Origin of the sequence: Ralstonia sp. A12, assembly GCF_000801955.1 — a bacterium.
In the GTDB taxonomy this organism is placed as follows: Bacteria; Pseudomonadota; Gammaproteobacteria; order Burkholderiales; family Burkholderiaceae; genus Ralstonia.
Genome location: NZ_JSZO01000019.1, coordinates 1 through 56,217, shown reverse-complemented (window position 1 = coordinate 56,217; position 56,217 = coordinate 1). Strand labels below are relative to the sequence as shown.

The 56,217-nt window shown below is 65.8% G+C and carries 50 protein-coding genes and 1 tRNA gene (1 of these 51 only partly in view); 20 read left to right on the top strand and 31 right to left on the bottom strand.

The genetic code is table 11. From position 1 onward, the window contains the following. Together PI87_RS20125 and PI87_RS20120 are read right to left on the bottom strand one after the other, a co-directional pair. A protein-coding gene (locus PI87_RS20125; RefSeq protein ID WP_039599501.1) for a VOC family protein crosses the window boundary here: on the bottom strand, window positions 1–168 show its start. It extends 222 nt beyond the left edge of the window; 168 of the gene's 390 nt are visible here — the first part of the coding sequence; it begins with the start codon at window positions 166–168; the stop codon falls past the left edge of the window. Window positions 169–180: 12 nt separating this feature from the next. Further along, on the bottom strand, window positions 181–534 hold the full coding sequence (locus PI87_RS20120) for a hypothetical protein (protein WP_039599500.1): 354 nt from the start codon (window positions 532–534) through the stop codon (window positions 181–183). Window positions 535–635: 101 nt separating this feature from the next. Between PI87_RS20120 and PI87_RS20115 the strand changes: the two genes are divergently transcribed. Next, a complete protein-coding gene (locus PI87_RS20115; RefSeq protein ID WP_052321646.1) occupies window positions 636–1,094 on the top strand; it encodes a MarR family winged helix-turn-helix transcriptional regulator in 459 nt (152 codons plus the stop codon). 3 nt (window positions 1,095–1,097) lie between these two features. On the opposite strand, the gene PI87_RS20110 is transcribed toward PI87_RS20115, so the two are convergent. The 4 genes from PI87_RS20110 to PI87_RS20095 all read right to left on the bottom strand — a co-directional run bounded on the left by PI87_RS20110 (window position 1,098) and on the right by PI87_RS20095 (window position 5,451). Next, window positions 1,098–2,204 carry a sulfotransferase family protein gene (locus tag PI87_RS20110; protein ID WP_039599499.1) on the bottom strand — a complete coding sequence of 369 codons (1,107 nt, stop codon included), beginning with the start codon at window positions 2,202–2,204 and terminating at the stop codon, window positions 1,098–1,100. Further along, window positions 2,201–2,845, bottom strand: a complete 645-nt coding sequence (gene cysC / locus PI87_RS20105) for an adenylyl-sulfate kinase (RefSeq protein ID WP_052321645.1) — start codon at window positions 2,843–2,845, stop codon at window positions 2,201–2,203. Before cysC ends, PI87_RS20110 begins: the two co-directional genes overlap by 4 nt. 12 nt (window positions 2,846–2,857) lie before the next feature. Beyond that, on the bottom strand, window positions 2,858–4,492 hold the full coding sequence (locus PI87_RS20100; protein ID WP_157003180.1) for a methyl-accepting chemotaxis protein: 1,635 nt from the start codon (window positions 4,490–4,492) through the stop codon (window positions 2,858–2,860). Window positions 4,493–4,755: 263 nt separating this feature from the next. Next, entirely contained in the window at window positions 4,756–5,451 is a 696-nt protein-coding gene (locus PI87_RS20095) for a GNAT family N-acetyltransferase (protein ID WP_021197288.1), read from the bottom strand. 414 nt (window positions 5,452–5,865) lie between these two features. Here PI87_RS20095 and kefF point away from each other — a divergent pair, with 414 nt between their 5' ends. After that, window positions 5,866–6,432 carry a glutathione-regulated potassium-efflux system oxidoreductase KefF gene (kefF, locus tag PI87_RS20090; protein WP_039599498.1) on the top strand — a complete coding sequence of 189 codons (567 nt, stop codon included), beginning with the start codon at window positions 5,866–5,868 and terminating at the stop codon, window positions 6,430–6,432. A 30-nt stretch (window positions 6,433–6,462) separates the two neighbouring features. Next, window positions 6,463–8,403, top strand: a complete 1,941-nt coding sequence (gene kefC, locus PI87_RS20085) for a glutathione-regulated potassium-efflux system protein KefC (protein ID WP_039599497.1) — start codon at window positions 6,463–6,465, stop codon at window positions 8,401–8,403. Window positions 8,404–8,419: 16 nt separating this feature from the next. On the opposite strand, the gene PI87_RS29145 is transcribed toward kefC, so the two are convergent. After that, window positions 8,420–9,199 carry a cellulose 1,4-beta-cellobiosidase gene (locus PI87_RS29145; protein WP_232314042.1) on the bottom strand — a complete coding sequence of 260 codons (780 nt, stop codon included), beginning with the start codon at window positions 9,197–9,199 and terminating at the stop codon, window positions 8,420–8,422. A gap of 157 nt (window positions 9,200–9,356) precedes the next feature. Continuing rightward, window positions 9,357–10,151 (bottom strand): DUF1835 domain-containing protein, encoded by a 795-nt coding sequence (locus tag PI87_RS20075; protein WP_039599495.1) that lies wholly within the window; start codon window positions 10,149–10,151, stop codon window positions 9,357–9,359. 186 nt (window positions 10,152–10,337) lie between these two features. Between PI87_RS20075 and PI87_RS20070 the strand changes: the two genes are divergently transcribed. Beyond that, window positions 10,338–11,648, top strand: coding sequence for a M20/M25/M40 family metallo-hydrolase (locus PI87_RS20070; RefSeq protein ID WP_039599494.1), 1,311 nt, complete (start codon window positions 10,338–10,340; stop codon window positions 11,646–11,648). A 198-nt stretch (window positions 11,649–11,846) separates the two neighbouring features. Here PI87_RS20070 and PI87_RS20065 read toward each other — a convergent pair whose 3' ends face one another. Then, a complete protein-coding gene (locus PI87_RS20065; RefSeq protein WP_039599493.1) occupies window positions 11,847–12,131 on the bottom strand; it encodes a hypothetical protein in 285 nt (94 codons plus the stop codon). Between the two features lie 499 nt (window positions 12,132–12,630). Here PI87_RS20065 and PI87_RS20060 point away from each other — a divergent pair, with 499 nt between their 5' ends. Next, window positions 12,631–13,761 (top strand): porin, encoded by a 1,131-nt coding sequence (locus PI87_RS20060; protein ID WP_039599492.1) that lies wholly within the window; start codon window positions 12,631–12,633, stop codon window positions 13,759–13,761. Window positions 13,762–13,903: 142 nt separating this feature from the next. Beyond that, the gene (locus PI87_RS20055) at window positions 13,904–14,902 is read left to right on the top strand and encodes a Bug family tripartite tricarboxylate transporter substrate binding protein (protein ID WP_039599491.1); all 999 of its coding nucleotides are present in this window, start codon (window positions 13,904–13,906) and stop codon (window positions 14,900–14,902) included. A 3-nt stretch (window positions 14,903–14,905) separates the two neighbouring features. Here the strand turns inward: PI87_RS20055 and kdpE are convergent, their stop codons facing one another. The 4 genes from kdpE to PI87_RS20035 all read right to left on the bottom strand — a co-directional run bounded on the left by kdpE (window position 14,906) and on the right by PI87_RS20035 (window position 17,660). Continuing rightward, window positions 14,906–15,610, bottom strand: a complete 705-nt coding sequence (gene kdpE / locus PI87_RS20050; protein WP_039599490.1) for a two-component system response regulator KdpE — start codon at window positions 15,608–15,610, stop codon at window positions 14,906–14,908. A 76-nt stretch (window positions 15,611–15,686) separates the two neighbouring features. Next, window positions 15,687–15,998 (bottom strand): high-potential iron-sulfur protein, encoded by a 312-nt coding sequence (locus PI87_RS20045; protein ID WP_021197298.1) that lies wholly within the window; start codon window positions 15,996–15,998, stop codon window positions 15,687–15,689. Between the two features lie 326 nt (window positions 15,999–16,324). Further along, a complete protein-coding gene (gene hisC, locus PI87_RS20040; RefSeq protein ID WP_039599489.1) occupies window positions 16,325–17,392 on the bottom strand; it encodes a histidinol-phosphate transaminase in 1,068 nt (355 codons plus the stop codon). A gap of 192 nt (window positions 17,393–17,584) precedes the next feature. Beyond that, a tRNA-Arg gene (locus PI87_RS20035) sits at window positions 17,585–17,660 on the bottom strand. A gap of 368 nt (window positions 17,661–18,028) precedes the next feature. On the opposite strand from PI87_RS20035, the gene PI87_RS20030 reads away from it, so the two are divergent. Further along, complete coding sequence (locus PI87_RS20030) at window positions 18,029–18,919, top strand: c-type cytochrome (protein ID WP_039599608.1); 891 nt, start codon at window positions 18,029–18,031, stop codon at window positions 18,917–18,919. A 179-nt stretch (window positions 18,920–19,098) separates the two neighbouring features. Then, window positions 19,099–19,521 (top strand): surface-adhesin E family protein, encoded by a 423-nt coding sequence (locus tag PI87_RS20025; RefSeq protein WP_039599607.1) that lies wholly within the window; start codon window positions 19,099–19,101, stop codon window positions 19,519–19,521. A 6-nt stretch (window positions 19,522–19,527) separates the two neighbouring features. On the opposite strand, the gene PI87_RS20020 is transcribed toward PI87_RS20025, so the two are convergent. Next, window positions 19,528–20,610, bottom strand: coding sequence for a hypothetical protein (locus tag PI87_RS20020; RefSeq protein ID WP_039599488.1), 1,083 nt, complete (start codon window positions 20,608–20,610; stop codon window positions 19,528–19,530). Then, a complete protein-coding gene (locus PI87_RS20015) occupies window positions 20,607–21,779 on the bottom strand; it encodes a hypothetical protein (protein WP_039599487.1) in 1,173 nt (390 codons plus the stop codon). Before PI87_RS20015 ends, PI87_RS20020 begins: the two co-directional genes overlap by 4 nt. An 84-nt stretch (window positions 21,780–21,863) precedes the next feature. On the opposite strand from PI87_RS20015, the gene PI87_RS20010 reads away from it, so the two are divergent. Further along, a complete protein-coding gene (locus PI87_RS20010) occupies window positions 21,864–22,685 on the top strand; it encodes a MerR family transcriptional regulator (protein WP_039599486.1) in 822 nt (273 codons plus the stop codon). A 102-nt stretch (window positions 22,686–22,787) separates the two neighbouring features. Here PI87_RS20010 and PI87_RS20005 read toward each other — a convergent pair whose 3' ends face one another. The 6 genes from PI87_RS20005 to PI87_RS19980 form a co-directional block, all read right to left on the bottom strand. Continuing rightward, window positions 22,788–23,684 (bottom strand): metal-dependent hydrolase, encoded by an 897-nt coding sequence (locus PI87_RS20005; protein WP_039599485.1) that lies wholly within the window; start codon window positions 23,682–23,684, stop codon window positions 22,788–22,790. Then, the gene (locus PI87_RS20000; protein ID WP_039599484.1) at window positions 23,681–24,721 is read right to left on the bottom strand and encodes an alpha/beta fold hydrolase; all 1,041 of its coding nucleotides are present in this window, start codon (window positions 24,719–24,721) and stop codon (window positions 23,681–23,683) included. The genes PI87_RS20005 and PI87_RS20000 overlap by 4 nt, the downstream gene beginning before the upstream one ends. Window positions 24,722–24,731: 10 nt before the next feature. Then, window positions 24,732–25,634, bottom strand: a complete 903-nt coding sequence (locus PI87_RS19995) for an SDR family NAD(P)-dependent oxidoreductase (protein ID WP_039599483.1) — start codon at window positions 25,632–25,634, stop codon at window positions 24,732–24,734. A gap of 39 nt (window positions 25,635–25,673) precedes the next feature. Beyond that, entirely contained in the window at window positions 25,674–27,293 is a 1,620-nt protein-coding gene (locus PI87_RS19990) for a flavin-containing monooxygenase (protein ID WP_039599482.1), read from the bottom strand. A 145-nt stretch (window positions 27,294–27,438) separates the two neighbouring features. Next, window positions 27,439–31,803: an ATP-binding protein gene (locus tag PI87_RS19985; RefSeq protein WP_084210029.1), complete on the bottom strand. Its 4,365-nt coding sequence runs from the start codon at window positions 31,801–31,803 to the stop codon at window positions 27,439–27,441. A 3-nt stretch (window positions 31,804–31,806) separates the two neighbouring features. Next, window positions 31,807–32,475: a response regulator transcription factor gene (locus tag PI87_RS19980; protein WP_039599481.1), complete on the bottom strand. Its 669-nt coding sequence runs from the start codon at window positions 32,473–32,475 to the stop codon at window positions 31,807–31,809. 228 nt (window positions 32,476–32,703) lie between these two features. On the opposite strand from PI87_RS19980, the gene PI87_RS19975 reads away from it, so the two are divergent. After that, complete coding sequence (locus PI87_RS19975; RefSeq protein ID WP_039599605.1) at window positions 32,704–33,855, top strand: cation diffusion facilitator family transporter; 1,152 nt, start codon at window positions 32,704–32,706, stop codon at window positions 33,853–33,855. Window positions 33,856–33,865: 10 nt separating this feature from the next. On the opposite strand, the gene PI87_RS19970 is transcribed toward PI87_RS19975, so the two are convergent. Then, a complete protein-coding gene (locus PI87_RS19970; RefSeq protein ID WP_039599604.1) occupies window positions 33,866–35,083 on the bottom strand; it encodes a hypothetical protein in 1,218 nt (405 codons plus the stop codon). Window positions 35,084–35,369: 286 nt separating this feature from the next. Here PI87_RS19970 and PI87_RS19965 point away from each other — a divergent pair, with 286 nt between their 5' ends. Both PI87_RS19965 and PI87_RS19960 read left to right on the top strand, forming a co-directional pair. Continuing rightward, window positions 35,370–35,591, top strand: a complete 222-nt coding sequence (locus PI87_RS19965; RefSeq protein WP_039599480.1) for a hypothetical protein — start codon at window positions 35,370–35,372, stop codon at window positions 35,589–35,591. A 51-nt stretch (window positions 35,592–35,642) separates the two neighbouring features. Further along, window positions 35,643–35,870 carry a hypothetical protein gene (locus PI87_RS19960; RefSeq protein ID WP_039599479.1) on the top strand — a complete coding sequence of 76 codons (228 nt, stop codon included), beginning with the start codon at window positions 35,643–35,645 and terminating at the stop codon, window positions 35,868–35,870. Between the two features lie 64 nt (window positions 35,871–35,934). Here the strand turns inward: PI87_RS19960 and PI87_RS19955 are convergent, their stop codons facing one another. After that, complete coding sequence (locus PI87_RS19955) at window positions 35,935–36,651, bottom strand: glutathione S-transferase (RefSeq protein WP_039599478.1); 717 nt, start codon at window positions 36,649–36,651, stop codon at window positions 35,935–35,937. 83 nt (window positions 36,652–36,734) lie between these two features. On the opposite strand from PI87_RS19955, the gene PI87_RS19950 reads away from it, so the two are divergent. Both PI87_RS19950 and PI87_RS19945 read left to right on the top strand, forming a co-directional pair. Next, window positions 36,735–38,000: an MFS transporter gene (locus PI87_RS19950; protein WP_039599477.1), complete on the top strand. Its 1,266-nt coding sequence runs from the start codon at window positions 36,735–36,737 to the stop codon at window positions 37,998–38,000. Between the two features lie 87 nt (window positions 38,001–38,087). Then, a complete protein-coding gene (locus PI87_RS19945; RefSeq protein WP_039599603.1) occupies window positions 38,088–40,352 on the top strand; it encodes a mechanosensitive ion channel family protein in 2,265 nt (754 codons plus the stop codon). A 275-nt stretch (window positions 40,353–40,627) separates the two neighbouring features. On the opposite strand, the gene PI87_RS19940 is transcribed toward PI87_RS19945, so the two are convergent. Beyond that, on the bottom strand, window positions 40,628–41,674 hold the full coding sequence (locus PI87_RS19940; protein WP_039599476.1) for a porin: 1,047 nt from the start codon (window positions 41,672–41,674) through the stop codon (window positions 40,628–40,630). A gap of 262 nt (window positions 41,675–41,936) precedes the next feature. On the opposite strand from PI87_RS19940, the gene PI87_RS19935 reads away from it, so the two are divergent. Then, window positions 41,937–42,800: a MurR/RpiR family transcriptional regulator gene (locus PI87_RS19935; protein ID WP_039599475.1), complete on the top strand. Its 864-nt coding sequence runs from the start codon at window positions 41,937–41,939 to the stop codon at window positions 42,798–42,800. Window positions 42,801–42,842: 42 nt separating this feature from the next. Here PI87_RS19935 and PI87_RS19930 read toward each other — a convergent pair whose 3' ends face one another. Then, entirely contained in the window at window positions 42,843–43,643 is an 801-nt protein-coding gene (locus PI87_RS19930; protein WP_039599474.1) for a PepSY-associated TM helix domain-containing protein, read from the bottom strand. Between the two features lie 90 nt (window positions 43,644–43,733). Further along, window positions 43,734–44,684: a helix-turn-helix domain-containing protein gene (locus PI87_RS19925; protein ID WP_442965504.1), complete on the bottom strand. Its 951-nt coding sequence runs from the start codon at window positions 44,682–44,684 to the stop codon at window positions 43,734–43,736. 104 nt (window positions 44,685–44,788) lie between these two features. Between PI87_RS19925 and PI87_RS19920 the strand changes: the two genes are divergently transcribed. Beyond that, window positions 44,789–45,709 (top strand): alpha/beta hydrolase family protein, encoded by a 921-nt coding sequence (locus tag PI87_RS19920; RefSeq protein ID WP_039599472.1) that lies wholly within the window; start codon window positions 44,789–44,791, stop codon window positions 45,707–45,709. Window positions 45,710–45,721: 12 nt separating this feature from the next. On the opposite strand, the gene PI87_RS19915 is transcribed toward PI87_RS19920, so the two are convergent. Beyond that, window positions 45,722–46,528 carry a MipA/OmpV family protein gene (locus PI87_RS19915; RefSeq protein ID WP_052321642.1) on the bottom strand — a complete coding sequence of 269 codons (807 nt, stop codon included), beginning with the start codon at window positions 46,526–46,528 and terminating at the stop codon, window positions 45,722–45,724. 192 nt (window positions 46,529–46,720) lie between these two features. Between PI87_RS19915 and PI87_RS19910 the strand changes: the two genes are divergently transcribed. Together PI87_RS19910 and PI87_RS19905 are read left to right on the top strand one after the other, a co-directional pair. Beyond that, on the top strand, window positions 46,721–47,452 hold the full coding sequence (locus tag PI87_RS19910) for a response regulator (protein WP_039599471.1): 732 nt from the start codon (window positions 46,721–46,723) through the stop codon (window positions 47,450–47,452). Between the two features lie 3 nt (window positions 47,453–47,455). Then, a complete protein-coding gene (locus PI87_RS19905) occupies window positions 47,456–48,772 on the top strand; it encodes an ATP-binding protein (RefSeq protein WP_039599470.1) in 1,317 nt (438 codons plus the stop codon). Here PI87_RS19905 and PI87_RS19900 read toward each other — a convergent pair. Continuing rightward, window positions 48,769–49,572 (bottom strand): AraC family transcriptional regulator, encoded by an 804-nt coding sequence (locus tag PI87_RS19900; protein WP_039599469.1) that lies wholly within the window; start codon window positions 49,570–49,572, stop codon window positions 48,769–48,771. The two genes, PI87_RS19905 and PI87_RS19900, sit on opposite strands and share 4 nt — an antisense overlap. Window positions 49,573–49,764: 192 nt before the next feature. Between PI87_RS19900 and PI87_RS19895 the strand changes: the two genes are divergently transcribed. Continuing rightward, window positions 49,765–50,952 carry an ABC transporter substrate-binding protein gene (locus PI87_RS19895; RefSeq protein WP_039599468.1) on the top strand — a complete coding sequence of 396 codons (1,188 nt, stop codon included), beginning with the start codon at window positions 49,765–49,767 and terminating at the stop codon, window positions 50,950–50,952. Between the two features lie 6 nt (window positions 50,953–50,958). Here PI87_RS19895 and PI87_RS19890 read toward each other — a convergent pair whose 3' ends face one another. Genes PI87_RS19890 through PI87_RS19880 form a run of 3 tightly spaced genes read right to left on the bottom strand, consistent with a single transcriptional unit; the run spans window position 50,959 to window position 54,301 of the window. After that, entirely contained in the window at window positions 50,959–51,750 is a 792-nt protein-coding gene (locus PI87_RS19890) for a GNAT family N-acetyltransferase (protein WP_039599467.1), read from the bottom strand. Between the two features lie 8 nt (window positions 51,751–51,758). Next, entirely contained in the window at window positions 51,759–53,060 is a 1,302-nt protein-coding gene (locus tag PI87_RS19885) for an MFS transporter (RefSeq protein WP_039599466.1), read from the bottom strand. Between the two features lie 8 nt (window positions 53,061–53,068). After that, window positions 53,069–54,301 (bottom strand): AGE family epimerase/isomerase, encoded by a 1,233-nt coding sequence (locus PI87_RS19880; RefSeq protein WP_039599465.1) that lies wholly within the window; start codon window positions 54,299–54,301, stop codon window positions 53,069–53,071. Window positions 54,302–54,501: 200 nt separating this feature from the next. Here PI87_RS19880 and PI87_RS19875 point away from each other — a divergent pair, with 200 nt between their 5' ends. Continuing rightward, entirely contained in the window at window positions 54,502–56,139 is a 1,638-nt protein-coding gene (locus PI87_RS19875; RefSeq protein ID WP_039599464.1) for a glucan biosynthesis protein, read from the top strand. Window positions 56,140–56,217 lie beyond the last annotated feature (78 nt).

Sequence of the window (56,217 nt, the reverse complement as noted above, 5' to 3'; positions counted from 1 at the left end):
GTGCAGCTCGTTGGTCTGGCGCAGGTCGAGCATGAGCGTGTCGTTCACACGCACAATGTCGAACGGCCCGAGCTGCCCCTCGTGGGTGAAGCCAAGCACCTGTGAGTAAAACGCGACCGAGCGAGCCATATCGCGCACCCGCAGGATGGTGTGATCCAGCACAATCATGGCGAGCCTCCTTCAGCCGACGTAGCGTGCGATGACCATGCACACCAGCGCGATGCCCAGCAGCGGCGCAGCCACACGGTGTGCCAGTGCCGGCCGCTTGCGCAGCGCACCTTGCGCCCCGGCGGCGGCAATGGCGGCCAGCGCGCCGAGCATCAGCACCGTACGCGGCCAGCCGAGCAGCCCGGCGTGCACCCATGCGCCCAACCCGAGGCCAGTCAGTACGGCTACGGTGGCAGCGCCCATCTGCGGGCGGAACATCGCATCGGCATTGGCGCCGCCGGTGCGGGCGAGCATGAAGGTGGAACCGGCCCAGAACACCGCAGCCATGGCGTGAAGGGCGATCAGCAGAATCCATCCGAATTGCATGGTGACTCCTGGTTTGATGTGCAGCGATTGAGAGAAGGTGCGGCGACGGCAGTCGCACAACACTTTGACATCGAATGATTCGATATCTATCATAGATCGTCATGAAGCCAATGCAAGTTCCTGTCGGATTTCTGCTCGCGCAAACCGCCAAGGTGGTCGGTCGCGCCTTTGATGACGCGTTGCAGGAACGCGGCGGCACGCTGCCGGAGTGGTTGATCCTCAAGGCGCTGATGCAGGGCGGCCATCGCACGCAGGCCGAGCTGGCCGCGACCGTGGGCGTGCAGGGGCCGACGCTCACGCATCATCTGAACGGTATGGAAAAGGCGGGGTTGCTGGTGCGCAGCCCGCTGCCGGACAACCGGCGCGTGCACCAGGTGGATCTCACCCCGGCGGGGCGGGCGTTGTTTCTGAAGCTGCGTGAGGCGGCGATCGCCTATGACGCGCGCCTGCGCGCCGATATTGACGATGCCGATCTGGAGGTGTTTCGTGCCGTGCTACGGCGCATGGCGGCCAACGTCGGCACCGAGGCTGAGCAGCCCGATGACGACGCGGCCAGTTGACGCCTAGTCCGTCACCTCGAACGCCGCTGCGTCCTGCAGCGCATCCAGCCGATACGGTTGCTTAGGTTGGCTGGCCAGCGCCGTCATGGCCTGCAGCATCAGCCGCTCGCGCACGCTGGCCAGAAAATCGGCGCGGTGGCGGCGCAGCACAAAGTCGCGGTAGTTGTCGGTCTCCAGCGCGCGCCAGGCGGTTTGGCGGCTGGCTTCGGAGCGCGCGCGCGCGGCATCCACAGCATCGGCGTCGATGACGGTGTTGGCGTCGGTCAGGCGCGTGTAGCCATAGCGGGCCATGTCGTCGCGGGTGAGCGTTTCGATCAGCGCGATCTCATCCAGCGACAACTGCTGGCGGAACTTGTCGATGTTCGCAGTGATGGGAGCAAAGCAGTTGGAGGTCCACAGCGCAGAGAGCTGCGAGATCTGCCGCGCCTCGGCCGAGCGCGATACGTCCAGCATCTGCGGCAGGAAGTCGATCTCCAGGAAGGCGCACACGCGGCGCAGCGTGGCTTCCTGATCGGTCAGGAAATCCTCATAGCGGATGGTGAGCGTGCGTTCCGGGTGCGTGGCGATGAGCGCGCTGGCAGCGCGATGTGCGGCCGCCCAGGTCTGCGCATTCAGCAGCGTGTCGAAGTCGTGGATGATCGCGCGGTTCATCGACGCCACTTGCGCGCGCGGGTCGCGCACCACGTTCAGGAAGCGCATGTCCGGCAGCAGCGTCATCAGCTCGTCGGCGTAGTGCACGCTGTCGAGCGACTTGTCCATGACTACGCGTGCGCCGTGTTGCGCGCCGGCGCGCAGCAGCAGCTCCCACACCACGCGATGCACGCTGCGCGGTTGATCGCGCAGGGCTTCGAAGATCTCCACCGGGTCGAACACCACGCCGGGCCACTTGACCATGCTGGCCGCCTGCAGCCCGATCACGTCGGTGACGAGGCGGAAGTAGGCGCGGTCGTCATCAAGGTTGCCGTACAGCGGCACCAGCGGCATGAAGTCGACGATGTGCAGCGGATACGGTGCGTAGAACGCCGGGTTGAAGTTCAGGCGCAGGCGCAGCGCATGGCTGCCGCAGCGGCGCAGCGGAATCATCAGGACGGGGCGTGGGCGTGCGGTCATCGTGCGGTCTCCAGTGTGCGGACGTCTAGCCACGAGGCCAGATGCGCGTGCAAGGCGGCAGTGGCGGCGGCTAACGGCAGCGCGCCCGTATCGAGCCGCAGCGACGGCGCGGTCGGTGGCTCGTATGGTGACGACACGCCGGTGAACTGTGGAATCTGCCCGTCGCGTGCGCGGGCATACAGGCCTTTCGGGTCGCGTGCTTCACACACGTTGAGCGCCGTGCAGACATGCACTTCGACAAAGCGATCTGCACCGATGATCTCGCGCGCCATCTCGCGGTCGGTGCGCAGCGGCGAGATAAACGCAGTAATGACGATGAGCCCCACGTCATTCATCAGCCGGGCGACTTCAGCCGCGCGGCGCAGGTTCTCGGCGCGGTCCGCTTCGGAAAAGCCGAGATCGTGGTTCAGGTGATGGCGCAGGTTGTCGCCATCGAGCACGGCGCAGCGTTGGTGCGCGTCGTACAGGCGTTTCTCCAGCGCGTAGGCGAGGGTGGATTTGCCCGCGCCGCTCAGGCCCGTGAGCCACAGCGTAAGCGGCGCGTGGCCGAACTGGTGGGCGCGCGCTTCGTCCGCCAGCGTGCTGGTGTGCCAGTAGACGTTGCGCGCGGCGGCGCCGGAAACTGCCGTGGTGGGCTTCATGTGGGCTCCGTGTCAGGCCGGCAGCAGCGCGGGCTGGCGATAGCCGACGCGCTGTGCCGGGGCGCTGTTCTGCGTCTGGTCGGCCAGCTTGAACACGCTCACTACGCGGACCAGGCGAGTGGTCTGTTCGCGCATCGATTCCGCAGCGGCGGCCGCTTCTTCGACAAGGGCGGCGTTCTGCTGCGTGACCTCATCCATCTGCGCGATGGCGTGGTGGATCTGGTCGATGCCGCCGGCCTGCTCGTCGGTGGCCCCCATGATCTCGGTCATGATGGCCGTCACGCGTTGGATGCTGGTCACCACGTCCTGCATGGTGGCGCCGGCCTGTTCGACCAGCGCGTTGCCGGCCTGGACTTGGTCGACGGAGTCGCCAATCAGCAGCTTGATCTCCTTGGCCGCCGAGGCCGAGCGCTGCGCCAACCCGCGCACCTCGCTGGCGACCACGGCAAAGCCGCGCCCCTGCTCACCCGCGCGGGCAGCTTCCACGGCTGCGTTGAGCGCGAGGATGTTGGTCTGGAATGCAATGCTGTCGATCACGCCGATGATCTCGCTCACCTTGCGCGCCGATTCGCTGATCGCGCCCATGGTGTTGACCACGCGCGCCACCACCGAGCCGCCTTGCGTGGCCACGTCGGCAGCCGCGGTGGCGAGCTGGTTGGCGTGCCGTGCGTGGTCGGCGTTCTGCTTGACCGTGGCGTTGAGCTCCTCCATTGAGGCGGCGCATTCTTCCAGCGCGGAGGCCTGCTCCTGCGTGCGGGTCGACAGATCGAAGTTGCCCGTGGCGATCTGCTCCGAGGCGGTGGCCAACGTGTCAGTGCTGGTGTGCACCTGCTCGGCAATCGCAGCCAGGCTGTCGCGCATGCGCTTCATGGCGTGCATGAGGCTTGCCTGGTTGTCGCTGCGTGTGTGGATGACCACGGCCAGGTTGCCGCCGGCAATCTGGCCGGCAATGTCGGCCACGGTGCCGGGCTCGCCGCCGAGCTTGCGGATCAGCCCGCGTGTGATGAGCGCGCTGGCCGCCAAGCTCACCAGCAGCGCCAGGCCGCTTAGCGCCAGCAGCCAGTTGCGGCTTTCGATGTAGCTGGCCTTTGCCTTGGCGGTGTTCTCGTCGTTGAGCTTCTCTTCAAAGGCCTGCAGCTTGGCGAGCAGATCCCACCAGGTGCGCTGCACCGGACGGAATTCGAAGCGCAGCAGTTTGTAGGCCTCGTCCTTCTTGCCGTCCAGGATCAGCGCCTTGGTGCGCGCGATGTAGGGCGCAGCCAATTCGGCCTGGTGCTTGACCTGCGCGAACATGGCTTTCTCGTCCGGCGTGGTGTCGTCCAGCGTGGCGAACATGCGGCCGAGGTGGTTTTCGGCCTCAGCGTATTCGCGCTCCTGACTTTCAATGCGCTTGAGTTCGATCTGGATTTCATCGCGCTGCTCCAGCAGCACGATATTGCGGAAGGCCAGCGCGCGTTCGGTCACGCTGTTATGCATTTGGGCCGCCAGTTTGGCTTCCACCGCGTTGATTTCCGTCGTTTCTTCCATCAAACGTCGAAAATCGGACATGCGCAGCAAGCTGAATACGGTGAGGAGAACAAGGAGGCCCATCGTCAGGCCGAATCCCAACGCCAGTTGGGTAGCCACCTTCATTTGCGAGAAACGCATGGTTGTCCCCGTCGCGGTTGATTAACGACTGCTGTAACGAACCGTTTGGCTGGAGCTTGAGTGGTCTAAATCAAAATCCCGAATATCAATATATGTGCGTCGAATCCCAATCACAAAATGGCGTGCTGGACAGTTGTGGGATTTTCACCAGATATAAATTGAATGAAATGAAACGCGTTGAGTTGCGCAAAACATAATCGTGTTGCGCAAACAAAAACGCCCGGTCAAAGCCGGGCGTTTTTTCATCTGCGGAGCAGGTGCGATCAGACCGTGCGCTTTTGCGGCACCAGCGAGCGCCAGAAGCGCTGGCCGAAGCGGCGTGCGTCGCGCAGATTGCGCTTGAGCAGGTAGTCCAGATCGGCCACTTGTTCGTCGATGGCCTCGGTCAGCAGGCTCATCGTGTCGGCGGGCGGCAGCTCCAGGTAGGCGTCGGCTTCGCCATACGCATACTGCACGCGCATGCCGGCCTTCTTGGCGATGTGCATCATGGCCGCGTTGCGCGACAGGCAGTGCATGTACAGCGTACGCACCTTGGTGTTCTGGCCGTGCATGGCGGCGCGCTGGAACAGCGCACTGCCCACGCCCTTGCCGCGTGCCGATTCCGACACCGACACGCCAAACTCCGCCACGCGCCCTTGCGGGTTGTCGCGCAAGTAGGCGAGGTGACCGACGCCGACCAGCTCCAGGCGCTCGTTATAGACGCCGAAGACCTTGTCGTGGTCGAAGTCGATGCTGTCGACGTACGCTTCGATGACGTGATCCCGCACCACCTGGCCGAAACGCAGCAGGCGGTCTTCCTCGCCCAGGGCGAGCAGGTGTTTGAGCAGGCGCGAGCGATGGTGCGCGGCAAGCTCACGCACCAGCACGGTGGAACGCGGCGCGCCCTGCGCGGCTTCCGTCTTGTCGATGTCGTCCTGGGTGACGACGCCGATGGCCTTGCTCAGTTCGAGCGGGTTCACGACAACGTTTCCTATTCTGTGTGCGCCCTTGTTGGCAGGGCGACGGGGTGATGATTCGGCGGCGCGGGTGGCGCCTCCGCGGCACGCAGTTGGGTGCAACTGGGTGTTGTGCAACGCACCATGCTATTGTAGGGCAATCAGGGATTTCCCGTAAGACTCGTGTCAGGCTTTCGCCAGAATTTCCCGCCAAATCATTGATTTATCGCAGACGAGCGCGGCTTCCAGGTGTGTGGTGCATCCACAACGGGTTTTGCTGTATTGCACAAAAAGCGCCGCCGGAACCGCCTGATTTGCGCAAATGTGCGCCGTCGCTTCCGTAACGCGCAAGGGCACCCTTTGGGGTGCCCGGTAACGCCGCTCCACAATAGCCGTGCGAAGATGCACGTTCAAGACGTCCCCGCCTCCTGATTTTCCATGACTCCGTCGCGCATTCTTGTGATCTACGCGCATCCTGCGCCGCGCCGTTCGCGCGCAAACAAGCCGCTTGCGCGCGCGCTGGCCAGCCTGCCGGGTGTGGCCATGCACGACCTCTACTGGCACTACCCCGATTTCGACATCGATGTGCGCATCGAGCAGGAAGCGGTGGAAGCGGCCGAACTGATCGTTTTCCAGTTTCCGGTGCAGTGGTACGCCACGCCGTCGCTGCTCAAGGAGTGGCTGGACGTGGTGCTGGAGATGGGCTGGGCCTACGGGCCGGGCGGCACCGCCTTGCGCGGCAAGCATCTGATGGTGCTGGCCACCACCGGCGGTCGCGCCCATTCCTATAGCCCGGCGGGCACCCACGGCTACACGTTTGACATGTTCCTGCTGCCGCTGCAGCGGACCGCCGCACTGTGCGGCATGCAGTGGCAGCCGCCGCACGTGCTGCACGACGCCGACGATGCATCGCCGGAAACCATCGACGCCCATGTCGCCGAGGTGCGTGCTGCGCTGCAGCCCTGGCTGCCGGACAGCACAGACGATAGCGACTTCCCGGTCTGACGTTCCCGATACTCCGTTTTCTGCCAGCCCATGCAATCGCACGACCTGCTCGTCAACTTTGTCATTTACCTGGCTGCGGCCGTGGCCGCGGTGCCGCTGGCGCGCCGGTTGGGCCTGGGCTCGGTGCTCGGCTATCTGCTGGCCGGGGTGATCGTGGGGCCGTGGGGGCTGCGGCTGATCACCAACGTGCAGTCGATCCTGGATTTCTCCGAGTTCGGCGTCGTGTTGATGATGTTCGTGATCGGGCTGGAGCTGGAGCCGGCACGGCTGTGGTCGCTCCGGCGCAGCATCTTCGGGTACGGCGGGCTGCAACTGGTGGTGTGTGCGCTGATGGTCGGGGTGGCGGTGACGGCGGTCGGCCACCCGTGGCGTGCGGCGGTGGTGGCGGGGCTGGGGCTGGCGTTGTCGTCCACGGCCATTGCGCTGGCCACGCTCTCCGAGCGCAACCTGATGCGTACGCCAGCGGGCACGGCCAGCTTTGGCATCCTGCTGTTCCAGGACATTGCCGCCATCCCGATGATCGCGCTGCTGCCACTGCTGGCGGCCGATGCGGGCGATGCCTCCGGCAGCCACAGCTGGATGGCGGCGGCCAAGGCGGTGGGCGTGGTGGCGGCGGTTATCTTTGGCGGGCGCACCTTGCTGCGGCCCGTGCTGCGTGCCATTGCCCGCACCAACATGCGCGAGATGTTCACCTCGTTCTCGCTGCTGCTGGTGGTCGGTATTGCGCTGCTGATGCACAGCGTGGGTTTGTCGATGGCGCTGGGCGCCTTCATTGCCGGCGTGCTGCTGGCCGACTCCGAATACCGCCACGCGCTGGAAACCGACATCGAGCCGTTCAAGGGCCTGCTGCTCGGGTTGTTCTTCCTGGCCGTCGGCATGTCGATCGACTTTGGCGTGCTGATGCGCCAGCCGCTGGCAGTAGTGGTGTTGGTGGTGGTCTTCCTGGTGGTGAAGATTGGCGCACTGCGCTTGCTGGCCACGCGCTTTGGCATCGCGCGCGGGCAGGCGTGGCTGTTTGCGTTTTTGCTCTCGCAGGGCGGTGAATTTGCCTTTGTCGTGTTCGGGCCCAGCGTGGCGGGCGAGGTGCTGGGCGCCGAGACCACCGCCACGCTGAACCTGGTGGTGGCCCTGTCGATGGCCGCCACGCCGCTGCTGCTGCTCTTTCACGACAAGATCCTGGTGCCGCGCCTGACCAGCGGAAAGAAGCGCCTGCCGGAGGCCATCGAGCCGCAGGACAACCAGGTCATCATCGCCGGCTTCGGCCGCTTCGGGCAGATCGTCGGCCGCATGCTCTACAGCCAGGGCTACAGCGCCACCGTGCTCGACCACGATCCCGACCAGATCGACATGCTGCGCCGCTTCGGCTTCAAGGTCTTCTACGGCGACGCCACGCGCATGGACCTGCTGGAAACCGCCGGCGCCGACAAGGCCCGCATCATGGTTGTCGCCATCGACGACATGGAGACCAGCCTGGAGGTGGTCGACCGCGTGCGCGAGCGTTTCCCGCACCTGACGCTGTACGTGCGGGCGCGCAACGTGTCGCACGTCTACCAGTTGCGCGACCGCGGTGTGGAGGTGATCGAGCGCGAGATGTTCGAGGGCTCGTTGACGTTGGGCCGTCGCGTGCTGGAGGGCCTGGGCAAGGAGCCGTACGAGGCGCACCGCATTGCCCAGACGTTCCGCCGTCACACGCTCAATTCGATGGACCAGGTCTACCCGGTCTATCGCGACCAGAAGAAGCTGGTGTCGCTTGCCCAGCAGGGCCGTGATGAACTGGCCGAGATGTTCCAGCGTGACCGTACGCAGCGCAAGCGCCTGCGGGAATCGGGCATGCCGTGGGGCGAGGGCAACGAACACAACGACGTGGCGGACACCCAACCTGACGCCGATCTCGCCAACGAAATCGACGGAAGTGAACCTGCTACGCCCATCGACTGCCCGGCCCGCGCCGGCATTCGGCGCGAGGACTGACCTCGCACCGATCGCATCAGCTATACACGTTGATGCTGCTGCCCACCGCCACCGACGCCGTCGACTGACCACCCAGGTTCTGCGCCAGTTGTTGCAGGAAGTCTTGCAACGATGCCGAGCTGCTGGACGACGAACTGCCGGAGCCCGTGCCGCCGGAGCTGCTGCTCGAACCGCCTTGCACGTCGCTCACCAACTGTTGGAAATCCGACTGCAATGTCGACAGCGCGCTGTTTGATGACGTATCCCCGCTGTTGAGCTGCGAGATCAGATTCTGCAGACCCGACGACAGGTCGCTGCCGTAGCCGCCGGAAGTGCCGCTCGTACCGTTCGTGCCGCTTGTGCTGGAAGTGCTGTCGCTGCCGCTCGCGCTCTTCAGTGCTGCGAACAGGTCGTGCTTAAGCTTGTGGATGTCCTTGCCCACTGACGCGTCGTCGCCATCGGGCGGCGGAGGCGGCGGGGCCGAACCGTCGGTGGCGCTAGCGACCGTCGTGCTGCCGGTGCTGCTGACGCCGCTGGTGGCGCTAGTGGCGCTGGTCGAACTCGTCGACGATGTGGGCGAGATGGCCGAGGGATTCGAGACGCCGACCTGGGCGAGTGCCTGTTCGATCGCTTGCATGAAGTCGCCGCCACCTCCGCCGCCGCCATGACGGCGATGGTGATGCACCGGCGTCGTGCTGCTCGTGCCGGACGTGTCACTGATCGCGCTGGTTGACGTTGTTGCGGTGGTTGCGCTGGTCGACGAGACGCTGCTCGTCGCATACAGCGAAGCGCTGCTGCTGAGGGAAGAGATGTCCACGTGTGCCCCCGGAAGTGGGATGGTTGGTCTGCTTCCGGATTGACGGCCAAAGCGGGGCCGTCTGTAGAGACACACTGAGGAGACTGGGTGAACAAAAAAGGAGCGCTCTGTGGCGCTCCTTCCGGATGGACTGATCAACGGCTCGATTGCCGTGAACTTAAACCGCCACGCTCACATTGCGGCGCAACTCGCAGGTGGAGAGCGAATCGGCCTCGCCGCGCAGCAGCAGTTGGCCGTTGCCGACCAGCTCGCGGCAGCGCCAGAAGACAAACCAGTCGCTCGCGAGCAACCCGTCGATGGCGCCCATGATGCTACCGACCACGTCACGCGCGCTGGCCCAGTCGGTCGGCACGTGCTCCAGGATCACTTCATCGACGGTGGCGTACGACACGGGCACCAGCGTGTTGCCCTTCCACAGGCGTACGTCGGCGTTCTCACGCACGGTTTGCTGCCATTCATACGCCAGGCGACCGATGCGCAGCACCGACACAGGCGCGATGGTCGAAAATCGCCGTGCCAGTCGCGCACCCGAATACATGCCGATGGCCGTGAGCGGACCCTGGCCGTTGGGCGTTTCCAGCTCGCGCACATCCATGCCGATTTCGTTGATCCGCTGCGGCGATTGGTGCAGGTGGAACGCCACCCGGCGCAGCATGAGCTGGTCCGACGCACTCTGGCCGTGCCAGATCGCCACTTCGGTCGTGGCTTCACGCACATCTGCCAGAGACGCGAGCGCATCGCGCATTTCGGCGGCGAAGTCGATGCTGCTGGTGGGGGCCACACGCTGCCAGAAGCCCGAGCGCGCCATGGCGACACTATCGACGTCGGCCAGCGGCCCGACGGCGAGGTCGTCGCGCAGAACTACGACGGAATCGGGGCGGCCAGCCTGTGCGAGCGCCTGCTTGAGCGTGGCGCCGGCAACATCGCCGTTGACGACATGGATGTATTGCATGGCGGCAATTGTAGCGACAGTGTCAGCGGTGCGCTTTCGTTTTGCGCAGCACTGCCGATATTCCATTGCGTTGCGTCAGAAGCCCTATCCGAAGAGGGGATGAGGCTCCAGGCAACCATCAGGCGGACGTGAGAAAATCGCGCCTTTGTTGCAGACCATAACTAAGAGACAGGTGAGGGAACATCCATGAATGCCACGTTGTTGAAGAGGGGCGTGCGGTCAGTCATGCTGGCGGCGCTCGCCACCGTTGGTGCGTTGGCCGCTGGCCAGGCGGCTGCCGTGCCGCCCGCTGAAATCTACAAGCGCGCCCAGCAGGAAAAGCCCGCGCTGATCGACACCATGAAGACGCTGGTGTCGATTGAATCGGGCAGCAAGGACATCGAAGGCCTGGACAAGATTGCCGGCGTAATTGCCGACCGCCTGCGCTTGCTAGGCGGCGACGTCAAGCTGATCGACCCGAGCGACCACGCGTACCGCATGGCCGACACGCCCGAGAAGGTCGGCAAGATGGTGCTCGCCCGCTTCAAGGGCGAAGGCACGCGCAACATCATGCTGATCGCGCACATGGATACGGTGTACCTGAAGGGCATGCTCGCGCAGCAGCCGTTCCGCATTGACGGTGATCGCGCCTACGGCCTGGGTATCGCCGACGACAAGAACGGCGTGGCCGTCATCCTGCACACCGTGTCGATCCTGCAGTCGGTCGGCTTCAAGAAATACGGCACGCTGACCGTGCTCATCAACGGCGACGAAGAAATCAGCTCGCCGGGCGCGCGCGCCATGCAGGCCAAGCTGGGTGCGGAGCAAGACGCCGTGTTCTCGTGCGAGGGCACGCGTGTGACCTCCGACAAGCTGTCGCTGGCCACCAGCGGCATCGGCGCCATCCTGCTCGATGTGAAGGGCAAGGCATCGCACGCGGGCGGTGCGCCGGAGCAGGGCCGCAACGCGCTGTATGAACTGTCGCACCAGGTGCTGCAGATGCGCGATCTGTCCAATCCGCAGACCGGCCTCAAGGTCAACTGGACGGTGTCGCAGGCCGGTACCAACCGCAACGTGATCCCGGCCGTCGCCAGTGCCCAGGCAGACGTGCGCTTGCTGCGCGCGGCCGATGCCGACAAGCTGGAAGAGACCGTCAACGAACGCATCAAGAACAAGCTGATCCCTGATACGCAGGTAAGCGCCAAGTTCGAGCGCCGCCGCCCGCCCCTGGAAGCCACGCCAGCCTCGCGCGCGCTGGCCGAGCACGCCCAGAAGATCTACGGCGAACTCGGCAAGACGCTGGAGATTGACGACAAGGCCGAAGGCGGCGGTACGGATGCAGCGTTTGCCGCCTCCAAGACCAAAGCCCCGGTGATCGAGCGCTTTGGCCTGGCCAGCTTTGGCGCGCACTCGAATGATGCCGAGTACGTCGACCTGAACTCCATCGTGCCGCGCCTGTACCTGCTCACGCGCATGGTGATGGATGTGTCGCGCGATCGCGTGGGCGTGACCAAGTAACGATCATCGCCATCCATATAAAGACGGGACGGTTGCCAATCGGCACCGTCCCGTTTTTGTTGGGGCACCCAGCTATGACGAAAAAGCCCCGCTGGTGCAACACCAACGGGGCCGGATTGGGCCAAAGGCGGAAACGGAGGATGCCTGGAGACCGGCCCTTAACCAGAGAAAGCGCGTGAACGAAGCGCGCTTTCCGTATCAGCTCGGTACCGGATAACCATAAACCGAGCCGCCACCATCGCGCGAACGGCCCGCCGGGTCGCTGCGTGAGCCTTCGGAGTACGGATCAAAGCGGCCGCTGCGCGCACCCTCTGTGTAGGTGTCGAAGCGTCCGGTGCGGGCGCCATCGCTATAGACATCAAAACGTTCGGCGCGCGCGGCCTGCCCGAACACCTCCACGCGGCTGGCCTGCGCCCAAGCGCTGCCCGCCGCCAGGGCACCTGCCGCCAACAGCGCGGCCATTCCAATCTGCTTGAGTCGCATGGCGAACTCCTTCTTCAACTGATTTTCGATGCTGTTTTAAGGCGTGGTCTTTTGACTGTCCTGCCACGGCCTGAAGCGTAGGTCAGAGGGGTGGCCGTATCCACAGTGGTGCGACGAACGGTTTGTTGTGAGCGCCGAAATGATGCAAGTCAGCGTGAATGGCGCTGAAAAACACGCCAATGGCGAAATAGTGGGGGCGAGGCCTCCACCTTTTTGCCTAATCAAGGAATATTTGAAACCCGCAGCGCAGTCTTGGTGCACCACAGCAGGGCGCGACGAGCCGGCAAGCCTTGCCGGAGGCCGTTTTGGTGCGCTGCATTAAGAGCGATGCGTGCGTACCACACTTGGCAGGGCGATTCTGTGAATTGCTTTGCCGGGCATAAGGGCTTTTGTTAAATTTGCGCGGCACTTCCGACACGGAAGCAAAGGAAACGGAGGAGCCCAACCTCATGCACACGGGGGCGGGCGGTTTGAGACAACTCTTTTATTACGAGCCCACATGAAAAAGTCTGCCATTCTGGTTGCAGTCGGCGCCCTGTTCGCAGGTTCGGCCTACGCCCAATCGAGCGTGACGCTGTACGGTATTGTCGATACCAGCATTCACTACATCAACAACGCTAACCAAGCTGGCAACAGCGTGACCCAGATGGAAAGCGGTGCTGTGTCGAACAGCCGCTGGGGCCTGAAGGGCTCGGAAGATCTGGGCGGTGGTAACAAGGCACTGTTCGTGCTGGAAAGCGGCTTCGCTTCCGACTCGGGCAAGATGAGCAGCGCCGGTACGCTGTTCAATCGTCAATCGTTCGTGGGCCTGTCCAACAAGGACCTGGGCACCATCACGCTGGGCCGTCAATACAACTTCGGCTTCACGATGGGCGGCAACTTCGATCCGCTGGGCGTGGGTAACTACGACGGCAACTCGTGGGTGTTCTACGGTCTGACCGGCCTGCGTGAATCGAACATGCTGAAGTACGAGAACAAGATCAACGGCCTGTACGTTGGCTTGGGCTACGGCTTCGGCGAAGTGCCGGGCAGCGCCAGCCAGAACCAATACCTGGGCGCAGCCGTGTCGTATGAATTCGGCCCGGCCCTGATCGGCGGCCTGTACCAGCAACACAAGGATGTGGCTGGCAACAAGCAGTCGGTGTGGAGCATCGGCGGTAACTACGCCATCGGACCGGCAAAGCTGTACCTGGGCTACATCGACAGCAGCGACGCCACTGGTTGCGTGAACAGCTCGTCGAACTGCGTGGGCAACAGCGCTTTCGGCCTGAACATCTACGGCAATGCCACGACGGGTGCTGGCCTGACCCCGGGCGCCACGAAGCGTCGTGACAAGGTTGCCCTGGGCGGCGTGACGTACCAAGTCACCCCGGCACTGGCTCTGACCGGCGCGTTCTACTACGACAAGATCAGCAACGCTGCACTGACCGCCGGCAACGACGGCAAGCGCTACACCGCTGTGCTGCTGGCCGAGTACGCTCTGTCCAAGCGCACGCAAGTGTATGGCACGGTCGACTACAACAAGGTCAAGGACGCAGCTCTGCCGGAACTGTCGGGTGGCGGCAACGCAACCGGCATCGGCAAGTCGAACCAGACCAGCGCTGGCGTGGGTATCCGCCACATCTTCTAATCGACGCAGTCACTCGATTGGGAACGGAAAAGGCGCCTTCGGGCGCCTTTTCTTTTGTCTTGTCGTCCAGGCGTGAGCCAGCAAGACTGCCTGGGCGTCCGCCTACAATGGCACCTTCTGATGCCTCCCTTTCGCGCCAGCCATGACTGCTGAACGTTCTGTCCGTCGTCGCCTGATTGCCTCTGCCACGTTGCTGTGCGCCGGCCTGTCGTTGGCGACGGCATTGCCTGTGCAGGCGCAGGATTATCCGGCCAAGCCGATCCGCATCATCGTGGCGTACCCGACCGGTGGTATTTCCGACAACGTGGCGCGTGCGCTGGGCGAGAAGCTCTCGGCCCAGCTTGGTCAGCCGGTTGTGGTGGAGAACCGCGCCGGCGCTGGCGGCAGCATCGGCATGGATGCGGTGGCCAAGGCTGCGCCCGACGGCTATACGCTCGGCTTTTCATCGGTGAGCCCGCTCACGCTCAACCCGCATTTCAGCAAGCTGCCGTATGACCCGCAGAAGGACATCGCGCCGGTGGCCAACATCATGTACGCGCCGATGATCCTGCTGGGCACGTCGTCGTTCACGGGCAAGAGCTTTGCCGACATGCTCAGCCAGTCGCGCGCCAAGCCGGGTTCGATTCGCTGGTCGACGTCGGGCCTGGGCACGGTGGGGCATCTGGCGCTGGAGCAGATCAAGACGCAGGCGCGTGTCGATATCACGTTGATTCCGTACAAGGGCGGTGGCCAGCAGCTGACCGACGCCCTGGGCGGGCAGGTGGAGGTGATGTCGACCAACGTCGGCCCGACGTTGATGCAGCATATCGCCAGCGGCAAGCTGCGGCCGCTGGCGGTGGGCGCGCCGCACCGGCTCGATGCGCTGCCGAACGTGCCGACTTTTGCCGAACTGGGCTACGCCAAGGCCAACATGGCATCGACCTTTGGTGTGTTTGCGCCGGCCAAGACGCCCGCGCCGGTCATCGCGCGGTTGAATATGGAGATCAACAAGGCGCTGGCGGCGCCCGACCTGCGCGACCGACTTACGCAGGCGGCGGTGGTGCCTGCCGGCGGCACGCCCGAGCAGTTCGCTGCCGCCATCCGCGCGGAATACGACAGCAACGGCCGCATCGTTCGCGCCGCTGGTATCAAGGAACAATAAGGCTCAGGCCGTAAATCGGTAACCGACGCCGACTTCGGTCAGCAGGTACTCGGGCCGGGCAGGGTCGCGCTCAAGCTTGTGGCGCAGGTGGCCCATGTAGATGCGCAGATAGTGGCTGCTGTCGGAATGCGCCGGGCCCCAGACTTCGCGCAGCAACTCGCGGTGGGTCATCACCGTGCCGCGCCGGCCGAGCAGCACGGCCAGCAGGCGATATTCGATGGGCGTAAGGTGCACGGCCTCGCCGTTGCGGGTGACCAGGCGGCGCGCCAAGTCCACTTCCACCTCACCAAAACGGATGACGCTGCCGCCGTCTTCGCCGCGCTTGGCGTGTCGCCGCAGCAGCACGCGCAGGCGGGCGATCAGCTCGCCCACGCCAAAGGGTTTGGTGAGGTAGTCGTCTGCACCGGCATCGAGGGCGTCGATCTTGTCGCGCTCATCCACACGGGCGGAGAGCACCAGCACCGGCACCTCCGTCCAGGTGCGCAGCTCGCGGATCAACTGCATGCCGTCGCCATCGGGCAGGCCGAGGTCGAGGATCACCGCATCCGGCTGGCGCGTGCCGGCTTCGATCAAGCCGCGCTCAACGCGGTCGGCTTCATGGACTTCGCAGCCTTCTTCCTCCAGCGCGGCGCGGACGAAGCGGCGGATGTGCGGCTCGTCGTCGATGACGAGGACGGTGGGCGTGAATGTGAACGGCATGGCACGCATTGTAGAGCGGCGCCCGAAAAACAAAAACGGACCCCGCAGGGTCCGTTTGCATTGGCGAATGGCCAGCCTGTGTGGCTTAGGCCTTCTTCGCCCAGGCGCTGCACCAGCCCTTGTTGGCAACGTCCTTGCCGGCGAACAGCGGGCAGCCGCCTTGTGCTGCCGTGCCGCCTTGGTACAGGGCGCAGTTGCCGCAGTGTTGATCGGCTGCGTGCTTCGGGAACTTGGCCTTGTCGACCTTGGTGGTGTCAGCCTTGTAGCCGAGGGCGGCGGCTTGCGGGTCGGTCTCCGCCACCATCGGTGCTGCCAGAGCCAGGTCCGACATCGACATGACGGCGCCAGCGGCGGCCACGATGGGGATGCTCTTCAGGAATTGACGACGATTGGACATGCTGATTCCTTTTGTGGGAGTGTGTTGTGTGGCGTCCCTTGCCGCGCCCGCGTGAAGCAGAGGCTCGCCCTAGGGGACAGCGGACGGCGTCGGCGCGCCGTTTTCCCGCTCGTGCATTCTGGCACAGCAATCGGCCGGAGGCACCTGCGTCTGGTCAATGTTCCCCATACCTGCGTGCAGCAATCGCTCACTTCGGTGGCCTTCGATTCACACGGTGCAAGGCCGTCGATGCACCGTGTGGTCGGGGGTTGAGGGCGGCATCGCTGGTACGCTCCTCCGAACGGCTGGTCAGACACGGTGGCAATTTGACGCAGGGGCGCATGTGCCTATCCCAGCAGGTTGCACAGTGCCTTTAAGAATGCGTCGCATTCATCGTCGGTGCCGACGGTGATGCGCAGATGTTGGTCGATGCGCGGCAGCTTGAAATGCCGCACGAAGATCTCCCGCGCCTTCAGATTGGCCGCAAGCGTGGCGGCATCGTGTGTGGGGTGCCGTGCGAAGACGAAGTTCGCAGCCGAAGGCACGACCTCGAACCCCAGGGCTTGCAGGCTCTGCGTCAGCCGATCGCGGCTGGTGATCACGCGCGCGCAACTGCTGCGGAAATAGGCGTCGTCTTCGTAGGCCGCTTGGGCTGCGACCTGTGCAAGGCGGTCCAGCGGGTACGAGTTGAAGCTGTCCTTCACGCGGTTGAGCGCTTCGATGAGCGCCGCATGCCCGAACGCGAATCCGACCCGCATGCCCGCGAGCGAGCGGGATTTGGACGTCGTATGGACGACCAGCAGATTCGGATAGCGATCGACTAGCGTGACCGCCGACTGCGCACCGAAATCCACGTACGCCTCGTCGATCACCACCACCGATGATGGGTTCGCCGCGACGATCCGCTCGATCTCCGCCAGCGGCAAGGCGTGGCCGGTTGGCGCGTTCGGGTTCGGGAACAGCACGCCGCCCGCGTCGCCAAGATAGTCGTTCGCGTTGATCGAAAAGTCGTCGGCCAGCGGAATCACCTGGCACTGCACGCCGTACAGCCGCGCGTAGGTCGGGTAAAAGCTGTACGAGATGTCGGGAAAGCGCAGCGGTTTGTCGTGCTTGAGCAGCGCGTGGAACACGTGCGCCAGCACTTCGTCTGAACCGTTGCCTGCGAACACCTGCTCGGGTTGCAAACCGTGATGGGCGGCGACCGTCTCGCGCAGCCGGCGCGAGAGCGGATCGGGATAGCGCCGCAGGCTGTCGCCGACGCTGCCCAATTCGCGGGCAATCGCCTCAGCGACACGCGGCGACGGCGGGTAGGGGTTCTCGTTGGTGTTCAGCTTGACCGGGTGCGCCAGCGCTGGCTGTTCGCCCGGCACATACGGCACCAGTTGCTGAACCACATCGCTCCAGTAACGACTCACTGCTCGACTCCTGACCGGTGAATTTCCCCGCGCGCCTGATTTGCGATCGACGGAATGGGGATCGCGAAGGAGGGCGGGGCAAGGGGCTTGATATGGATGGGCGCCGCGTTTGGCGGCGGCGCCATAGATTGCGGCAAAAATGCGGTTCGGGCGCGGAAACGCCCCAACATTTTGCGCAATTCAGTGAGTGTTTGGCGCGCCCGGCTGGGATCGAACCAGCAACCCCTGCCTTCGGAGGGCAGTACTCTATCCATTGAGCTACGGGCGCACATCGGCACAGAACGCGCCGAAAGAGAAGCCCCGCAGGATAACGTATTTGCGTTCAGGCGTCCATCGCGCCCAGGTCATAGCGCTTGATGCAACGCCGTTTCCAGTGGTTTTTGACGCAGGTCGAAAAGCGCTGCCTAGGGCTCTCCCGCGTGTCAAACGGCTTGGCATTGCGGATATAATCGCCCGTCATTTGCCAGAAAAACAAGCGGGGACAGGTCTGTTCGGGCCAATGGGGCACGTCCCAAGGTCTTCCTGCCCTCATTGCGACCCCACGGGGCCCCACGCACTGCCGGCGATGCTCGCGACTCCTGCCGGTGGCGCTCTGAGGCTTCAAGAGCGGTTCCACCATCCTGAGAGTTGATGAGCATGAGCGACGCGCAGCACGACGAACACGAGCCCCTGATCAAGACCCCCAAGCAGCTGATCATCGCGGTGATCGCCGCCTTTGCCGTTCCCATCCTCATCATCATCCTGCTGGCCAACTATGTTGGCATGGGCGCCAAGGAAGGCGCTGGCGGCTCCGGCATGTCCGAAGAGGCCGTCAACGACCGCATCAAGCCCGTCGCGCAACTCGAACTGAAAGACCCGAACGCACCGCGCGTCTTCAAGACGGGCGAGCAACTCTACAAGGAAGTCTGCGCGACCTGCCACGCCGCCGGTGTGGCAGGTGCCCCCAAATTTGGCGATGCGGCCAGCTGGGGGCCGCGTTTGTCACAGGGCCTGGATGGCCTGACCAAGGTTGCGCTGGCCGGCAAGGGCGGGATGCCTGCGCGCGGCGGCACGTCGCCTGACGACGTGAGCGACTACGAAATCGAACGTGCCATCGTCTACATGGCCAACTCCGGCGGCGGCAAGCTGCAGGAACCGGCCGCGCCGGCGGGTGCTGCTGCAGCACCGGCGGCTGCGTCGGCATCGGAAGCCGCGGCGCCTGCTGCTGCCCCGGCTGCAGCCGCAGCTCCCGCACCTGCTGCTGCGCCGGCCGCTCCGGCCGCAGCCGCTGCACCGCAAGCTTCGACGGGTGACGTCGGCAAGAAGGTCTACGACTCGACCTGCCAGATGTGCCACGCGGCTGGCGTGGCCGGCGCGCCCAAGTTTGGCGACAAGGCTGCCTGGGCACCGCGCATTGCTGAAGGCAAGGCCAAGATGTACGACATCGCGCTGCACGGCAAGGGCGCGATGCCGCCCAAGGGTACCTACGCCGGCTCCGACGATGACGTGAAGGCCGCCGTGGATTACATGGCCGCTGCAGCCAAGTAAGTCGTCACTCTCGTTTCTCGAAAAGCCCGCCCAGCGCGGGCTTTTTTGTTGCCTGCCAAAGCAGGCGCCCCCTGGGCATGCCGATTGCTCACCTATGCTTGATGTGCGGGGCCCGATGCAGCCACATGGCAAACGGCATCGTTCCCCACGCGCCCAGGTTGATGCAAACGGAGGTTGCCATGCGAAGGGATCGAAGGTCATTGACCGATTGCTACTGGGCGGCATTCGCCCTGGTGCTCTGCAGCTCGGCTGTCATGGCGGCCGACAACTGGGTCAAGCTTTCCCCGCTGGCTGACAATGCCGGCACGCTCTACCTGGACAAGGATTCCATCGAGCGCAACAAGGATGGCACCGTGCGTGCCACCTCGCGCGACGCCTATGACACGCCGCGCAAACTCGCCGATGGCGTCGCATACCAATACGATTCGCGTACGTCGGTCTACGACTGCAAGAACGAACGCATCCTGCCGGTCAGCGCGCTGATCCAGGACAGCCAGCACGCCACCATCCTCTCTAAGAACATTGACGACCCTCGCTGGGAACCCGTCCAGCCGCGCACAGAAGGTGAGGCCGTTCTGCGCGCGGTCTGCCTGTTGCAATAGGGCTGTTTACTGCACGGCCGCTGCCGGCGCCAGATCGACGCGCAGCGTGCCGTCCGCATCCATGCGTGTGGTGCCGCGTGCGGCAGCCTCGCGGTAGTGGTACAGGTCAAAGCGCAGCGGCCCGTGCGTGGAGGTGTCGGTGACGAGCACGCGGCTGTTGGTCACCAGCACGTTGTACATCTTCAGGTCACCAGACTGGATCCAGATGCGGCTGCCGGCGTCGGTCGGGGCGGGCGCGCACATCGACGGCGCCGGGCCGAAGCCAAGCACGAGCCCATCGGACGTCACGCGCGCGGTCTGCATCTGGCCGAGCAGGCGCGGCGGCGGGAACACCGTGGTCTGGTCCAGCACCATCGCGTTGCCATCCAGCTTCGCGCCGCCACGGTCGAGCGGCGCGAGTTGCGACAACTCCAGCCCCATCCCCTTGAGCATCGCCAGCGTCTGCACGCCCATTACGCGCGCTTCGCTTGGCGTGTAGACGAGGTAGCGCGATTCCTTGAGCGCCAGCGTGCCGCGCATGCCAAACGGCAACCACACGCCCGGAAAGTGGTTGCGCAGCTTGAGCCCGCCCGACACGTCGAGCACGCCGTCGCCCGGCGTCAGCGACAGTGCGTTGAGCGAGCGCGGCGCGTAGTCCAGCAGGTAGGTGTTGAATAGCGCGTCGAGCGACGCCTTGGGCACCGTCACCTCGCCGCCGAGGATGCGGATGTCGAACTGGCTCGGGTCGTCCATGTCGACGGGCTGGCCGGGCGTGTGCGGCACGAGCTGCGCGGTGAGCTGGTGCACGTGGAAGCCGATGTCGCCGGTGATGCGGAAATCAACATCGCGCATCTGCACGACGGGCGGAGCGGTGCGGGAGTCGCGTGCGGCAACCGTACCGGTGGTGATGGCGGCGCCCGAGGCTGGCTGGCATCGTTGGGTCCACTGCTGGCGCACCGTGACCAGCTCCTTGCGCTGGGCGCTGGCCATGGGCGGCTCAGCCGCACGCGCGAACGTGCTGGCCAGCAAACCGGCAGCACTGAATCCGGCCAGCACAAGCAGCATCAGCCGCAGCATGAGGGCAGCGAGGGCGATGGCGGGGGCGATCATGGCGCAGTCCTCTTGGCGAGTTGCAGCGCGGGTTTGGCGAGCGTGCCCACCGGTTTGGCTGCGAGTTTGGTCGCGGGTTTGGCCAACTTGGCAGCAGCGAGCATGTCGAACGACGGCATCAGCACGCGAATGCTGCCATCGGTCGAGAAGCGCAGCGACCCCGCAACGAGCTGATCCCGGTAGCGGTACAGGTTGAACACGAAGGGCTTGGCCGGATCGGCGACCACGATGTCGATGCGCGCATTCATCGGCATCGAACGCAGGAAGCGGATGTCACCGCCCCGAAACAGGATGTAGGGGCGCTGTGCATCGGCGGCATTGGCCAGGGGCGGCATCTGCGGATTGCCGTCGCCGATCTGCATGACGAGCCCGTCGCGTGTGACGCGGATGGCTGAGACCTTCAGATCCAGCGCGGGCGGCGGAAACAGCTTGGGCACCTGCATGACGATCTCGCTGCCGGTGAGCTGCACGGCCGGCGTGGACACCGGCAGCAGATCGGCCAGCTCGATATGTGCCGCACCCATCAGCGCGCCGGCATCCTGGCCCTGTACCTTGACCACGTTGGGGCGGAACACGATGGTCTGCGGATCGCGCAGCACCAGCGGGCCACGCAGCTCGATCGGCACCCAGGCACCGCGGCGGCGCATCTCGGCGCGCATGTCGAGCGTGCCGTCATCCAGCGTGAAGCTGAAGCGCCGCAAGGGTGGGTCATTGCCTGGCCCGCGCGCAAAGACCACGGTGTTGAACAGCGCAGCCATGCTGTCGGCGCTCACGCGCACTGTGCCGCTCACGGGCTGCAGCGTGTACGACGACACATCGTCGAGCCAGACTGGATCACCCGGCAGGCGCGGCACCATGCGCAGCGCGAGCTGATCGACCAGGAAGCCGACGTCGCCGTCAAAGCGAAAGTCGACATGGCGCAGGTACGAGATGGCATCGGGCTGGCCGGAATCGCGCAGCGTGGCGGGGCGGACTTCGCGCGTGGCGAGGTTGCCCGACTGGAACGGCGCGCGTGCCTGCTGGCGGGCGTCTTCCAGTTGCTTGGCCTTGGCCGCTTCGATGCCGCCGTGGCCGTCACCGGCGCTGGCACAGCTTTGCAGCAGCGCCACGCACAGAACGCCCGCAGCCCGGAGCGCCAACCTACGGTTGCTCAAGTTCAAGTCCCACATCGACGGTCTCCTCGTCGCGAGAATCAGCCGGAAGGTCCGGCAGTCGGCGCGGTCATGTCGCCACGCTCGTGTAGAATTTTTTGCATGCCTGCCCGCAAATTAACCGGCGATGCCGGTCCGCCCGCTGCTCCGCCCGTGCGCGAATTCACCATTGACGAACTCGCGCGCGCAGCCGAGACCACTGTCCGCAATGTCCGTTCGTACCAGGACCGCGGACTGATCGACCCGCCTGAGCGGCGCGGGCGCGTGGGCATCTACACGCAGGCGCATCTCGGGCGGCTCAAGCTCATCAACCACCTGCTGGCGCGCGGCTACACGCTCGCCAACATCCAGGAGCTGCTCAAGGCCATCGTCGAAGGCCATGACTTGCGCTCCATTCTCGGGCTCGAATCCGCCATCAGCAGCCCCTGGTCGGATGAGTCGCCCAAGCACTTTTCGCTGTTGGCGCTGGCCAAGCTCTTTGGCCGCTCCATGTCACGCCAGGCGCTGGCACGTGCCATCTCGCTCGGCTTGCTGACGCCGGATGGTCTCGGCTATCTGGCACGCAGCCCCAAAGCCCTGCTGGCCGGCGCGCAGATGGCGAAAGCCGGTTTCCCGTTGGTTGAAGTGCTCGACATTCTCGAGCGGGCCCGTCCGCATACGCAGGCCGTGGCCGACGATCTCGTCTCCATGGTCGTGCGCGAGCTCGACAAGTACGGCGAAGGCCAACTGCCGCCGGTCGAGGACGTGCCACGCCTGGTCGACGTGATTTGGCGCATCCGCCCGCTGGCGCTAGTGGCAGTCGAGGCCGAGCTGATGCGTGCGCTCGAGATCGCCGCCAACAAGTACCTGGGCGACCGTGTGGCGCAAGTCATCGAGCATCTGCACGAACCGCCGAATCCTTCGAACTCGCCGGACAAAGGCTAGTGTCTCCGGCGCGCCCATGCGTGGAGCGCGCCTGATCTATTTCTAGTTTGATCCTGATACGGCCGCTGTCGGCAACCGACAGCAGGCGTTTTGAATGCCTGCTCAGGACCCGGCCGCGCCCGCCGTCGACAGCTTGCGGCGGATCGACGGCGACGGCGCTTCGCCATTGGCGGCGGCGTACGCTTCAATCTCTGAGATCAGCTTGGGCAGGCGTTCGAGCGCCGCACGGTTGTCCTCATCCCACGGATGGAAGGACGGCCGGAAGAAATCAAAGAACTCCGGAATGATCTTGCGCAGCGGCGCCGGGTGAATCCACAGGAAGTGGAATGCCTTGCCCAGGCCGAAGAACTTGTTCTTGCAGGTGCGATCCGCAAAGATCAGGCGCAGGTGCACGTAGAACACCATCGCCCAGAACGAGACTGTGGTCAGCAGCATGATCGATGTGCGCAGGAGATAGCGACCCAGGCCCGGCTTGATGGCGATGTTCCACACGTCGTAGCTGACGGCCTTGTGCTCGGTTTCTTCCATGGCGTGCCACAGCCAGACCTGACGATAGCCGGGCTCGGAGTTGCGGCCCAGGCCGTCTTCATGCGAGAGCACCTGACCGGCCAGCATGGCGGTGTAGTGCTCCAGTGCCACCGTCACGGCCAACTGGTGCTTCTTGGGCGTGTACTTGCGCAGCACGTTGAGGAACTTGCCGACAAAGCGGTCGATGCGATTGGCGGGCAGGCCGGCACGGTCGAGTAGGTCGTTGTACAGCACGTGCTCGCGCGTGTGCATGGCCTCCTGGCCGATGAAGCCGGCCACGGCTTGCTTGAGTTCCGGGTCGGTCACCAAGTGGCGGTAGTTGCGCACGCTGTCCATGAAGAAGCGCTCGCCGGTCGGGAAGAAGATCGACAGCGCGTTCAGGAAGTGGGTGACGTGCGTGCCTCGCTCGTGCCAGTTGCTGATGCGATCAGCCGGCAGGTGAGGATGCACGTCGCGGCGGACTGGCATCATGGGCGGTTCTCCTGGAATGTGGTTTCTGCAAGGCGGCTTGAGATGCGCCCTTGGTCTAGAAATGCTGAGAGGTCGGTCCCCACGCGCACGGGGTCTTCCTCCATTGGGATATGGCCGAGCGCCGGATACATGCGCAGCGTGGCGCCGGGAATGCGGCGGGCAAATTCACCGGCGTGCGCGGGCGGGATCCACCGGTCGCGCTGGCCCCACAGGATGAGCGTGGGCACGCCGCGTTTGGCCAATACGGCGGCCAGCCCGCTGGTATCGACATCGTCAAAGCGGAACTTCGGCACCATCTGGCCGATGGCCTGGCGGGCACCGTCGGCGTAGAAAAAATCGGCGTAGCGGCGCAGCGTCGGTTCCGACACGCGTGACGGGTCGCCGTACACATCGCGCGTGGCGGCGCGGATGATGCCCTCGGGCAGCATCCACGGCGAGGTCAGCCGCACGCTCAGGTGGTTGAACAGGTCGATGTAGATCGGCAGCTTCATCGGAAAGCCGGCGGAGTCGATCAGCACGAGCTTTTCAACGCGGCCCGGATGCCGCACGGCAAAGTCCCACGACACCATGCCGCCGAGCGAGTTGCCGATCAGCGTGAGCTTGGACAAGCCCAGCGAATCGACAAACGCGTCGATGAAGTCGCGGTATAGCGGCAGCTCCATGGCGCGCGGGCGGCCTTGTGCGTCACGCAGCGGGCCAGTGATGCCGAATGGCGGCAGGTCCAGCCGGATCACGCGATAGCGGCGCGTGAGCTGCGGCAGTACGCCATCCCACGTGTGCAGCGACGCACCAAAGCCATGGATCAGCAGCAGCGTGCCTTCCGCGTTGGCGGCGCCTTCATCGGTGTAATGCACGCGCGTGCCCATCAGCGGCAGGTAGCGCGATTGCGGCTTGGCGTAGCGCGCGATCAGCACGTCGCGCCCGATGCTGCGCAGGCCGATGCGGCCCGGGCGCAGCATCGCGCGTGCAACGTTGAGCAGATTCGCGCGCGGGGGGCTGGCGAATTGTTCAAGTTCAGCGGTGGTGGCCGTGTTCATCGACAGCCCCTTACTTCGCGCGCGCGGTGGACGGCGCGGTGTCCGCCGTGCCGCCTTCTCGCAGCGCCTTCTTGCGCGTGCGGCGGGCTTCGCGTACGACCAGTGCCTGGTATGCGGCGGGCAACACGCGGGCCATCACATCGGCGGCGTGGGCGTCGGGGCCGATCAGCACGCGACGTTTGTTCTTGCGCACGCCATCAAGGATCATCTCTGCCGCCTTCTCGGCCGTGGTGATGAAGAACTTCTCGAACTCTTCCTTGCCCTGCTGTTCGTCGCGTACCAGGAAGCCGTTCATGCTGGGCGACACGCGGCTCGACTTGGCGATGTTGGTCTTGATGCCGCCGGGGTGCACGCAGGTGGCCGACACACCGCAGTTCATCAGGTCCAGCTCCTGGCGCAGCGCCTCGGTGTAGCCGCGCACGGCGTATTTGCTGGCGTTGTAGGCCCCCATGCCCGGCTGCGCGAAGATGCCGAAGATGCTCGACGTGTTGATGATGTGGCCGTTGCCACTCGCCTTGAGCAGTGGCAGGAACGCCTTGGTGCCGTGTACAACGCCCCAGAAGTTGATGTTCATGATCCAGGCCAGCTCGTCGTCGTCCATGCCTTCGATCGTGCTGGACAGCGCCACGCCGGCATTGTTGAAGATCAGGTTGACCTTGCCGTGCGCGGCGGCGGCTTCTTCGGCCCAGCGGTACACGGCGGCGCGGTCGGCCACGTCGACGGCGTGCGTCGTCACGCGGATGCGGTCGCCTTCATGCGCGCGCACCAGTTGCAGCGTCTGCGCGAGTGCGGCTTCATTGCGGTCGGCCAGTGCGAGATGACAGCCCTCGCGCGCCAACTGCAATGCAAGCGATCGCCCCATGCCGGACGCGGCACCGGTGATGGCGGCAACCTGGTTATTGAATGACTTCATAGCGTGGTCTCCAGATGTCTTTTTGCGGCGCGGCGCGCGTCAGACGCGGTCGAGCGCTTCTTCGTTGGGGGTGTTGTCTGCGGTGGCAGGTACGGTGCGGGCGGGTACGCGCAGCGGCACGCCCTTGGGCACGGCCATCGGGCGCGTGCGGTAGTCGGCCAGGCGGAAGCTCGCCGTTGCGCGGCGGAACTGCCACGTGAAGCCCGGCCACAGCGTGGTGTTCTTGCCGGTCTTCGGATCGAGGTACCAGCTCACGCAGCCACCGGCTGACCAGATCGCGTTCGACAGCCGCTTCTGGATCCCGTCGTTGAAGCGGCGCTGCACGTCGAGGCGCACATCGATGGTCGCCACGTTGTGCGCACGCATCGATTTGAGCGCGTCCACGATGTACGCCACCTGCGACTCGATCATGAACACCATCGACGAGTGGCCCAGGCCCGTGTTCGGGCCCACCACCATGAAGAAGTTCGGGAAGCCCGCCACCGTGGTGCCCAGGTAGGCCTCGGCGCCGTGCTTGTCCCAGGCATCGACAATGTCCACGCCCTGGCTGCCGCGCAGCACGCCACGCGGGAACGGATCGGTGGCGTGGAAGCCCGTGCCGAAGATCAGGCAATCGACTTCGCGCCGCGTGCCGTCGGTGGTGACGATGGCATTGGGCTCGACACGTGCGATGCCGGTGGTGATCACATCCACGTTGTCCCGCGTGAGGGCGGGGTAGTAGTCGTTCGAGATCAGGATGCGCTTGCAGCCGATGGTGTAGTCGGGCGTCACCTTCTGGCGCAGTACCGGGTCGGCAATGCGGCGCTTGATGTGGCCGCGCGCCATGCGCTCCACCGCCTTCATCAGCTTCGGGTGAAGCACAAAGCCCAGCACGCGCGATTCGAGCATCCAGTAGATGCTGGTGCGCATCAGCTTTTGCGTGAAGGGCAGGTGGCGGAACAGCCAGTGCTCGGCGCGTGAGACCTTGCGGTCGGGCTTGGGCAGGATCCACGGCGGGGTGCGCTGATACAGATCAACGCGGCCGGCCTTGGGCGCGATCTGTGGGACAAACTGGATGGCCGAGGCGCCCGTGCCGATCACCGCGACGCGTTTGCCGCGCAGGTCGTAGTCGTGTTCCCACAACTGCGAGTGGAACGCCTTGCCCTGGAAGGTTTCGATGCCGGGAATGTTCGGCCACGACGGGCGGCTCAGGCCCCCCATGCCGGAGATCAGCGTGCGGGCGCGGTAGCGGCGGCCGTCGGCCATGTCCAGATCCCACGCACCGGCTGCGTCGTTGAAGGCCGCACGCGCCAGCTCGTGGTGGAAGCGCACATGCGGGCGCACGCCGAATTCGTCGGTGCAGCGCTCCAGGTACGCGCGGATTTCCGGCTGCGGTGAATACATGCGCGACCAGTCCGGATTGGGCGCGAACGAAAACGAATACAAGTGCGACTGCACATCGCACGCACAGCCCGGGTAGTGGTTGTCGCGCCACGTGCCGCCCACCGACCCGGCCTTCTCGAAAACGAGGAAGTTGTCGATGCCGTTCTGCTTGAGCTGGATCGCCATGCCCAGACCGGCAAAGCCCGTCCCGATGATGGCCACATCGATCAGGGCAGGGGCCTCAGTACTCGGGTCTGGACGGGAGGGGTGGAACAACAAGTCGGACCGTGCATTCACGTGGTGTCTCCGCGGGCACCACTTGGGCGCCTCTTAATGTGACATTGATCGATGTCATCGTAGGAGGCGCCCCTGATCGCGTCAATCGGCCGATTGGAAAGGAACGTCTAGAAGCGGCGTATCAGGCGCTTGAAACGGATTTTCCTTATGAATCCGTCACTTGCGTGCGGTGCACAACACCGTGGCTGGCGGTTTCAAGCGTCGTCATCAACCGCTTCAGGTGCGTGAGCAGTCGCATGACGCGTTCGCCAGCGGAGCGCAGATCGTTGTCGGCTGCGCTGAGGATGGCATGGCGGAAGGCCTGCATTTCCGCGTCAACGGAAGGGCTGCGCAGCAATGCCATGGCGCCGCCCGTACGGTGTGCCCACTGGCGCAGGGCGGTACGGTTGATCGTTTCCAGCAACGCGCGCAATTGCTGCGCATCGTCATCCAGAGACGAGAGGAAGACCTCGACCAGGCCGTCCGCTGCGGCGCCTGTGCCGAGCGTGCGCTGCAGATCGTTGAGCGAGACCGCGAACGAGGCGTCGTCTGCGGCAGCAGCATCCTGCGCATCGTCGGGCGGTGGTGCGGCCGGCCACAGTGTCGACAGGGCCTCCTGCAAGGTGGCCAGCGTGGTTGGCTTGAGCAGGCTGCCATCCATGCCGACGGTGCGGCAGCGTGCGTGTTCTTCGGCCAGCGTGGTGGCGGTGATGGCGATGATGGGCAGACGCGTGCCATCGGCGCGTTCCTGCTCTTGCTGGCGAATGTGTGCGGCCAGATCGAACCCGTCCATGCGCGGCATATGGCAGTCGGTCACCAGCGCATCGAAGTGGCCCTCACGCAGGCGTTCGAGCGCGGCGATGCCGTCTTCCGCCAGCGTGACGCGATACCCGAGCAGCCGCAGTTGCTTGGCGATCAGCTCGCGGTTGATGGGGTGATCTTCGGCCACCAGGATGTGCGCGCCCAGCGCGTGGTTGGGCGCCGCGAGCCGCACGGGAATCATCGGCGCACTGGCCGGTTTCGTTATCTCCGGTTGTGGCAGGGCGCGCTCGCAGGCGTGCAGGAAAGCGAGCCAGCTCAGCGGGTTGACGCTCAGCACCGCGCCGCGCTTGGCGTAGCGCACTTCGCGCGTCACGCAAATCGCCCCTGGCTGCGCTTGCTGCGATGTGGTGAAGAGAATGTCCGCGTGGGCATCCGGCGTGACACGCAGTCCTGCAGCCTCGGCAAATTGCACGAGGCAGCGTTGGTCGATGGCCGAGTCCACATGGATGGCAACGCTGCGGCCCGCCAGTTGCGGCAGCGCATAGCGCGCCGTCATGACCGGCACCGGCAGCCGCAGCGTGATGGTTGTGCCGTGCCCGGGGGTGCTGTCCATTTCAAGCGTACCGCCCATCAACCCGGCCAGCTGACGCGAGATCGCCAGGCCCAGGCCGGTGCCGCCGTAGTTGCGCGTGGTCGAGCGTTCAGCCTGGACAAACGGCGCGAACAGCGTGGCCTGCACCTCGGGTGTGATGCCGATGCCCGTGTCGGTGACGTGGATGGCGACCTGCGCGGCGTCGTCGTCAACGCGGGTGCATTCCGCCTTGAGACTGATGCTGCCGCGATCCGTGAACTTGATGGCGTTGGAGAGCAGGTTGAACAGCACCTGCCGCACGCGCACGCTATCGACCGACACCGTGGCCGGCACATCGGCTGCCACGTCCACCTGCACGGTCAGCGATTTTTCGTGTGCACGGCTGGCCAGCAGGCCGACCGTGCCGTCGAACAGCTCACGCAAGTCCGTGTCCACGGGCAGGATGTCCAGGCGACCGGCCTCGATCTTGGCGTAGTCGAGGATGTCGTCCAGGATGTGCAGCAGCGCGCGGCCGGAATCCTGCACCAAAGACACCATCTGCTTCTGCTCGCCGTCCAGCCTGGTTTGCTGCAGCAGTTCGACCAGCCCCAGCACGCCGTTCATGGGCGTGCGGATCTCGTGGCTCATCATGGCCAGGAAGCGGTCCTTGGCCAGCAATGCCGATTCGGCCGCGTTCTTGGCGGCTTCCAATGCATCGGCCTGTTCGCGTTCGGCGGTGACGTCGCTCATGTAGCCGTTCCAGACGGTGCGGCCGTCCGCCTCCCGGTGCGGGATCGAGCGCGCATGCAGCCACCGGATCGAGCCGTCGTCGCAGACATGGCGGAATTGCAGATCGAAGGGCGTCAGTTGCTGGGCGGAGGCGTGCTGCATTTCCTCCATGCGCTGGCGGTCTTCTTCGTGAATCAGCAGGGCAGGCGTGGACAGGTAGGTCAGCAGGTCGTCGGGGTGGGCGCCCAGTGTCTCGTCCGCTTTGCCGGCCGCATAGGTCATCCGACCCGTCGCTTGATCCGGCTGCATCTCGTACTGGTAGACCAGTGCGGGCAGTGATTCGGTCACCTCGCGCAGGCGCCGTTCCAGGCGCTCGGCACGTGCTTGAGCCTCGCGGATCTCGCTGATGTCGACCAGCGAAGACACCGCGCCGGTCGGCTGGCCGTCGGGCAGGTGGAACGGCTCGACCCAGCGCAGCATGCGGCGCTGACGGCCATCGGGCAACGTGATGGAGAGTTCTTCACGCGAGCTTTCATCGCATTCCACCGCGCGGCGGTCGACGTCGTTCAGGAGTTCGATATTGCTGGCCGAGAACACCGCAAGTTCCACGGGCGTGCGGCCCAGCACCGTTTCGCGTGGACGCTCGAACATGTTGCAGAAGGCCGCATTGACGGCGACGTACCGGTTCTGCGCATTCTTGGCGGCCAGCGGAAAAGGCACGGCCTCCATCAGCGCGTGCTGAAAGCTGAGCTGTTGCGCGAGTGTTGCCTCAGCATGGCGGCGCTGCCGGTTCTCGCGGCGCAGTTGCAGGTGTTTGATGAACAGCGCCACCAGCGCGATCAGCACCAGCGCTGCCGCCGGGCCGAACCTGGAGAGCACGGCCGAGAGCGACGGGCCCAACTGGTAGCTCACCGACAGCCACTTGTTGCGGATGCTGACTTGCTCCCCTTCGGGCATCGCGAACAACGCGCGGTTGATGAGCGGCAGCAGCGCCGCATAACGCGCAGATACACCGATACCGATGCTCTCTGTCAGGTTGGCCGAGCCCGTCACCTTCAACTCGCCTGGAAAGTGATGGCGAATCAGCGCATCCACCACCGGCAGATTCGCGATGGTGAAGTCGGCCTGCCCCGTGGCCACCAGAGATAGCGCATCGTTGGGCGAAGCCGCAGTGACGACATGGATTCTCGGCACGTTCTTACGCAGCACATCGGCCAGCGTATCGCTACGCGGCAGGGCGACCACTTTGCCTGCAAGCTCAGCCAATGCCCCCACCGCCAGCGCATCATTGCGCCCGACGACCACCATCGGCATGGTGTCGACCGGCTGACTGAACGAGAAGCCCGGCGGGTGGTAATCCTGGTCGGACAGGCCCAGCAGGATGTCGACGTCGCCCGCGCTTGCCTTGGTCAGCGCGTTAGCCCAGTCGTGCACCTGCACGCGCTCGAAGCGCAGGCCGAGGGTGCGCGACAGGAAGCTCAGATACTCGGGCAGGATGCCGAGCAACTCACCGCGCTGCGCGTTGAAGCTGTAGGGCATGTAGTCGGCGTCCGCCGCGTAGCGCAGTGGCGGCAGTGCGGCCAGCATGGCGCGCTCACTGGCTGACAGCGGCAGTGCCACGGTGTTGGCGCCGCCCTGCGTGATCCAGCGCGTGCGCAGGTCACTCATGGCAGCGTCCGGCAACTGCGCAAGGTGGCGATCGAGGTAACGGATGAGCGCGGCGCGGTCGCTCGGCGCCGCAAAGTGCAGTGCATCGACCTGTTGGTTGACCAGTTGCACGACTGACAGGGGCCGGTAGCGCGGCTGCAACATCAGCTCACGCGTCGGATAGGTGACGCCCACGTACGCGTCCGCCTCGCCGTGCAACACGGCGTCGAGCGCATCGGTGGGTGTGGGCGTGCTCACCATGCGAATGCTGGGGTACTGGCGCGGCAGCTCATCCATGAGCGGCGAGCCCTGCTCTACCGTGATGCGCGCGCCGGAGAAGAACGGATTCTGTGCCACCCGCATGTTGTCGTTGCGCGCAACCACGGCCGTTGGCCGCTCGAGGTACGGCGCGGAGTAGTCAAGGCAGCGGTTGTATTCCGAGCGCGGCACCACGCTCATGATGATGTCGACCTCACCACGGCAGGCTGCGTTGACGAGTTCGTCGCGGCGGTTGAACACGCGCGGCACGATGCGCACGCGGTCTTGCGGAATCAACTGCATGAGTAGATCGCCCGAGAAGCCGGTGAGCTTGTCGGCGGCGACACCCTCGAGCGGCATCATGGATTCACCAATGACACCCACGGTGAGCTTGGACGGAATCTGGTGAAAGAGCTGGACGGCTTGGGCAGCATCCTCCGCATGGGCTTCATCCTCGCCGCTCAGCCAGGCGAGCGCAGCCGCACAGGCCAGCAGACCCGCACCGATGCCGACGCGCAGCCGCGTCAGCGGCGACAGGGGAGAGAGACGCGCGCGCCAGCCCATGGATCAACCCTCGAGGGAGCCAAGCAGGCCGTGGCGCACGGCAAAATCGAACAGCGCCGCTTCGGTGGTCAGCGCGAGCTTGCGCATGCCCGCCTGCTTCTGTGCGCTGATGGTCTTGACGCTGCGGTTCAGCCGCACGGCAATCTCGCTGACGGTCAGGCCGGTTACGTACATGCGCAGCACTTCCAGCTCACGCTTGCCGAGCAGATGGATCGGATCGTTCTCGGCCGGCTCCGGCTCGGTGGTGCGGCGGATGAGCTTGGCGTCGAGCTGCGGCGAGAGATAGATGCGGTCGGAAAGCGCCGCCTGCACGCCTTCGAGAATGTGTTGCGGCTCGTCGGATTTACTGACGATGACCTTGATGCCGGCGCGCAGGATGTTGCTCATCAGGGCGCGCGTCTCCAGCATGGTCAGCACCATGATGCGCAGGTCCGGGTGGCGGCGCGCGAGGAATTCGAGCAGAACGATGCCGTCGCCGTAGCGGCTGCCGGGCATGGCGTAGTCGGTGATGGCGATGTCGCAGCGCACGCGGCCGAGCACTGAGAGCAGTTCGTCGGCACTGCTGGCTTCTCCCGCCACTTCGAAGCCGTCAACCGCCGAAACGAGGTGCCGCACCGCGGCCACCACGCCAGGGTGGTCATCAGCAATCACGAGTTGGATGGGGGGCTGCATGTCAACAAATCTCCAGAGCGCGTAACGTGCGGCAACCTGTTTGCCGTATTGCTGAGAATCGCTGAAGCAGCAACGTGGGAAAATCGGAAAAGTCTTATTAATGCGCTCCGATCTGCGCGCTTATGGTGCAAATTCGTTAAGACATGTCACGAACAGAGCGACGTGTCTGATCTGAGTCCGCGCCATCGTGCGTGGCACAATGCACGCGCTCCAAATCTGCTGATTGCCATGACGTCCCACATTCCCACCACACCGACTGCTGCCACGCGCCAGCAGAGCGCTGAACGCTCCACGCTCGTGAGCGCCGGGGTCAATTGCCTGCTCTCTGCGGGGCAGATTGCGGCTGGGTTGTGGTCGCACTCGCAGGGGTTGGTGGCGGACGGGCTGCACACGCTGTCGGACCTGATTGCCGACGGCATCGTCTTCATTGCCAACCGCAACAGTCACAAGGGGCCGGACGAAGACCACCAGTACGGCCACGCGCGCTACGAGAACGCCGCATCGCTCGGGCTGGGCCTGCTGCTGGTGACGGCCGGTGCGGGCATGATCTGGGCGGCCGTGGACAGCCTGCGCTCGCCGCAGGGGCCGGCGCCGGTGCACGGTTTGGCGCTGGTGGTGGCGTTGATTGCGCTGGCTGCCAAGGAAGGGCTGTTCCGCTACATGCTGGCCGTGGCCAAGCGCATCGGCTCACGCATGCTGATTGCCAACGCGTGGCATGCGCGCTCCGATGCGGTGTCGTCGCTGGTGGCGGCGATTGGCGTGGCGGGCAACCTGATGGGATACCACTGGCTGGACCCGGTCGCGGCTTGCGTGGTGGGGCTGATGATCGGCCGCGTGGGCCTGCGCTTCGCATGGGAAGCGCTCAATGATCTGATGGACCGCGCGCTGCCGCCCGCAGAGGTGCAGGACATTCGCGCAAGCCTGGCGGCCACGCCGGGTGTGCTCAGCGTGCACGACCTGCGCACACGCGTGACGGGCGACCAGGCCCTGGTGGATGCGCACATCGAGGTGGACCCGCGTGTGTCGGTCAGCGAAGGCCACGCCGTTGCCGTGCGTGCTCGCGCCAGTGTGCTGGCCGCGCACACCGCCATGGCCGTGCTCGATGTGCAGATCCACGTTGACCCGCGCGAGCGTGTCTCCACCGATCCACTGCCGTTGCCCGACCGCGACGCGCTGCACGCTGTGCTGGCACCGCTGCTGCCGGCCGGCACGCTGCTCGATGCACGCCACTGCGTGCTGCATTACGTGGATGGCGTGGTCGAAATGGACTTGATCCTGCCGCCCGCGCTGGCTGCTGATGAGCACGCCCGCATCGCCGCAGCACTACAAGCGCGCTGGGATGGCCTGGTACGCCTGCGCGTGCTGAGCGCCGACGCATGAGCCCGGGCGCCTAGCGGCACTGATCGACCGCGTTGGCCGGCTGCACCTTGGCTGGGTCAAAGCGCAACTGCTCCAGCCCTTTCTCCGTCAGCGAGAGCCAATCAAGCGAACCCGAGGTGCGCTGCAGCCCGATGCTGCCCACCGGCCGCCATTGCACCGATTTGCCATCCGCGTTCATCAGCGTGCCGGACAGCGTGAGCGAATCCGGCCCCGCTTGGAACTGCAGCAGACGGCCATCGGCGGCGGGCGTGTAGGCGGTGCTCTGGTTCACGGCGATGCCTGCTTCGCGCACTGTCGCCGGCATGCACGAAATGGACGCGCGCACCTTGCCCGTGCTGTCGATCAGATCGGCAAAGCCGTTGCCCTTGGCGACACCCACCAGCAGGAAGCGCTCGACCGCCGGCAGCCATGTGACGCTGTAGGTGTAGTACTGCAGATGCTTGTGCAGAAGCTGCTCGCCGGTGACGCGCCCGCTCACCGGGTCGAAGACAGCGATCTTCAAGTTGGCCTCGGTCTGCCCGGGCACGAACTGCTGCCAGGCCAGCAGCGCGTGCGTATTGCCACCCGCGATCATGGGCCACCATTCGCGGCGTTCGTCGGCGATGTTGACGTCGTGCAGGCGGCGGCCGTGCCCGTCGTACACCTTCACGTAGACGCCGTTGCCGCTGCCCAGGTTGTCGACGCCGCCGCCGTTGATCCAGCCATCGGAATAGAACACCACAAAGCGGTCACCCACGGCAGTGATGTGGCCCGAGTGCCCGCCCGATTCCACCTGCTGCGGGTACGGTTTGATCGGGCGCAGCGCGGTGTTGTAGATGCCGTAGCGCTGCGTGACGTTTTCCGTTGTGTTCCAGCCGTCTTCGAACGACACCATCACTTGGCCCGCACGGTTGCGCGCTACGGTCACGGGCTCCTGCGCTTCCGGTTTCTGGATGAAGATGCGCGGCGCGTCCAGCACCCCCGTATCAGCATGCCATTGGGCCACGTACACATCGTGCGGCCAACTGCCGTTGCGATCGGCGCCGCGCGGCGGCAGGCCCGAGGCACTGAAGAACACGTTGAAGGTGTTGGCTGCAGCGGCGGGCACGGCGCCAATGCCATGCATGTATTGGCGCGGGTCGGGCGTGCCGGCCAGGGCCAGGGTGGGCACGGCCAACGTGCAGGCCAGGCAGGCCAGGCCCAGCAGCGTGCGCTGCAGGAACGGTGGGCGGGACGTCGGGCGGGGCATGCGGTGCTCCATAGGCGGCGCTCCATCAGGGGCAGGGGGGTGCAAGGGGAGTAGCAATTGCGGAACCCATTGGGCCGCAGCCCCGCGTTGAAGTTGCTGCGCGAACGGGGGAGCCCGTTCGGGGGAGGGTGGGCACTAACCCCCTCGCCAAGGCAATCAAGTTTCGGTCCTGCCTGCCGTTCTCATGGGCAAGAGCGGAACCGATTCCGCCGATCCCTTCCCCAGCACGGTCAGAGTGGGCCTAAGCCCGCCGCCCTCCGCGCTAAAACCGACCAACGAGAACAACATGACCCAGCAAGTCAGCAGTGAGTCGAGCCGCCGATGGCGCAGTGAAGTGACGGAGGCGCTATCTACCGTGCGGCAGCAGTTTGGTGTGTCTGCGCAAAGCCTGCCGCGTGAGGCGCTGATCGCCGCGCTGACGGATGCCATCTGGGCGCAGCGTGCTGCCTATGCGCGCATGCGCGAAACGCTGGTTGTGCAGACCGAGTTGGCTGACGAATCGATGTGACCTGTGTGAGCCGGTGCGCCGCATGGGCGTTTTCTTCTAGTAGGTGATGTGATGCGGTACTGCGGTTCACTGGATTTGGAACATCTGCTGCGCCAGCCGTTTGCCCAGCTCGGCCGCCTGGTGCGTGACGCCGAAACCGGGCAGCCCCTGCCCCCGGTCGAGGTGGCCGCACGCGCGGTGCTGCTGCGCGCCGCCGGTTACGAAGTCATGCCGATGTGCACACATCACGACCATCGCGGCTTCTGTCTCGGCCACGTGGATCAGCCCATCGGGGTGTAGGCGCTGCGCGTGTGCGCAGATGTGCACCAGATGTTGGAGAGAACCCGGCCTCGCGCCGGGTTTGTCATTTCAGCGCGTCCAGTTCCGGGTAGTGGCGGAAGATGCCCATCGTGTTGAATGGAATGCGCCGTGGGGATTGCAGATAGGCCGCAATGTTTGGCTGCGCGGCCACGCGGTCGTGCAGGGCCACGAGGCGTGGCAGGCTGCGTTCATAGCGCTGCATGTGGCGCGGGAACGCATAGCGCAGCCCGGCCACGATCTGGAACAGCGATAAGTCCACATACGTGAGCGTGTCACGCACCGCCCAGGTCGGGCCAGCGGGGTTGCGATCGAGCACGCGCTCGAAGTAGTGCAGGAACTTGGGCGCGCGGTGGGTCAGGAAATCCTGTGCGCGGCGCAGCGCTTCGGTCTGCTGGTCTTCGTAGTATTCACACGAGGCGATCGGGTGGTGCGTGTCGTGAATCTCCACCACGAAGTCGGCAATCGTGAGTTGCAGGCCGTGTGTCCACAAGCCGCCGGCTTCGTCCTGCGGCGCCAGGCCGTAGTGCTGGCCCAGGTAGAGCAGGATGTTGGCCGTCTGCGCAATCACCAGTGGGCCGACCACCAGAAACGGCGGCGCGAACGGCGGCGTGGCAATCCCGGCATCGTCGAAGAAGGTTTCGATGGCGGCGTCGTCTTCGCGGCCGAGGTCGATGTAGGGCACTGCCGCCTGTTCGAGCGCGAGGCGGACAAATTCACCGCGGCCCTGGATCTCGGGCCAGTAGTAGAGCGTGGTTTGCATGGTCGATGCCGCGTCGCAGCAGAAAGAGGGGCTGCGAACGATAATAGGCGGTCGCCCCTGCGCTTGTTCTCCATTCTCCTGCTGTGACCGCCCCGTCTTCCAACGCGCCTGCCGCGGCGCCTGCCATCGAACCTGCCGATCCGTCCCGCTGGCTGGTCCGGGGGCATCCTGGTTATCTGCGTGCCAATCTCGCGCTGTTTGCCGCAGGCTTCTCTACCTTCTCGCTGCTGTATTGCGTGCAGCCGCTGATGCCGCTGCTGGCACATGACTTGGGCCTCACGCCCGCGCAGACGAGTCTGGTGTTGTCGGTGTCGACCTTGCTGCTGGCGTTTGCGATTCTGTTTGCGGGGCTGCTGTCGGAGTCGATCCATCGCAAGACGCTGATGGGCGGATCGCTGGTGCTGTCGTCCGGGCTCACGCTGCTGGCGGCGGTGCTGCCCGGCTGGCATGACCTGTTGATCACGCGTGCGCTGCTGGGCATCGTGCTGGGCGGGGTGCCGGCAGTAGCGATGGCGTATCTGGCCGAGGAGGTGCACCCGCAAGGCCTGGGTATGGCGATGGGCCTGTATGTGGGCGGCACGGCTTTCGGCGGGATGGCCGGGCGCGTGCTGACCGGCGTGGTGGCGGACCACACGGGCTGGCGCATCGCCATGGGCGTGACCGGTGCGCTGTGCCTGCTGGCTGCGCTGGTCTTCATCTGGCTGCTGCCGCCGTCGCGCCGCTTTGTGCCGCGCAAGGGTGTCGCGCTCGGCGACTTGTTTGACACGCTCGCCGCGCATTTGCGTGAGCCGGGGCTGCGCGCGCTGTTCGCCATGGGCTTCCTGCTGATGGGCGGCTTCGTCACGATCTACAACTACGCGAGCTTCCACCTGCTCGACGCGCCGTACGCGCTGAGCCAGACAGCGCTCGGGGGCATCTTCATGGTGTACCTGCTGGGCATCGTTGCGTCTGCGTGGTTCGGGCGCATGGCCGATCGGCATGGGCGCGGCCGCATGCTGTTGACGGGCACGGCGTTGATGTCAGCCGGCGTGCTGTTGACGCTGGCGGCACCGCTGGTGCTGGTGATCGGTGGGATTGCGCTGCTGACCTTCGGTTTCTTTGGTGCGCACGCGGTGGCCAGCGGCTGGGTCGGGCGCCGCGCGCAGCGGGCCAAGGGGCAGGCTGCTGCGCTGTACCTGCTGGCGTACTACCTGGGTTCGAGTGTGATCGGCACGACTGGCGGCAAGCTGTATGCCCCGTGGGGCTGGCCCGGCGTAGTGGCACTGGTGACGGCGCTGATGCTCTGCGCGCTGGGCACAGCCGCCTGGCTGTGGCGGCGCGCGCCCATGCCGCCCGGCGCCAAGCGTTGAGGCTGCACGCACCGCGCCAACGGATGAGGCGCGGAGGAATTCGGGTATGGTGCAGTGTTCCGTGTCTGCACGATCGCATTCCTCATCATGCGCACCCACTTCCTGTTTCTGACGCGGCGGCTGCCGCTGCTGGGGCTGTTTCTCCTGATGCTGGGGGCTGCACATGCTGCACCCGCGTCGTTCTCCAAACTGGCGGGGCTACCTTCTTCCGGCGGTAGCGCCTCGGCGCCGGTGGCCACGCCTGCGCAGACGCGCGAATCGCTTGACGCTGTCATCACGCTGCTCGACAACGATCAGCAGCGCGCTTCGCTCGTCAATGAACTCAAGCAGTTGCGCGATGGCGTGACCGCGCAGCAGAAGGAGCGAGCCGAGCAGGCGCCGGGGTTGCTCGGCGCCGTAGCCTCGCTGATCGAAAACGGCTCCGTGGCGGCGGATGTGGAATCCGGCGCGCCGCACTACTGGAAGCGCCGCATCGAGGCAGCCAGCGGCAACGTCAGCCTGCTCGTCGCGCCCGAGAAGTTCACGCGCGTCGTGGCCGACTTTGCCAGCACGATCGCCTTCTGGGCGGCGATCGCGGGGAGCCTGCTGGGCCTCGGCTGGTTGCTGCGCCGCGTGTTCGGTATCCAGGCCGGGCTGGGCGCCCACCCGACCACGCGCGCCTTGTTTGTCGACGCACTGCGCAAGATCGGCCCGTGGGCCGTGTCGTTTGTCGTGCTGATGCGGTGGGAGCACGAGGCCACGCCGGGCTTTGTGCTGGCGGTGGTGCTGGCCTACGCCATCGTGTGGGGTTCGATCATCACGGCGGGCGTGGCGATGCTGTTCTCGCTGTTTGCCGGCAGTGCGCACCGGCGTGTGGCGGTGGAATACCTGCTCAAGCACGGCATGTGGCCGATCTTCCTGACCGCCTTGCTGGGCGCCTGTGGTGATGCGCTGGTCGACCCGCGCGTCGCGCTGCAATTGGGCGGCTCGCTCAGCCTGCTGCTGGCCACCGTCTGCAACGTGGTTTCGTCGATGATGCTGGCGGTGGGCGCGCTGTGGGCGCGGCGACCGATCGGCCAATTGATCACCAACCGGCCGCTGGAGCTGCGTCAGGGCGAGCACGCCGGCAACGAGTTCCGCCGCCTGATCGCTGCGCTCTGGCCGGTGCCGGTGGTGGTGCTGGCAGGCGTGACGGTGGCCGCCACGCTCACCATGCCTGACAACGTTGATGCCATTTCGCGCCGCGCGGTGATGACGTCGTTGCTGCTGGTGGCAGCGTTCTTCCTGACGGCAGTGGTGCGTCCGCGCGCGAGCTGGCGCTCGCATCTGCGGTTGGCGCGCAGCTCGCCGTATGTGGCGCGGCTCAAGCATTTCTTCACGGCGCTGGTGCAGCTCGGCATCTGGATCGTCTTCGTCGAGCTGGTGCTGCGCGTGTGGGACCACACGCTGGTGGAGGTGACGCACAGCTCGGTCAACGGACGCCGCATCGCCGATGCCATGGCAGGGCTGATCAGCACCGTGTTTGCCACCTGGCTCGTGTGGATCCTGCTGGATACGGCGATTCTGCGGGCGCTGTCGCCGGCCACGTCGCGCGGGCAGCCCAGCACGCGGGCGCGCACCATTCTGCCGCTGCTGCGCAATGCCCTGAAGGTGGTGCTGGTGGTGACGGCGGGCATTGGCGTGCTGGCCAACTTGGGCGTGAACGTGACGCCGCTGGTGGCCGGTGCCGGGGTGATCGGTCTGGCGGTGGGGTTTGGCGCGCAGTCGCTGGCGCAGGATTTCATTACCGGCATCTTCATCCTGATGGAAGACACCATTAGCGTGGGCGATGTGGTGGATGTGGGGGTGGCTTCGGGCACCGTCATCAACCTGACCATCCGCACGGTGCGGCTGCGCGATGGCACGGGCGCGGTGCTGTCGATTCCGTTTAGCCAGATCAAGACCGTGCGTAACCTGTCGCGCGACTACTCGTATGCGGATTTCGAGGTGCGTGTGGCGATGGACGCTGAACCGCAGCAGGCGATCGACCTGGTGCGTGCGTCGGCCGATCAGATTGTTGGTGAGCCGCGTTTTGCCTACACGCTGCTGGGCGGTGCTGAGGTGTTTGGTCTGGACCGCTTTGACGGTGGCGCGATGATCGTCAAGGGGCGGTTCAAGACGCGGCCGCAGAAGCAGGCTGAGGTGCTGCGCGCTTTTAACGTCGTGCTCAAGGATGCGTTTGATAAGGCGCATGTGCCGCTGGCTACGCCGGCGACGGTGTTGCGGACTTCTGCGGCGTTTGAGCAGTGGATGACGCAGGTGGCGCCGGGTGGGGAGAAGGGGGATCGGGTGCCGCCGGCTTCCAGCGAACCGCCCGCAGCTGCGCCGGCGTAAGGGCGCTGGTGGTTTGCTTCCCTTTCGTCCCCTGCCGGGGCCGACTCACTTTCTTTGTCTTGCCAAAGAAAGTAAGCAAAGAAAGGCGCGCCCGAGATGGCGACTTCCCCTTGAATTTCTGTAACCGTGCGGAGAAGGAGGCAAACTCGCTTCGCTCAAACAAGCCTCCTTCTTTTTTCCGCCCGCTTACAGAAATTCAAGGCGCCATCTAGGGCAGGAACGTCAACAGCCAAACCGTCTGGGCGCATGCGTTGGCGCCCAGGCCGTGTGCTGGCTTAGAACCCGTGGCGCATGCCGACCATCACGCCCGTCTGCGAGGACTTCGGCAACGCGGCTGCCAGCACGGTGCCGGCATCCTTCTCGTGGGTGTAGTCCATGCCGACGTACAGCCACGTTCGCTTGCTGACCACGTAATTCATGATCGCGTAGGCGGTGTAGCGCAGGCCGTCGGGGTTGCGCTGGCGCGTGGCCATGCCGCCTACCACCAGGTTGTATTGGCTGCTGAAGTCGTACTTCACGCCGCCCAGGATCAGGTCGTTCTTGGTGGGGGTGCCGTCGCGGTAGTTGATGTAGCCGAGCATCAGCTTGGCAGGACCGACCTGTACGCTGCCGCCGGTCGTCCACGTGCGGGTGGCGACCGACAGCAGGTCCTTCTGCTGCTCCCACGCGCCGCCAAAGGTGAACGGGCCGCTGCCGTAGTTGAGCGACAGCGCGCTGTAGTTGCCCGCCGAGAACGCACCCGCCTGCTCGCCCATGCCGACCATCACGCCGGGGCGCCAGCCGTTGAAATCGCCCACGTACTTGACCGAGTTGTCGATGCGCACACCGGTGGCGGTGACGTGCCAGGCGGTCGCGCCCAGGTTGCCGATGGAGAGTGCGTCGTACTGGCCGGCGGTGTTGAAGACGAGGTTTTCCTGACGTCCGAACGTGAGCGCGCCGAAGCCGCCTTCCAGGCCTACATAGGCCTGACGCCCGAACAGGCGCGAGGTGGCCGGCGTGACCGGCTTGTAGCCGCCCAGGCCCATGTCGTTGGTGGAGCCCACGCCCGTGTCTGGCGCGAAACCGCTGACCAGGTGGAACACTGCCTTCAGCCCGTTGCCCAGGTCTTCCGAGCCGCGAATGCCGAAGCGGCTGCCGCTGTAGTAGCCGCCAACCTCTTCTGCCTTGCCGTGGCCGGCGGCGTCGTTGTTGGTGCTGTAGCGCAGGCCGGTTTCCATCACGCCGTACAGCGTGACGTTGGATTGTGCGTGCGCCGCGCCGCAGGCAAGTAGTGCGGCCAGCGTAGCGGCGGATAGCGGAATGGAACGGATTGAAGTGGTCATGCGGCTCCCTTGTCGTTGTATTGCCGGAATGGGTTTCCGGATTGGCTCGGGGGCCGACTCTCGGGCAAGTCTCGCCTGTAAGGGTTGAAGTTACGCGTGCGCCCGTAAAGCGCCGCAGACGCCGCGTGCTGTGTGGGGTTGCCAGTCCTACGCGTGGCGCGCGTAAACCGCAGACTTACAGATTCTTGGGGGTTTTCCCTCGGGCAAGCGGCGTGGCACGGGGCTGCCGCTACACTGGCGACGTTTTTACCCGCGCGTCGCCATGTCCTCGTTCTCCGTGCCCGTACTCAACGCCTTGCGTGACCAACTGCCCGCGCTCTCGCCGGCGCAGCAGGGTGTGGCGCGGCTGATCCTGGAGGCGCCGGAGCTGTCGCTCGAACAGTCGGTGGAGACGCTGGCTGTGCGGGCTGGTGTGTCGATGCCAACCATCGTGCGGATGTGCCAGGCGCTCGGCTTCGAGGGCCTGCGCGAATTCAAGGCGACGCTGGCCGCCGAGCTGGCGCACGCGCAACCGACGCTGCCGGGCCACGTCGGCCGGGCAGACCCGCCCGCGCTGGTGGCAAGCAAGGTCATCGATGGCGCCACGCGCGCGTTGGCCAAGTTGCGCGAGTCGCTCTCCGCCACCCACATCGACGCTGCTGCCGAACGCATCGCGCGGGCACGCCGCGTGGACTGCTATGCCGCCGGTGCTGCGTCGTCGTTCATGGCGAACGACATGCAGTCACGCTTGATGCGGCTGGGGCTGGCGTCCAATGCCTACTTTGATGCGCATTTGCAGCTGGTGTCGGCCGCCATGCTGGGCGCGTCGGACGTGGTGGTGGCGTTCTCGCACGTGGGGCGCATGCCGTATCTGCTGGAGTCGATTGCCTACGCAGCGGAGCAGGGCGCCTGCGTGATCGCCATCACTCAGGCGGGTACGCCGCTGGCCGAGCGTGCGCAGATCGCGCTGACGGTGGATGTGCCGGAGGATGCGGTGATGCGAGTGGGCACCGAGGCGTACCTGGTGCATCTGACGGTCATCGAGATCCTGATGACCTGCGTGGCGCAGCGCCGCGATGAGATGGTGCGGGCGCGGATGCGGGCGATCCAGCGGTTGCTCACAGAACGCAGCGTGGATCGGCCATAAAAAAAGGCGCCACGCGGGCGCCTTCTGCGGCGGATGCGGCGTTCAGAGCCGCGCAATCACCAGCCCGATCGTCAGCACACTCCCCAGCCCGAAGACCGTCCAGCCGACGGTGCGGCGCTTGGTGGTCAGCACCCACAGCCACAGACCCGAGATCGACAGGAAGATCAGGCAGCCGGCCAGCGTATCCACCAGCAGGATCCACGGCACCGTCATGCCGACGCCCTTGTGCAGGTTGTTGAGCGTGGCAAGGAAGCCGTTGTCGGTCTGGCGGACCGACACCGAGTGGTTGCCGGCCCAGTACTCGGCCTGGATCTGTGTGGTGGCGTTGCCGTAGCTGAAGCTCCACTGCTCGGGCTGCATCAGCGGCTTGGCGGTTTCGCGCGGGGCGTCGCCTTCGGCCTTGGGGGCAGCGTCACCGCCGTCCTTGCCGCCCTTGCGGCCTTCCCCCTTGGCAGGGCGTTCGGCCCAGGCGACAGGCTTGGCTTTCTCCACGCGCACGCGGGTGGCAGGCTCCGGAATGCTCAGCGTTTGTTGCAGCCACGCCCCCATGGCTTCAGGCGTGGCCGGCAGCGGGTCGGGCAGGGCGATCTGCGTGTTGGTGCGCTGTTGTGCCACCGGCAGTTTCAGCACCGCGCGGTGGTTCAGCCAGATGCCCGACACACCGAAGATCAGCCCCATCACCGCGCCCCACAACCCGAACCAGCCGTGCGTCTTGCGCAGCCAGCGCACCAGGGTGGCGCGGCGGTTGGCGGGGTGTTCGGCGCGGGCTTTGGCCGGACGGGCGTCTGCCACCGGCTTGATGCCGGGTTCGGCCGAAAGGGGAGGATGCGACAGGTCGGTCATGAGGCACATGGCGACACAGCGGCCGCCGGTGGGGGACAAATCGACCGGCCAATATAAATGAGAATGATTCTCGTTGCAATGTGTGTGCGCTTACAACGTAATACGCTCCAACGCCCGCCGCGACGCCTCGTCCGCCGGATAGAAGCACTCGATGCGCATTTCCTGCAGCCCCGCATCGCGCGGTGTACCCAGCGTGGTGAGCGTGGTGAATAGCGAGATCGTCACACCGTCGCGCCGCAGCGTGACGGGCAGGAAGGGCAGCGGATCGCCGTTGCCGGACGTGGTACCCGCGGGAGACGGCGGCGCCTCGGCCGCCTCAAACAACGCGGGCTGCAGCGCGCGAATGTCATTCAGCAGGCGCTGCGTAGCGGGGTCGATGGCGTGCAGGGCCAGCTCCTGCCGCACGCGCCGGGCGAGGTAGCGGCCCACTTCTTCGCGATTGACGATCGCAGGCCACAGCCCGGTCGGGTCGAACACCAGCTTCATCATGTTGACGGCGCCCGAGTTGCGTTCGGTCCCGCCCTCGGACCGGTCGTCACCGATGGCCCAGCGCATCAGGCGGCGGTGCGCGGCGTTGGCGTCGAGCAGGTGCCAGAAGCGGTCCAGCACGATGGCCGGGTAGGGCGCCTGCTTGTCGAGGATCAGCTTCACCGCGTGGCGCACCGCCTGCATCATCGGCGAGGTCTCGTCAGGCGGCGCGGCCAGGCCCTGCTCCGGATACGCGGGCGCGAAACCGGCCGCCAGCAGCATCTGGTTGCGATGGCGCAGCGGCACGTTCAGCTCTTCGGCCAGTTGCAGGATCATGTTGCGGCTGGGCGCCGCGCGCGCTGATTCCAGAAAACTCACATGCCGCTGCGACACCCCGGCCGCCAGCGCCAGGGCGAGCTGGCTGTAGCCGCGGCGGGTGCGCCAGAAGCGCAGCAATTGCGGGAAGCGGGTCAGCGCCGCTTCGGGCGGCTCGGCACCAATGTGCGCGGCGTCGGCTTCATCGAGCACGCCAACGGATTCGGTGGTGGTCTGGGCTGGTTTCATGTCACCTATTGAAGCAGAGTCGGGTAGCTGCGGCGATTACCTGTCGCGTAATTGTGACCGCCACCCCCGCCGCCCATACTCCCAGCAGACCCCAGCCCAGAGCGGAGTGCCCCATGCAGCGTGAACCGATCGACTATCCCGCCGATGCCCTTGCCACCCGCGAAGACCACGTGCGCACCGCCGACGGCTGGACGCTGCCCGTGACCGTCACGAGCCCCGGCCTGGGCGTACACGGCACGGTGGTGATCTGCTCGGCGCTGGGGGTGCCGCGCCAGTTCTATGGCGCGTTTGCCCGCGGGCTCTGCCTGGCCGGCTGGCGTGTGGTGACCTTCGACTATCGCGGCATTGGGGAGGCGCTGGCCACGGGCCCAGGCACCCCGCACTTTGCGGACTGGGGCCGGCGCGACATCGACGCCGTGCTCAAGTGGGTGCACGACACGCTCGTCCCCGAGGGCTGTGGCGGGCGCAGGCTGGTGGTGCTCGGCCATAGCGCGGGCGGGCAGTTGGCCGGGCTGGCGCCGCACATCGTGCATGCCGATGCGCTGGTGCACGTGGCGGTGTCGCTGGCAAACGCACGGTTGTGGCCCTGGCGCGGGCTGCTCAGCCGGCCGCAACTGGCATGGCTGCTGAACGTGCGGATTCCGCTGGCAGTGGCGCGCGTGCGCAGCGGCATGTTGCCGCTGTCTGCCGTCGGGATGGGGCCAATGGCGATTCCGGCCGCCATCCTGGGCGATTGGGCGCGCTTTGCCCGCCGGCGCGGTTACCTGTTCGCGCCGGGCGCGGGCCTGGATATGTCCCGCTACCCGAGGCTCGCTGTACCGCTGCTCGCCTGGGGTTTTGACGATGATCCGATGGCGCCCGCAGCCGCCATCGATGCGCTGGTCGCGCAGTTTCCTGCCGCCCGCGTCACGCGCCGGCAGGTGGGCGGTGCGGCGTTGTCAGGCAAGGGCGTCGGTCACATGGGCTTCTTCCGCGCAGCGTCGGGGGGGCCTTGGTGGCGCGAAACGGTGGCGTGGCTCGACGCGCTTGCCTGAGCCTGGGCGAACTTAGAACGTGTAGACGACGCCTGTGCCGCCAAAGTAGCTCTGCTTGTTCTGCACGATCGGGCTCTTGGCGGCGTTGCCCAGCAGGCGCGTGGTGCCAACCGCCGTCTGCATGGCCCAGTGACGCGAGAATGCGTGCGTCCAGGCCACCGTCAGCGACGCCGCCTGCAGGCCGCTGCCGGCGTTGTACTGCGCAAAGCCGCTGTTGGCCGATTGCTGCGGCGTCACCCCAAAGTACGTCTGCATGTACTTGCTGGAGCCGAAATGCAGGCTCGGGCTCACGATGATCGTGTCGGTACCCCAGCTCGCCACCGGCGCCGCCACATCGATGTGGCCCGACCAGCCGCGCTCGCGGTTGGTGAGCGGCACTTCCAGCGTCATGCTGCCCTTGGTCTCGCCGACGATCTTGCCGCCCACCGTGAATACGCCCAGCAGCGAGCCCTTCACCGAGCCCATGCCCTTCAGGTAGTCCGAGCCCGGGCGGCCGAAGCGGTTGGTGTCGGAGCGGCCCGGGTCATATGACAGCGCGGCCGAGGCGAACATGCCGTTCAGGAAGCGGATGGCATAGCCTGCACCGCCTTGGGTCGGGTCGATGAACCAGCCGTTGCCGAAATCCGCCCGGAAGCCGGGGCCGGCCGTCACGGTGTACTGCTTGCCGCCCTGATAGCGCGGTGCCACGCCCGCGTTGAGCGACAGCGAATACGACGCATCGTCGGCATACACGGCCGATGGCGCCAGCCAGATGCCGGAGAGCACGGCCAGATACGGAACGGAGAGTCGCGGGGAGAGACGGGAGAGACGATTGAGCACGATAGACCTCTTGTTGGATCTCTTGAGAGAGAGTCCGAAGTCTGGCGAGAGGCCGCGCGCACGTCTGTCTGGAAATTGCCGGGAAGTTGTGCGCAATTGTGCGCGAGTGTTTGCAAGTTTCGCCGCCGCCTCCACTCGCAAGCCGGTCGCCGTACACTGCGGGCCATCAAAAGAAAAACGGGGGTATGAGCGATGACCGACGGGCCGCTCAAGACCAAGGTGCTGCTGATTGAAGACGATGACCGTCTCGCGCAGCTCATCAGCGAATACCTGGGCAACTACGAATTTGCGGTGGAAGTGGTGCGCCGGGGCGACATCGCCGTAGCTGCCGTGCGGGAGCATGAGCCGGCGCTGGTGATTCTCGACCTGATGCTGCCGCACATGGACGGCATGGAAGTGTGCCGGCGCATTCGCGCGTTCTCGCGCGTGCCGGTGCTGATCTTGACCGCGCGTGTGGATACCTACGACCAGGTGGCGGGCCTGGAGATCGGCGCAGATGACTACGTGCTCAAGCCCATCGAGCCGCGCCTGCTGGTGGCGCGTGCCCGTGCGTTGTTGCGCCGTGCTTCACCGGCCACGTCGAGTTCGGAACCCGCGGCGCCGCATGACGACACGCTCGTCTTTGGCGAGCTGGCCATCTCGCCACCCAATCGCACGGTCACCTGGCGCGGCCAACCGGTCGACCTGAAGACGGCCGAGTTCAACCTGCTGCTGATCCTGGCGCGCGCCGCCGGCACCGTGCTCAGCCGCGACGACATCCTCAAGCAGTTGCGCGGCATCGAGTTCGACGGGCTGGACCGCACGGTCGATTCCGGCATCTCGCGCCTGCGCCGCCGCTTTGGCGATGCCTCGCCCGAGCCGCACAAGATCAAGACGATCTGGGGGCGCGGCTATCTGTTCAGCCCCTCCGCCTGGGAGGAGTGAGGCATGCTCAAGTCCCTGCTCAAGCTCTACGCGATGGTGGTGCTGGCGGCCGCGCTGGCGCTGATCGGCGTCAACAAGTCGTTTGTCTGGATGTTCCACGACACGCTCACGCACGGCGAGCGCGAGGTGCGCAAGGGTTACGCCTTCACGCTGCAGGATTATCTGGACCGTGCGGGCCCCGCCGGCCCGACCGGCCGAGATGCCGCACTGGCGCGGCTGAACAACAACGCGTGGGAGCAGTTCAACTTTGTCGATCCGGATACATTGCCCGACCTGTCTGCCCAGCAGCGGCGCGATCTGGCAGACCACAAGCTGGTCTTGATGACCAACGGCCGGGACTACTACCTGCCGTTGCGCGACGGCACGGTACTCCATGCCTACAGCGCGGATATGGACTACCTCGGCATCCAGCTGATCGCGTACTCGCTGATTGCCATTGCGGCGCTGTTGCCGCTGCTGGCCTGGGTCTGGCTGCACTGGCGCGATCTGCGCGCGCTGGAAGAGGCGGCGCGCGGTTTCGGCGCGGGCAAGCTGTCGACGCGGGCGCACTTGCACAAGCGCTCCAACGTGTTTGGCCTGGCGCGCCAGTTCAACGACATGGCCGAGCGCATCCAGGGCTCGATCCAGCACCAGCGCGAGATGATGAACGGCATCTCGCACGAGCTGAAGACGCCGATTGCGCGGCTGGAGTTCGGCATTGCGTTGTTGCAGTCCCCCGTGCCGCCGTCGTCAGAAATGCAGCACAACCTGCGCCTCGATGCCCTGCGCCGCGACGTGCGCGAGCTGGACGAGCTGGTGAGCGAGCTGCTGGCCCTGAGCCGTCTGGAGCAGGGCGCCACACACCTCGTGCTGATGCGCGTGGCGGTGGGCGAGTGGCTCGACAGCGTGGTCGCCAGTGTTGCCAACGATGTGGCCGACCGCCAGCTCACGCTGGCCGTGCACACAGAGGCCGCGCCCACCCACCACGTGTGCGATCCGCGCCTGGTGGCGCGCGCGCTGCTCAACCTGATCCGCAACGCCGCGCGCTATGCGCGCAACACCATCACCGTTCGGCTGGAGACCGGCCACGCCGGTGCGCTGCGCCTGACCGTGGAAGACGACGGCCCCGGCATCCCGGCGCCGGACCGTGCGCGCGTGTTCGAGCCCTTCCTGCGCCTGGATGCCAGCCGCGACCGCCACACCGGCGGCTTCGGCCTGGGCCTGGCGATCGTCCGCCGGATCGCACTGGTGCACGGCGGTGAGATCCGGCTCGACGCAGCAGAGGGCGGCGGTGCGCGCTTTTCGATGCTGCTGCCAGCGATGAGCGAGCCGCCGATCTAAGCGGCGTCGCCCTCCGAGCCCGGCCGGTGCAGGAACGCGCTGGGGCTCTGCCCGAATGCCCGGCGGAACATCGCCGAGAACGCGCTCTGGCTGTTGTAGCCCAGTTCCTGCGCCACACGCGCAAGCGGTATCCCCTTCGACATCATCGGGATGGCGCTGGCCAGCACGGCCTGCTGGCGCCACTGCGAGAAGCTCACGCCCAGTTCTTCACGAAAGCGCCGCGCCAGCGTGCGCTCGCTGGCGCCCACGTCACGGGCCAGGGCATCGAAGGTGAGCGACGTGCCAGGGTCAGCCATGACGCGCTCGCACAGGGCGCGCAGGCGCTTGTCGGTGGGCATCGGCAAGTCCAGCGGTAGCGGGGCGCTCTGGCGTACTTCGTCGAGGATGAGGGCGCCGAGCGCCTGTTCGCGCGCGGGCGGCAGCGGCTGGCGCACGTCCATCGCGGCGATCAGCTCACGCAGCAGCGGTGACACCTCCATCACACGGCACTGCGCCAGCGTGCCCGTCGCCAGGGACGGGTCGGCATAAAGAGTGCGCAGGAACGCCGCCTCGACCACCCACACCTCGTGCTCGATACCGGGCGGAATCCAGATTGCCCGGGAGGGCGGTACCACCCAGGCCGTATCGCCGGCCTGCACGCGCAGCACGCTGTTGTGGCTGTACGCCACCTGCGCCCACGGATGCGTATGGCGCGGAAAGCGTGTGTTGGCCTCCATCTGCCGCGTGTACAGCCGCACCGGATGCGCCGGGGAGGGCGGGGTGCGGCCTTCGATATCGGTGGGCAGGAGGCGCTGTGGCATGACACGTTTGCGACAGAATCGATGCGGTGAGTCTAAAACGCCACCGGCAGGACTTGTCGAAGCCCCTGCGCAATGGCAGGCTATCGCCCGCGTCAGTTATGTTCGACGCGACACAACGACAAAGCGGACCGCCCAGGCGGTCTCGACAAAAAAACGCCGCAGCCCACGAGGCCGCGGTGAAGGGTGCTAGCAATGCAAACGGGAAATCACACGCGCAGCCGGGGGGCGCGCGGAAGGACCTGGCGTGGCCGGCCGTGGGCTGCCGCGCTTGCGGCCTCGCTTACGCTGACTGCGGTGCTCGCGGCGCCTGCCGCCCGCGCCGACATCAGCATCATCCAGTCGTTACCGCTATCTGGCTCACAGGCCACCACGGGGCGCGCGCTCAATGCGGGCGCCCGGCTGTATTTCGACTGGCTCAACCTCGACGGCGGCATCAATGGCGAATACATCCGCCTGGTTGCCCGCGACGATGAGCAGAAGGTCGAGCAGACCGTGCGCAACGTGCGCGACATGGCCAAGATCGACAACCCTGTGGCCGCGCTCACTGTGGTCGGCACCGCCAATGTGGAAGCGCTCATGCGCAACGGCGTGCTGGCCGAGGCGAACCTGCCGCTGGTCGGCCCGGCCACCGGCGCCACCACCATGACCGGCGATCCGTGGGTGTTCCCCATCAAGGCGAGCTACCAGCAAGAGATGGACAAGATGGTCGGCGCGCTGGTCACCATCGGTGTCACGCGCATCGGCGTGCTGTACCAGGACGACGCGTTGGGCAAAGAGACGCTGGCCGGTGTGGAGCGCACGCTCAAGCCGCACAGGCTGACGGTTGCCGCCACGGCCTCGTACCCGCGCAACACGGCCACGGTCGGCCCGGCGGTGGACAAGCTGCTGGGCGCCGACGTGCAGGCGATCTTCCTGGGCGCCACGGCGGAGCCGGCCGCGCAGTTCGTCAAGCAGTACCGGGCGCGCGGCGGCGGGGCGCAACTGCTCGGACTGTCGTCTATCGATCCGGGCATCCTGCTCAAAGTGGCGGGCATCGAGGCGGTGCGCGGCTACTCACTGGCGCTGGTGATGCCCAACCCCGGCAAGAGCGTGAACCCCGTCATCCGTGAATTCAACCGCGCACGCACGGCGGTGGGCGCCAAGGACGTCGACCTGTCATTCCGCGCGGTGGAAGGCTTTGTGGCCGCCAAGGTGCTGGCTGAAGCCGTGCGCCGCGCCGGCCCCAAGCCCACGCGCGACCAGGTGCGCCGCGAGCTGGCCAACCTGCGTAATTTTGATGTGGGCGGCGGGTTTGTTGTGGACTTCTCGGACCGCTCGCGCCCCGGCTCGCACTATGTGGAGCTGGGCGTGGTGGGGCCGAACGGGCTGGTGATTCAGTAAGCCGGTTCAGGCCGGCTGCGCCGGCCCGACGCGGTAGTGATAGGCGTAGGCCTCAACAAAGCCCAGTGAGCGGTACAGGTTTAGCGCCGGCACATTTTCAGCGCTGACCTGCAGATAGGCGATGACCGGCGCATCGGCCGTGCTCCGGGTGCGCGCCCAGCTGAGCATCGCGTCCGTCACGGCACGCCCAAGGCCTCGTCCGCGCACGGCGCTCGCCACGCGCACATCGAACAGGCCGACATACGCGCCGTCCGCCACAGCTAGGCCGATTCCCAGGATGCTTTCGTCCGCATCGCGCAGCGTGATGGCTGCATGCGGGCGCTCAAGCGCGTCGAGCATGGCGCGGCGCGTGGCGCGTCCGTGCGCATTGAGCCCATCGAACTGCGCGAAGGCGTCGTGCCACATATCGGGAATCGTCGTGTCGATGTTGACGGTGATGCCGTCGGACAGTGCAGCCGGTGCCGTGGGGGCAAGCTGCGCTGTCATGACGAGGCTGCTGTCGGTGATGCGGTAGCCGCGCGTTTCGAGCAAGGCGTCGGCCTCGGGCGAGGCCAGTGGTGTGACGCGCACGATGGGCGGGAAACCCGCGTGGCGATAGAAGGATTCAATGCGGTTCAGACGATCCGCATCCAGTGCCGCGCCGGGTGCGCGCGCGTTGGCGGAGTTGGCCCGTTTGGCCAAGCCCCCCGCCATGCGCAGCACCCAGGGGCCGTCTTCGATGTTGTATTCGGGCGGCAGCGCGGCAAAGCCGGCATGCTCAATCGCAACGATGTCGATCAGGCCGCCCGGGTTCTGCATCTTGGCGATCAGGCGGCGGGAGCGGTGCCTGCGCCGTGCACGTGCTTGCCGGCCGGCTTGACGATCGCCAGCGTGGCAATCAGCCCGCACAGTGCCGCGAACGACACCCACACACCCGGCATCGCCTTGTTGCCCGTTTCGTGGATCAGCCACGTGGCAATCGCCGGGGTGAAGCCGCCGAAGATGGCCGTGGCCAGGCTGTACGCCAGCGAGAAGCCGGTGGTGCGCACTTCCGGCGGCATGATCTCGGTGAGCGTGACGACCATCGCGCCGTTGTAGCTGCCGTACAGGAACGACAGCCACAGCAGCACCGTCAGCATGCGGGTGAACGACGGTGCCGCCACCAGCCATTGCATGGCCGGGTAGGCCGTCACCAGCATCAGCACGGTAAAGAGGATCAGCAGCGGGCGGCGGCCGACGCGGTCAGACACCGCACCCATCACCGGCAGCCAGAAGAAGTTCGAGGCACCCACGCACAGCGTGACGATCAGGCTGTCCATGTCCGACAGGTGCAGCACGCTCTTGCCGAAGGTCGGCGTGTAGGCGGTGATCAGGTAGAACGACACCGTGGTCATCACCACCATCAGCGTGCCCGCGCCCACCAGGCGCCAGTTCTGGCCCATCGAGCGGAACACGGCGGCCAGGTCCGGACGGTGCTTGCGCTTCTGGAACTCTTCCGTCTCTTGCAGCGAGCGGCGGATGATGAACAGGAACGGCACGATCAGGCAGCCAATGATGAACGGCACGCGCCAGCCCCACGCGCTCATCTCAGACGGCGGCAGCAGGATCGACATCAGCACGCCCAGCAGCGCGGCAAACATCACCGCCACCTGTTGGCTGGCCGACTGCCAGCTCACGAAGAAGCCCTTCTTGCCCGGGGTGGCGATTTCGGCCAGGTAGACCGACACACCGCCCAGTTCCACGCCGGCCGAGAAGCCTTGCAGCAGCCGCCCGATGAGCACCAGCAGCGGCGCCGCCAGGCCGATGGTGGCGTAGCCCGGTACCAGCGCGATCAGCAACGTGCCGCACGCCATCAATGCCAGCGTGACGATCAGGCCCACGCGTCGGCCGTGGCGGTCAATGTAGGCGCCCAGGAAGATCGCCCCCAACGGCCGCATCAGGAAGCCGGCGCCAAACGTCACCAGCGACAGCATCAGCGAGAGGAACTCGTTGCCGGCGGGGAAGAAGGTGTCCGCAATGGCCTTGGCGTAGTAGCCGTAGACCATGAAGTCGTACATCTCCAGGAAGTTGCCGCTGACCACCCGGAAGATGGCGCGGGCCTTGGATTCGTTGGGGTTATGGGTATGCATGGGGTGCCTCACTCAACAGCTTGGGTACAACGTGAAGGTGACTCGGACAGGGTTGTACGGGCCGCCTCGTAAAAGGTGGTGATGTGGTACGGGGTGCTCGACGGCATGTCGGCGCGCAGGCTCTGGCCGGTGGCGTCGATCACCTCATGCCAGCCGTGCGCGTGCAGGAAACGCGCAGACCACGTCGGCAGCATGTGCGCGAGCATCGCGCCGTGGGTTTCGGTGCACAGCGCGAGGGCGCGGCCGTATTCGGTCTGTGCCCAGATGCGCTGGCTGGCGTCGCGCATTGCGCCATCCAGGCCGAGTGCGAGGCACACGCCCTGCGTGTCCGGGTCGACGCCCAGATTGCAAGCGGCATCGACGGCGCGGCCAAGCGTTTGTGCCAGGTGGCGGCCGGCTTCGGAGCGGGCAAACACGTCGGCGTGCGCACGCACGAGGTAGAACCATTCGAACTGGTGGCCGGGTTCGATGCGGTTGTCGGTGCTCGCCTCATCGATCGGCATTTCCGTGATGCTGCCCGTGCGCGCATCGATGAAGCGCGCCAGGATGCCCTCTGCCAACGTCCGCACGCCGGCCTCGGCCCAGGCGGGTGGTTCGTCCAGCGCAGCGGCGGCCAGGTAGGCCTCGGTCAGGTGCATCACCGGGTTTTGCGTCACACCGGCCAGGGGCGTGGCAAAGGTGGCATCCATGGCGGCCACCGGCAGTGGTGCTGCGCCTGCACGGGCAAAGCGGCGCGCGATCACGTCGTGCGCGTCGTCCATCAGGGCGGCGGCACGCGGGTCGTCGCTCACGGCCAGCCAGTGGGCTGCTGCGAACAGCACGAAGGCGTGGGTATACAGATCCTTGGTGGTGTCCTGCGGAGCGAGCGCGCTGTCAATCGAGAACAGCCAGCCGCCGTTGATCGTGTCGCGAAAGCGCGTGTCGAGCGCATGGCACAGCGCGGCAGCGCGCTCGGCGCACAATGCCTGATGCCGGGTCGAGAGCTGCGTGGCGCGCGCCAATGTATACAGTTGCCGCGCGCAAGCCATGGCGCGGTAGCGCGCGGTGGAGGTCGGCACCAGCACGTCGTTCTCGACGATCAGCGCTTCATAGCAGAGGCCCGCCTGCGCGTTCCAGCCCGGGCCGAGCCACATGGGCAGCAGGACATCGTCGTAGAAACGGTCGAATGCCTCCAGGGCGACCGTCACATCGGACGATTGGGCCGTGTCGGGCAGCGAAGACGTGGAAAACGTAGGAAACATGTGCGCCGTGAGGATCGTGGCGGATGGCCTTAGGCCGGTAGGGCCTGAATTGTGCGCCAATTGAAGAATAGGCGCCACGCGGATCGCCCCCAATCCCGGTTTTGCCGAAGGGTTGTGGGTCCAATGAAAGGTTTCTTGCGGGATGCTGCCTGGGCGGGTGTTTATGCGAAGATGACTCATCTCCGGCTCTGCCTTGATCCATGCATCGTCGCGACCTGCTCAAGCAGTTGGCCGCCGGGCTGCTTGTTGTGGCCCCGGCGCTGACCCCCGGTTTGTCCCGCAGTGCCACGCCTGGCAACAGCGCTGGCAGCCCCCTTGGTGCGCCGGAGCCGTTTGACGAAACCCGCCTGCTGGCGCGCGCCCGTGCCGTGGCCGCCCGGCCCTATCGCCCGCGCAGCACGCAGCTTCCCGCGCCGCTGGCCACACTGGGGTGGGACGGCTACCAATCCATCGGCTACCGCGCTGACCACGCCCTCTGGGCCGGACAGCATCTGCCGTTCGAGGCCCGTTTCTTTCACCTGGGGTTGTTCTTCAAGTCACCCGTGCGCATGCATGAGGTGGTGGATGGCCAAGCCCGGTTGATCGCCTACGACCCGGCCATGTTCGACTACGGCAGGAGCGGGCTGGATCACCAGTCGTTGCCGGCGGATCTCGGTTTTGCGGGCTTCCGGCTGACCACCAAGGCGGATCCGACGCGCGATGTGGCGGCCTTCCTGGGCGCGAGCTACTTCCGTGCGGTGGGCGGGCAGTGGCAGTACGGCATGTCGGCGCGCGGGCTGGCGATCGATACCGGCTTGCCGCGTGCGGAGGAGTTTCCGGATTTCACCGAGTTCTGGCTGGTGCGCCCGGCGGCCGATGCCGACGCGTTGCGGGTTTACGCGCTGCTCGATTCCCCCAGCGTCGCGGGCATCTACCGCTTTGACATCCACCCTGGCGATACGCTGGTGATGGACGTGCAGGCCACGCTCTTCGTGCGCAAGCCGATTGAGCGGCTGGGCATCGCGCCGCTCACCAGCATGTTCCTCTACGGCGAAAACGACCGTACCGACCGCGCGGGTGATCGCCACAGCGCCGCCCGCCGCTGGCGCGCATCGGACTGGCGGCCGGAGATCCATGATTCCGACGGCTTGGCCATCTGGCGCGGTTCGGGCGAGTGGATCTGGCGGCCGCTGGCCAACCCGCCCATGCTGCGCAGCCAGCGCTTTGCTGACGACGACCCGCGTGGTTTCGGCCTGCTGCAGCGCGACCGCAACCCTGACCATTATCAAGACGACGGTGTGTTCTACGAGAAGCGCCCGAGCGTGTGGGTCGAGCCTACACATGGCTGGGGCGAGGGGGCGGTCGAGCTGGTCGAGCTGTCGGCCAACGATGAAACCTTCGACAACATCGTCGCCTTCTGGCGGCCGGCGGTGGCGCCGCATGCGGGGCAGGAGCTGGCCTTCGGGTATCGGCTGACCTGGGGGGCGCAGCCTGCTGCGGCCTCGCCGCTGGCGCGGGTGGTGGCCACGCGTACGGGGATCGGCGGTGTTGTCGGGCAGCCGCGTAAATACTTTTCCTGGCGTTTCGTGGTCGATTTTGCGGGTGGTGAGTTGGCGCGGCTGGGGCGGAGTACGGCTGGGTCTACCGTCGAGCCCGTTATCCGCACCTCGCGGGGGCGGGTGGAAATCGCCTCCGCCCGGCCGCTGGCTAGCATCGATGGCGTGCGCGCGATGTTCGACGTGGTGCCCGATGCCAGCAATGCGCCGATTGAGTTGTCGCTGACGTTGCAATCTGGCGAGCGGTTGCTTTCTGAGACCTGGATGTATCAGTGGACGCCGCCGGTGGATCGGGCGGTTTGAGCGTTTGGGTTTGGCGCTTAATCACCGTGGGTGGTGCATCCCTTGTTTCATCCCCTGCCGGGGCTGACTCACTTTCTT

Excerpts from the sequence above, each read along its gene's own strand:
- PI87_RS19935 (WP_039599475.1), top strand. The coding sequence starts at position 41,937 with ATGTCCTCGTTCTCCGTGCCCGTACTCAACGCCTTGCGTGACCAACTG.
- PI87_RS19975 (WP_039599605.1), top strand. The coding sequence starts at position 32,704 with ATGACGTCCCACATTCCCACCACACCGACTGCTGCCACGCGCCAGCAG.
- PI87_RS19905 (WP_039599470.1), top strand. The coding sequence starts at position 47,456 with ATGCTCAAGTCCCTGCTCAAGCTCTACGCGATGGTGGTGCTGGCGGCC.
- PI87_RS20100 (WP_157003180.1), bottom strand. The coding sequence starts at position 4,492 with ATGCGTTTCTCGCAAATGAAGGTGGCTACCCAACTGGCGTTGGGATTC.
- PI87_RS20115 (WP_052321646.1), top strand. The coding sequence starts at position 636 with ATGAAGCCAATGCAAGTTCCTGTCGGATTTCTGCTCGCGCAAACCGCC.
- PI87_RS19960 (WP_039599479.1), top strand. The coding sequence starts at position 35,643 with ATGCGGTACTGCGGTTCACTGGATTTGGAACATCTGCTGCGCCAGCCG.
- cysC (WP_052321645.1), bottom strand. The coding sequence starts at position 2,845 with ATGAAGCCCACCACGGCAGTTTCCGGCGCCGCCGCGCGCAACGTCTAC.
- PI87_RS20010 (WP_039599486.1), top strand. The coding sequence starts at position 21,864 with ATGCCTGCCCGCAAATTAACCGGCGATGCCGGTCCGCCCGCTGCTCCG.
- PI87_RS19965 (WP_039599480.1), top strand. The coding sequence starts at position 35,370 with ATGACCCAGCAAGTCAGCAGTGAGTCGAGCCGCCGATGGCGCAGTGAA.
- PI87_RS20120 (WP_039599500.1), bottom strand. The coding sequence starts at position 534 with ATGCAATTCGGATGGATTCTGCTGATCGCCCTTCACGCCATGGCTGCG.
- kdpE (WP_039599490.1), bottom strand. The coding sequence starts at position 15,610 with ATGCGTGCCATGCCGTTCACATTCACGCCCACCGTCCTCGTCATCGAC.
- PI87_RS19920 (WP_039599472.1), top strand. The coding sequence starts at position 44,789 with ATGCAGCGTGAACCGATCGACTATCCCGCCGATGCCCTTGCCACCCGC.
- PI87_RS20045 (WP_021197298.1), bottom strand. The coding sequence starts at position 15,998 with ATGTCCAATCGTCGTCAATTCCTGAAGAGCATCCCCATCGTGGCCGCC.
- PI87_RS20030 (WP_039599608.1), top strand. The coding sequence starts at position 18,029 with ATGAGCGACGCGCAGCACGACGAACACGAGCCCCTGATCAAGACCCCC.
- PI87_RS19885 (WP_039599466.1), bottom strand. The coding sequence starts at position 53,060 with ATGCATACCCATAACCCCAACGAATCCAAGGCCCGCGCCATCTTCCGG.
- PI87_RS19880 (WP_039599465.1), bottom strand. The coding sequence starts at position 54,301 with ATGTTTCCTACGTTTTCCACGTCTTCGCTGCCCGACACGGCCCAATCG.
- PI87_RS20025 (WP_039599607.1), top strand. The coding sequence starts at position 19,099 with ATGCGAAGGGATCGAAGGTCATTGACCGATTGCTACTGGGCGGCATTC.
- PI87_RS20075 (WP_039599495.1), bottom strand. The coding sequence starts at position 10,151 with ATGCAATACATCCATGTCGTCAACGGCGATGTTGCCGGCGCCACGCTC.
- PI87_RS19890 (WP_039599467.1), bottom strand. The coding sequence starts at position 51,750 with ATGCAGAACCCGGGCGGCCTGATCGACATCGTTGCGATTGAGCATGCC.
- PI87_RS19955 (WP_039599478.1), bottom strand. The coding sequence starts at position 36,651 with ATGCAAACCACGCTCTACTACTGGCCCGAGATCCAGGGCCGCGGTGAA.
- PI87_RS19910 (WP_039599471.1), top strand. The coding sequence starts at position 46,721 with ATGACCGACGGGCCGCTCAAGACCAAGGTGCTGCTGATTGAAGACGAT.
- PI87_RS20070 (WP_039599494.1), top strand. The coding sequence starts at position 10,338 with ATGAATGCCACGTTGTTGAAGAGGGGCGTGCGGTCAGTCATGCTGGCG.
- PI87_RS20020 (WP_039599488.1), bottom strand. The coding sequence starts at position 20,610 with ATGATCGCCCCCGCCATCGCCCTCGCTGCCCTCATGCTGCGGCTGATG.
- PI87_RS19985 (WP_084210029.1), bottom strand. The coding sequence starts at position 31,803 with ATGGGCTGGCGCGCGCGTCTCTCTCCCCTGTCGCCGCTGACGCGGCTG.
- PI87_RS19980 (WP_039599481.1), bottom strand. The coding sequence starts at position 32,475 with ATGCAGCCCCCCATCCAACTCGTGATTGCTGATGACCACCCTGGCGTG.
- PI87_RS19970 (WP_039599604.1), bottom strand. The coding sequence starts at position 35,083 with ATGCCCCGCCCGACGTCCCGCCCACCGTTCCTGCAGCGCACGCTGCTG.
- PI87_RS20060 (WP_039599492.1), top strand. The coding sequence starts at position 12,631 with ATGAAAAAGTCTGCCATTCTGGTTGCAGTCGGCGCCCTGTTCGCAGGT.
- PI87_RS20065 (WP_039599493.1), bottom strand. The coding sequence starts at position 12,131 with ATGCGACTCAAGCAGATTGGAATGGCCGCGCTGTTGGCGGCAGGTGCC.
- PI87_RS19940 (WP_039599476.1), bottom strand. The coding sequence starts at position 41,674 with ATGACCACTTCAATCCGTTCCATTCCGCTATCCGCCGCTACGCTGGCC.
- PI87_RS19945 (WP_039599603.1), top strand. The coding sequence starts at position 38,088 with ATGCGCACCCACTTCCTGTTTCTGACGCGGCGGCTGCCGCTGCTGGGG.
- PI87_RS20005 (WP_039599485.1), bottom strand. The coding sequence starts at position 23,684 with ATGATGCCAGTCCGCCGCGACGTGCATCCTCACCTGCCGGCTGATCGC.
- PI87_RS19895 (WP_039599468.1), top strand. The coding sequence starts at position 49,765 with ATGCAAACGGGAAATCACACGCGCAGCCGGGGGGCGCGCGGAAGGACC.
- kefC (WP_039599497.1), top strand. The coding sequence starts at position 6,463 with ATGCAATCGCACGACCTGCTCGTCAACTTTGTCATTTACCTGGCTGCG.
- PI87_RS19875 (WP_039599464.1), top strand. The coding sequence starts at position 54,502 with ATGCATCGTCGCGACCTGCTCAAGCAGTTGGCCGCCGGGCTGCTTGTT.
- PI87_RS20015 (WP_039599487.1), bottom strand. The coding sequence starts at position 21,779 with ATGTGGGACTTGAACTTGAGCAACCGTAGGTTGGCGCTCCGGGCTGCG.
- PI87_RS20000 (WP_039599484.1), bottom strand. The coding sequence starts at position 24,721 with ATGAACACGGCCACCACCGCTGAACTTGAACAATTCGCCAGCCCCCCG.
- PI87_RS19995 (WP_039599483.1), bottom strand. The coding sequence starts at position 25,634 with ATGAAGTCATTCAATAACCAGGTTGCCGCCATCACCGGTGCCGCGTCC.
- PI87_RS19900 (WP_039599469.1), bottom strand. The coding sequence starts at position 49,572 with ATGCCACAGCGCCTCCTGCCCACCGATATCGAAGGCCGCACCCCGCCC.
- PI87_RS20055 (WP_039599491.1), top strand. The coding sequence starts at position 13,904 with ATGACTGCTGAACGTTCTGTCCGTCGTCGCCTGATTGCCTCTGCCACG.
- kefF (WP_039599498.1), top strand. The coding sequence starts at position 5,866 with ATGACTCCGTCGCGCATTCTTGTGATCTACGCGCATCCTGCGCCGCGC.
- PI87_RS19930 (WP_039599474.1), bottom strand. The coding sequence starts at position 43,643 with ATGACCGACCTGTCGCATCCTCCCCTTTCGGCCGAACCCGGCATCAAG.
- PI87_RS20110 (WP_039599499.1), bottom strand. The coding sequence starts at position 2,204 with ATGACCGCACGCCCACGCCCCGTCCTGATGATTCCGCTGCGCCGCTGC.